We start from the raw sequence: 56,475 nt of genomic DNA on the forward strand, positions 1-56,475 counted from the left end.
TCAGGCTCCGGCTCCGGCTCCTCGGTAGGCTCAGGCTCCGGCTCAGCCTCCTGGGTCGGCTCCGGCTTGGGCTCGGGAGTCCGCTCCACCTTCTCCGGCGCCTCCGCCGCAGACTCCTCCGGCTCAGACTCCGCCGGCGCAGCAGTCTCCACATCCTTCTGGACCTTCGGCGCCGCCTCACCGCTCGCGGGGAACGTCAGGTACGAACCGTTGACCCACCCGGTGTACTCGCCCGCCGACACCAGGTACCAGCCGTCCACTCCGACGACATGCACCTGGACCGACTGCCCGGGCCGCAGCACCTGGACAACCTCGTTCTCCACGCCCTGACCCGCACGGTGGTTCAGCCAGACGTCACCGCTCACACTGGCGGAACGGGCGTCGGCGTCGGAGGGCTGCAGGTAGGCCCCGTTCACCCAACGGGTGTCGCCGTCGTCGTCGAACGCGACCCAGGCACCGTCGGATGCGGACAGGGTGAAGTCCTCGCCGGGGGTCAGGACGAGGTCGGCGCCGTCGTCGACGCCGTGGTCGACGCCCGGCCCGCTGCGCGCATTGAGCCACTCGACGGCCTGGTGCGGCGCACGCTGCTCGGCGGAGGCGGCCGTCGTCTCAGAACCGGCGGCCGCTGCGGTGGCGGGCGCCCCGTCTGAGTCCTTCGCGGAGGCCAGGGAGGTGACGCTCACACCCGAGGACGCCACGGTCAGCTCGACTCCGTCGAGGACGTCGGTGGTCTGAGCGGTGCGCTCGACGTCGGGGGCGTCGGTGGTCGGCCGCTCGGTCTGAGGAGCGTCGGCTCCCCAGGCGGCGGGGGTCAGCGGCAGGGTCAGGCCGACGGCGATGGTGCCGGCAACCGCAGGGGGAAGCTTCTTAGACACTGCGTGTTCCTCACTGGACGACGAGATCGTCCCCTCAAGACCGGTGAGGAGCCTCCGACGCCGATCGGCAGTGCGGCGTCGCGTCGTGGGCGACGCGGTCCGAGGACCGACTGCGCGGGCGCCGACCGCTCTCTCCGGTCGGTCAGGTTGTCAGCCCGGCGCGGTGCAGTCTCCGCGTGCGGCGATGGGAAGCGCATGCGGTGGAATCGCCAGGCCGACACAACTGTAATCACGAGGTTGTAACGGTCGGCAAGGAAAATCTCCGAAAGCCTCAACCCCCGGTTGAAGGCTGTCGGCGGGGAATCGGAGGTTCGCGAGGAACTGTCGATGATGGGGAGGGCAGGCCATCGGGATGAGCAGTTGGACTGCTCGTGCGCAGAATCTGCGGTCAGCCGAGTGGCACCTACGTTCAGGCCCTGCGGACGTGCCGAAGGTGAATCTGAGGTGAACTCATGGGTCGACGCGCGACGCTGACCTGGGGATTCGACAGTTCACCTGCTCGCTCCCCAAATTTCAGCGAACTCTCAGGCTCTACCCATTGAACCTTGACGATCGGCTCCTAGAGTGGAAGGTGCCTCTTCAAGGTGCGAGTGATACAAGCAGACCCCGTGTCGACATGCAGACGTCCCCCTCACGTCGTCGTCACGGGGTCTGTTGCTGTCCGGGCCACTCCTACACTGGTGCGATGACCACCACGCAGGCTCAGACTCCGGACGGGCCGACCGCTCCCGTCCGCGTGGACGCCTGGCTGTGGTCCGTCCGGCAGTTCAAGACCCGCGCCACAGCCACCGAGGCGTGCCGTGCCGGACACATCACCATCGACGGCGACCCGGTGAAGGCCTCCGCGAAGATCCGCCCCGGCACCGTGGTGCGCATCCGACGACCGGGACACCAGATCGTGCTCGAGGTGGTGCTCACCTACTCCAAGCGGGTCGGTGCGCCGGTGGCGCGCACCGCCTACCGGGACCACTCCCCGCCGCGGGAGCGCCCCCGCGATCTGGGTCTGCCGGTGCGCCCGCGCGGTTCGGGCCGACCGACGAAGAAGGAGCGGCGACAGCTGGACGAGCTGCGCCGCGACCTCGGACGCGCGCCGTAGGAGGTGCGTCGGGACCCGCTCGGAGGCGCCCCGCGGCGGCGCGGAGAAACTCACAGGGAACCGTAAGCCTCTGCCGAGCATGCCCCAAACCTGGCTTCTTAGAGTGGGTGGTGCCTCATCAAGGTGCGAGTGATACGAGAGCCCCCGGGCTGGCCGATCTGATGCGTTCCCCTCACGCAGGCCAGGTTCCCGGGGGCTCTCTCCTTGCCCAGAACCCCGCGAGCACACCCGTGTCTCAGGCCGATCCCCGCCACTAGGATGAACTCATGAGCGCTGAGTCGATCGAATGCTGGCTGACCGATATGGACGGCGTGCTCGTCCGCGAGCAGGAGCCGCTGCCCGGCGCCGCCGAGCTGCTCGAACAGTGGCGCCGCCAGGACCTCCCCTACCTGGTGCTGACGAACAACTCGATCTACACCGCCCGGGACCTCGCCGCCCGGCTGCGGAACTCCGGACTCGTCGTCCCCGAGGAGCGGATCTGGACATCCGCACTCGCCACGGCGAAGTTCCTCGCCAATCAGGCGGACCCGGAGTCGAACTCCCGCGGCACGTGCTTCGTCGTGGGCGAGGCCGGACTGACCACCGCCCTGCACGAGGCCGGCTTCATCATGTCCGAGGTGGACCCGGACTACGTGGTCGTCGGGGAGACCAGGAACTACAGCTTCGAGGCGATCACCCGCGCGGTGCGCCTGATCCGCGACGGCGCCCGCTTCATCTCCACCAACCCCGACGCCACCGGCCCCTCCCCCGAGGGAGTGCTCCCGGCCACCGGGGCCATCACCTCCCTGATCACCAAGGCCACCGGGCGTGAGCCCTACGTGGTGGGCAAGCCGAACCCCATGATGTTCCGGTCGGCGCTGAACCGGCTGGGCGCCCACTCGATGCACACCGCCATGATCGGCGACCGGATGGACACCGACATCGTCGCCGGCATGGAGGCCGGGATGTACACGGTGCTGGTGATGTCGGGGGTGTCCTCCCGCGCCGACGTGGCCGACTTCCCGTTCCGCCCGAACCGGATCATCGACGGCGTCCACGAGCTGCTCGACGAACCGCTCGACGGCGACGACGAGGGGATCGACTCCCGCGGCGGCTCCTGAGCGCGCCGCGGCTCAGGCCGTGGAGCGTCGGATGAGCGCGTAGTTCACGGCCACGCCGAGCAGACCCACCAGGCCCAGCCATCCGGCCAGACCGGCGACGTGCTGCTCCACGACCCAGCGGAACACGGTCGGCCACCCGTCATAGGTGGTGACCAGCATCGCCGCCACCGCCAGCACGGCGACGATCACGATGATCAGCGTCCACAGCAGGATCAGAGTGACCCGTCGATACAGGCTCGCCCAGAAGAAGCCGAACTGCATCACCGCGAACGTGAGGGCGGCGGCGAAGAGGCCGAAGGCGATCGTGCCGTCGTCGACGAGGAACGGCACCGCGAACGTGTACGCCTCCGCACCGAACCCGTCGGTGAGCTCCTCGAGCTGAGCCGCCAGCCCGGCACCCACGCCGAAGGCGGCCGCCACCACCGCGAACGCCAGCGACACCCCGATCATGAAGACCCGTCGGCTGTAGCTCAGCGCCAGCGCGAAGGGGAACGTGTGCGAGGCGACGTAGGCGGCGAGGAACCCGAGCGTCCAGACGGTGGCCTGGCTCGCCCCGGTCATCGTGGCCGCCTCGCCGTTCTGCGCACCGGCGACCTGCTGGATCCACAGGCCGATCCCCGTGCCGATGGCCCAGGAGGCGAGGAACACGATCAGCGGGACCCAGATCAGCTGGCCCGGAACGGCGAACTGCAGGCGGAACGCCGCCGGGATCCGAGACCGGATCACGGTCGACTCGGGACGGGCCCTGATGTCAGGTGCTGATTCCATCGTGCTCATGACTTCTCCTCCAGTTCCTGTGCGTCTCCCCCGCCCGCCTCACGTGAGGTGAGACGGACCACCAGCTGCTGCAGCGAGACCGGGACGAGGTCGACGTCGAGCTCATCGACCCGGTGACGCTCGGCGTCGTCGAGGGCCCCGAGCACCGTGGTCCGGACCATCCGACCCAGCGCCTCGCGGTGCAGCACCTCCCGGGATCCCACGATCTCCTCCACCGCCTCGGCCCGACCGACGAGCGTGACGGCCCGGCCGCGGAGCGCCTCCGCCGGCTCGTCCACCAGGATCCGGCCACCGTCGATGACGACGACGTTCTCCACCAGGTGCGCGATCTCGTCGATCAGGTGCGAGGAGAGCACGATCGTGCGCGGGTGCTCGGCGTAGTCCTCCAGGAGTCGGTCGTAGAACAGCTGCCGCGCCACCGCATCCAGGCCCATGTACGGCTCGTCGAAGAAGGTCACCTCCGCCCGGGAGGCGATGCCGATGATGACCCCCACGGCCGAGCGCTGCCCCTTGGACATCTTCTTGATCCGCGTCCTCTCGGGGACCCGGAAGTCGGCCATGAGGCGATCCGCCACGGCCTGGTCCCAGCGCGGGAAGGCCCGTGCGGCGGCACGGAAGGCGTGGGCGGCGCGGGCGTCGTCGATGTATCGCTGGTCCTCACGCACGAAGCAGATCCTCGGTAAGACCTTCTCGTTCTCGTGCGGCCGCTGCCCCAGGACCTCGACGTCCCCGGTGCTCGGCCAGTCCTGGGCGGTCATCAGCGACATGAGCGTCGTCTTGCCCGCTCCGTTGCGGCCCAGCAGACCGTGGATGACGTCCCGCTCCAGACTCAGCGACACCCGATCCAGGGCGAGCGTGTCACCGTATCGGCGGGTCAGGTCCCGCACCTCGACGGCGGCTTCCATGGCATCCTTCCTCCCTCCGCGCCCGGCCGGCGACCTCTCGGTCAGCCTGCTCAGCGGCCCGACTGGGCGCGGATCATCTCGACGACTGTCTCGACCGTGAGCCCGACGGCGCGGGCTTCGGTGAGCAGCGGGGTGAGGTAGCGGTCGGCGAACTCTCGTCGTCGGCCCTCCAGGAGGACCTCACGGGCGCCGTCGGCGACGAACATGCCGAGCCCGCGACGCTTGACGAGGATTCCGCGGTCGACGAGGAGGTTGATCCCCTTCGCCGCAGTGGCCGGGTTGATGCGGTGGAAGGCGGCAAGCTCGTTGGTGGACGGGGCGCGCTCACCCTCGGCCACAGTGCCGTCCAGCACCGAGGCTTCGATCTGCTCGGCGATCTGCACGAACAGCGCTCGACCCTCTTCCACCGGCCCTCCTCGATCCGCTTCAGGACCCGATCAGCCTACTGCACTTCCTTACCCCGTTGGTTCATTACTATACTAATGAACCATGGAACATGACGGGTGTCAACGGCAGCCGGTCCCCTCCCACACATCGAGTCCCCGATCCCTGCGGCGTGTCGGGCCGGAGACGGCCTGAACTGCTGCAGGGATCGGGGACTCGATGGGCGGAGGGAGGAGGTCGGGTCAGATCCCCGCGCCCTCGGAGCGCTTGGTGATCTCCGCCTCCAGGGCGGCACCCTCGACGTCGACGTCGGGGATCAGCCGGTCCATCCACTGGGGCAGCCACCACGCGGCCGGACCCAGCAGATGCAGCACCGCCGGGACCAGCAGCAGCCGGACCACGAACGCATCCAGCAGCACCCCCAGTGCCAGGGCGAAGCCGATGGAGGTCACCATGACGTCGTCGGTGAAGATGAACCCGGCGAACACCGAGGCCATGATCAGCGCCGCCGCCGTCACCACCGCACGACCGGCCAGCAGCCCCCTGCGCACCGCCACCCGCGGCTTCGCCCCATGGGCGTAGGCCTCGCGCATCCCGGTCGCGGTGAACAGCTGATAGTCCATGCCCAGGCCGAAGAGGATCCCCATGGCGATGATCGGCAGGAACGTGAGGATCGGCCCCGTCCCGGTCACCCCGAACAGCTCGGAGAGCCACCCCCACTGGTAGACGGCCACCACCGCGCCCATCGCCGCGGCGAAGGAGCCGATGAAGCCCAGGGTCGCGACCAGCGGCAGCAGCAGCGAGCGGAACACCATCACCATCAGCAGCAGGGAGAGACCCACCACCAGGCCCAGGTACAGGGGCAGCGCGTCGGCGATCACGTCCGAGATGTCGATGTTCGCCGCCGCGGCGCCCGCCACCGAGAGGTCCACGTCGGAGACGTCCGTACCGGCGAGGACGTCGCCGTCGCGAAGCTCATGGACCAGGTCCTCGGTGGACTCGGAGGCCGGCCCGTCGGTCGGGATGACCGCGAAGGAGGCCACGGACCCGTCGTCGTTCGTCCCGGTGGGCACGGCGGCCTCGACGTCGTCGACGGTGCCCAGCTCCTGAGCCACCGCGATCTGCTCGTCGGTCGCCTCGTCGTCGTCCATCGGGCCCGGCATGTCCGCCAGGACCAGCAGCGGCGAGTTCATGCCCGCGCCGAAGGACTCGTCGATCTCCTGATACGCCTGGTACGGCGCGGAGTCCTCAGCCTCGGCCGAGGCGTCGGGCAGGCCCAGCCGCAGGGAGAACGCCGGGATCGCCAGAGCCACCAGGGCGGCGACGGCGGCCAGGGCGATCAGCACCTGACGCGGGGTCCGCATCCCCTCGGTGACGGCGTCGACGGAGACGTGGCCGACCCGCGCCCGCTCCTTCTTGGAGAGGATCCGCATCCCCACCAGCGACATCGTCGCCGGGGTCATGGTCACCGCCATCAGCGCGGCGATGAACACGCAGAACGCGGCCACCGACCCCATCAGCGCGAGGAACCCGACCCCGGTCACGTTGAGCGCAAGCAGCGCGATGATCACCGTCACCCCGGCGAAGACGACCGCATTACCGGCGGTGCCGTTGGCCAGGGCGATGGAGTCGACGACGTCCATCCCCTCCTTCAGCTGCCGTCGGTGCCGGTGGAGGATGAACAAGGCATAGTCGATCCCGACCGCGAGGCCGAGCATCAGCCCCAGGATCGGGGTCACCGACATCATCTCGACGAGCCCGGAGAGTGACAGCGCGCCGGCGACGCCGACACCGACCCCGATCAGCGCGTTGAGCAGCGGCAGACCAGCGCCGATGAGGGTGCCGAGCATGACGATCAGCACGATCGCCGCCACCAGCAGACCGATGGCCTCGGCCTTGGAGAACAGCTCCGGGGTCTCGAAGGCCAGGTCCTGGGAGGGGAGGATCTCGACGCCGTCGACGTCGTTCTCCACCAGCGTCTCGGAGATGGCGGAGAGGTCGTCCATGTCGACGCCCTGGACCGACTCGGGGAAGTTGACCGTCAGCACGGCGACGTCGCCGTCCTCGGAGACGGTGCCCATGCCGTCGGAGAGCTCGAGCATCTGCTCGCCGCGCTCCAGCTCGGCCTCACCGGACTCCAGCTCCTCGCGGTTCTCGTCGAGGTCGGACTGGGCCTGGTCGAGCTCCTCCCGGCCGGCGTCGATCTCATCCTGCTGCTGCTCGAACTCGTCCTGCGCGGCCTCGTACATCCCGGCGTCCTGGGCCTCGGAGATCGCGGCGTCGAGCTGCTCCTGGCCGGAGTCCAGCTCGTCCTGCCCGGAGTCGATCTCGTCCTGCCCGTCCTCGAGCTGGGCGCGCCCGTCTTCGAGCTCCTCCTGGCCGTCCTCGACCTCCGCACGGCCGGAGTCGGCCTCGTCGGCGGCTTCGAAGGGATCGGTCACCGAGCTGACGGAGTCGTTCTGCTCGACCTCGTCGAAGACGTCGGTCAGCTGCTCCTTCTGCTCATCGGTGAAGGGCTCGCCGTCGTCGGTGCGGATCACCGCCTGGGCGCTGCCGCCGGCGCCGTCCTCGATCTCCTCGGCCATCCGGTCGGCGACCTCGGTGGTCTCCAGGTCCGGCATGGAGATCTGGTTGGTCAGCTGGCCGCCGAAGCTCAGGAACGAGGTGATCGCGATCGCGAGGATCGCGAACCAGGCGCCGACGACGGTCTTGGCTCGGCGTGCGCTGAGCAGGCCGAGGCGATAGAGGAGTTTCGCCATGGAGGGTCTCCGATCGGAGAGGACGTCTGAGGGGGCGATGGGACGAGGGGCCGCAGCGCCTGCACCAGGTTATACGGAACGGTGCGTCTCGCAAATCCCTGACGGGTCTCCGCGGGGGAGATGTGGGCGATCTCACCGGGGCGGGGCGGTGCTGCGGCTCAGGCGCGGATGCCGGCGACGACGACGTCGACCAGCGCCTCGAGCCACCGCGGCTCCGGAACCTCGGCGCCGATGAGCTTCATCACCACCGGATCGAGGAGCGCGAACGTCGCGGCGTCGACGTCGGCGTCGGCACGCAGCCGACCCGCCTCACGCTCCGCCCGCAGCCGTTCGGCCAGCTGCGACCCCTGCTGGATGCTGCCGCCGGGCAGGTACTCCTCCACGCCGCCACCGGAGGCGATGAGTGCGACGACGAGGCTGCGGACCAGGGCGATGTTGCCCTCGGTGAAGACCCGCTCCCGGGCCTCGCGCATCCAGGCCTGCAGATCGGCGGTCAGATCTCCGGTGTGCGGGACCTCGCCGATGTCCAGGGACAGGCGCCCGGCCTGGATCGCTTCGAGCACGACGGCGGCCTTATGGGGCCACCACCGGTAGATCGTCTGCTTCCCCACGCCGGCCTGGGCGGCGATGCCCTCGATGGTCAGCTGCTCGAAGCCGAGGTGCTCGACGTCGAGCAGGTGCGCGACGGCGTCGAGCACCGCCTGATGGGAGGCGGTGCTGCGCGGGCGGCCGCGGGAGGAGGTGGGGCGGGTGCAGGTCACGCCGCCATCGTACGGCGTCCTGCCGGCGACCTCGGCGGAGCGACGACGGCGTCGTCGTCGTAGGCTGGAGGCATGGCCGAAGAGATCACCGTCCAGCCCCGTCGCGCCTCCTGGCTGACCCTTCTGGCGGGGGTGCTGATCGCGGCCACCGGCATCTACTTCCTGTGGTTCGACATCGGCTGGGCCTGGGTCTCGGTGGTGCAGCTCGGCGTCGGCGGCTGGATGGTCGCCGACGGCGCCGGCCACCTCCGCCGCCACTCGAAGCACCAACGCTGAGCGCCCCGCACGCCCCGAGGCCCGGCTCCCCGCGACCCTTCATCGAGGGAGCGAACCTCGCGACGACACGCCGACATCCGGCACGAGATTCTCTCCCTCGATGAGCCGCCTGCCGCCACCCCTCGTCGAGGGAGCGAACCTTGCGGCGACACTCCGACATCCGGCACGAGATTCTCTCCCTCGATGGGGACGGAGAGGTGCAGGGCGGGTCGGTGCAGGCCGGGTCGGTGCAGGGCGGGGAGGTGCAGGATGGAACGGGTCGGACCGGTGGGACTACTGCAGTCCGGCGGTGAGGCGGCAGACGTTGTCCAGGTAGCGGACTCCCAGGGGCCGACGCCGCCACTCCTCCAGGCTCAGCTCCTTCGCGTCCTCCCGGTAGCGGTCGAACACCCTCTCGGTCGCCGCGACCATGGCCTCGTCGACGATCATCAGCGTGACCTCCAGGTTCAGGCTGAACGACCGCATGTCCATGTTCGATGAACCGATGACCATGGCGTCGTCGTCGATGAGCATGAACTTCGCGTGCATCACGTCCGGGTACGGGTACCGCAGGATCCGCACCCCGGCGTCGAGCAGCCCCTCGTAGTAGGACTGCTGGGCGTGGTGGACCACCCCCTGGTCGGCGCGCTCGGAGACCAGCAGCGTGACATCCACCCCACGGTGGGCCGCCCCGGTGACCGCGTAGAGCAGCGAGTCGTCCGGCACCAGATACGGGGTGCAGATCACCACCCTCTCCACCGCGTTGTAGAGCAGATCGTTGAACAGACGCAGATTGTTCTCGTCCGGAAACCCCGGGCCCGACGGGACCACCTGCACCAGGGAGCCGCCCCGGGCCTCCTCGTCCTTCTGCATGTCGACGGAGAGCAACCCGGAGATGTCCTGCCCGGTCTCCGAGTACCAGTCCGAGGCGAAGACGATGTCCAGCCCGGTGACCACCGGGCCGGAGGCGACCACGTTGAGCTCCACCCATCGCCGCCCCAGCCTCCGAGCCGAGGGGCGGTGGTAGTGCGGCTCGATCAGGTTCGCGCTGCCGGTCAGGGCACGATCGCCGTCGACGACGACGATCTTGCGGTGGTTCCGCAGGTCCAGTCGGGAGAACCGCCGCTTCAGCGGCCTCACCGGCAGGACCGCATGGCACTCGACGTCGGAGTCCCGCAGCCGCCGCTTCAGGCGTCGGTACCCCTTCACCCGCATGGTGCCCATGTGGTCGTAGAGCAGACGGACCGTGACCCCGCGCGCGGCGGCCCGCTCCATGGCATCGAAGACCGGACCCGCGTACTGCGGATCGTCGCCCATGATGTAGAAGAGCACGTGGACGTAGTCCTCGGCCGAGTCGATGGCCTCGACCATCCAGTCGAAGGCCTGCCCGTACTCCGGCAGCAGCCGCAGATGGTTGCCCCCGTGGATGGGGAACGCCCCGAGACGCCGGTTGAGCACGACCGTCCCGCGCAGCTGCGGCCCGCAGGCGACCAGCTGATCGCTCAGATCCATGTGGCTGGTGGCCTGCAGCAGGGCCTGATTGATCACCCGCTGGCGCTCCTGCCGGCGTCGGGAGAGCTTGTTCGTGCCGATCAGCAGGAACAGGGGCAGCGCGATCGCCGGGATGAAGAAGATCGCCAGCAGCCAGGCCATCGCGGTGGCGGGACGTCGGTTGCCGGGGATGATGCCCAGGACCGCGACGCGCACCCCGATCTCCAGGACCAGCACGATCCAGATGACCCACTCGGGCAGGCCGTCGATGCTGAATCCGCTCAGCGGCCAGAGCACGCGCTCACCTCCCGATCTCGTGCCACGATTCTACGTCGGCCCCCTGACACGCGATCTGCGGCGGACACCGATGTGGCCGACACCACTGCGGTGCGGACTATGCTGGGGCCATGGCAGAGCACTTCCGTGAGGACAACGTGGCCGCAGTCGGCGTCCGGCTCGACGCCGAGCACCCCGACGGCATGATCTTCGACCCGCATCAGCCCCAACTGCGCGTGACGGACCTGGGCGTGGTCCGCGGCGACGGGATCTTCGAGACGATGCACGTGCTGGACGGTCACGTCCGCAAGTACGACGCCCACCTGGAGCGGCTGCGGCGCTCGGCCCGCATGCTCGAACTGGGGATCCCGCCGGAGTCGGCGTGGCGGGCCGCCGTCGAGCTCGGCCTCGAGGAGTACCGCGCCCGCGGCGGCGTGCCGGAGGAGCTGATGGTGCGGCTGACCGCCACCCGCGGCGTGGACGGCGAGCCGGCGTCGGACGACCCGGAGTACGCCGGCACCTACTGGGCGCTGCTCACCCCGGCACCGGACTGGGCGAAGGCCGATCAGGCCAAGCAGTTCAGCGTCACCCTGCTGGACCGCGGGTTCGACGCCGACGTCGCCGAGCGCGCCCCCTGGCTGCTGCTGGGCGCGAAGACACTGAGCTACGCGATCAACATGGCCTCCAAGAGGTGGGCCGAGGCCCACGGGCACGACGACGTCATCTTCCACACCACCGACGGGCAGCTGCTGGAGGGGCCGAACTCCACGGTGCTGCTGGTCAACCGCCGCGGCGAGGGCGAGACCCCGCAGGTGGTGACGCCGGTGCTGGAGGCCGGCGTGCTGCCGGGCACCACGCAGGGCGCGGTGTTCGCCGGGGCCGCGCGCGCCGGCTGGGACCTGGGCTACGGCCCGCTGACCCCGCAGCAGCTGTTCGACGCCGACCACGTGTTCCTCGCCGCCTCGGTGCGCGGAGTCGTGCCGGTGTGGCGGGTCGACGAGACCGAGATGGCCGTCGACGACGAGATCACCGAAGCCCTGCGCGGGTTCCTCGCGGAGGACCTGCCGGTCAGCCACCCCGGGGAGTGAGCCCCCCGGGGCTCCTCACCGTCCGGTCATCCAGCGTGTTCTGCCGAATCCCCGACAGATCTGGATCGGATCCTGCAGAACAGGCTGGACACCTGGAGGCGCATCCGGACTATGGGGCCAGCAGTGCTCCGGACCAGCGCGCCCGCAGCACGGACTCCGAAGGCTATTGCACTTAGTCTAGGAGCTTCGTACCATAGCTTCATGATCAGCGACGACCTGTTCACCCCCACGCTGTGGCTCCCCCGGCCCGACGGCGACATCGCCTACTCCCGCACCGGCTCCGGAGATCCCGTGCTCCTGTCCCCCGGCATGGGAGATCTGCGCCGGACCTTCCGCCACCTGATCCCCGGGCTCGTCGACGCCGGATACGAGACCATCACCGCAGACCTCCGCGGGCACGGAGACAGCGATGCGAGCTTCGCCGAATACAGGGACGAGGCCACCGCCGAGGACCTCATCGCGCTGCTCGAGGAGATCGGCGCCCCCGCCGTCGTCGTCGGCTCCTCCATGTCCGCGGCGGCGGCGGTGATCGTCGCCGCCCGCCGACCGGAGCTGGTCCGCGGACTGGTGCTGCTCGGCCCGTTCCTCCGCGACCCCAGCACCTCCCCGCTGATGAGCACCGCGATGCGGATCCTGATGCATCCACGCTGGATCGGCGCGGTCTGGCACCGATACCTGCCGACGCTCTACGCGGGACGCCGGCCCGAAGACTTCGAGGAGCATCGGACGGCAGTCCGGGAGTCCCTGCGCCGGCCGGACCACGCCGTCGCCTTCTCCCGGACCACCCGCACCAGCCACCGGGAGGCCGAAGCCCTAGTCCCCCGGGTGACCGCGCCCTCCACCGTGATCATGGGCGCACTGGACCCGGACTTCCCCGACCCGGAGGCCGAGGCCCAGTGGGCCGCAGACGCCCTGGGCGGGAGCTGCGTCATGGTCCCCGACGCCGGTCACTATCCGCACGCCCAGCAGCCGGAGGACACCCTCGTCGCCGTCGTCGGCTTCCTCGGAGGCCTCGCCGATGCCTAGGGCCGGCCTCACCCGCGACACCGTGATCTCCGCAGCCCGGCGGCTGATCGACGAGACCCCCGACCCGCTGACGCTCGCCGCGCTCAGCGCCGCACTCGGGGTGCGGACCCCCTCGCTGTACAAGCACGTGGCCGGGCTGGACGACCTGCACGCCGAGGTGGGCGTCGCGGTCAAGCACGAGCTGCTCGACGTCCTCGCCGACGCCGTCGCCGGGCGCTCCGGGGACGAGGCCGTCCGTCGGCTGGCCTCGGCATACCGGTCATGGGCGCTGCGGAACCCGCGGGCCTACCCGTACACGCTCAAGGCGGCGGACCACGCGTCGGCGTCCGACCTCGAGGTCTCCGCCCGCCTGCTGCACACGCTCACCACCGCGCTGCGCGGCCACACGCTCGGCGACGACGACGAGGTCCACGCCGTCCGCGGTCTGCGTGCACTCCTGCACGGGTTCGTCTCCCTGGAGCTCGAGGGCGGCTTCGCCCTGCCCCAGGCGGTCGACGAGAGCTTCGACCGCGCCGTCGAGTCCTTCCTCCGGTCGCTGCCGAGCTGACGGCACGAGTCACGGACCCCCTCGCCGAACCCCCGCGCCGAACCCCTAAGAGGCCCGCCGGGGATCCGCCAGGCCGAGGTGGTCCCGCAGCGTCGCCCCCTCGTACTCGGTGCGCAGCCGGCCGCGCCGCCGCAGCTCCGGGACCACATGCTCCACGAAGTCCTCGATGCCGGCGGGCAGCGACGGCGGCATGAGGTTGAAGCCGTCGGCTCCGCCCTCATCCAGCCATCGCTCGATCTCATCGGCGATCGATTCCGGGGTGCCCACCATGGTGCAGTGACCTCCCCCGGCGGCGAGCCGACCCAGCAGCTGCCGCACCGTGGGGCGCTCGGTCTCGATGATCCGCAGGATCGTGGAGTAGCGCCCCTGCGGGCCGGTGAACTCCCCCAGGGGAGGAAGCTCGGGCACCGGGGCGTCGAGCTCCCACCCCGAGGTGTCCTGCCCGACGAACACGCTGAGCTGGCGCAGCGAGGCCTCCGCCGGCAGCAGCTCGTCCAGCGCCGCCTGCTTGGACCGCGCCTCCTCCATCGTGGAGCCGACGTAGGTCACCAGCCCGGGCATGATCGCCACCGCATCCGGGTCCCGCCCCGCCTCCGCGACACGGGACCGCACGTCCGAGCGGTACTCCTGCGCCGCGGCGAGGTCGTAGGCCACCGCATAGATGCCCTCCGCGTACCGGGCGGCCAGATCGCGGCCCTGCTCCGAGGCGCCGGCCTGGAACAGCGCCGGCTCACCCTGCGGCGGGCTCGGCACGTTCAGCGGACCGGCCACCCGGAAGTGCTCGCCCTCGTGGTCGATCCCGCGGACCGTCTCGGGGTCCGCGTAGGAGCCGTCGCGGTCGGCCAGGATCGACGACGCCGGCCAGCTGCCCCACAGCGCCCGCACCGCATCGATGAACTCGGCCGCCCGCGCGTACCGCTCGGCGTGGGCCGGCAGCGCCTCCATCCCGTGGTTCTGCGCCTCGGCGTCGAACATCGAGGTCACCACGTTGAACCCGACCCGGCCGCCGGAGATGTGGTCCAGCGACCCGAGCATCCGGGCGGCGTGGTACGGAGTCCAGAAGCTGGCCGAGACGGTGGTGACCAGCCCGATCCGCTCCGTGGCCCGGGCCGCCGCACTCAATGTGGTGATCGGTTCCAGGAACCACAGCGGACCGTCCTGCATGGCCGAGGCGGTGACCGACTGCCCGTCGGCGAGGAACATCGCGTCCAGCGTGCCCCGCTCGGCGATCTGCGCCAGCTCCTCCCAGTAGGCGACGTCGCCGAGGTCCTCGACCCGGGAGTCCGCCGCACGCCAGGCCGCCTTATGGTGGCCGACGCCGAAGGCGAAGAGGTTCAGCCGGACCGGCTTCATCCCTTCACCAGGCCGCCGTCGACGATGAGGTTCTGACCGGTCACCCCGCGCGACCACGGGTGGGCGAAGAACAGCACCGCGTCGGCCAGCTGCTCGGGCGTGGTGACCGTGCGCAGCGGGGTGGCCCCGGCGATGCCGTCGAAGACCTCCTCCGGGGTCGCGGCGGAGGCGTCGGTGGTGCGCAGCAGACCGCCGGAGACCATGTTCACCGTGATGCCCTCGGGGCCGAGGTCGTCGGCGAAGGTGCGGGTCAGCGAGAGCAGGGCCGCCTTGGTGGCGGTGTAGTCGTGGTACGGGACGACGGGGTGCTGGAACAGATTCGTCCCGATGTTGATGACCCGGCCGAATCCGGCCTCCCGCATCCCGGGCAGCGCGGCCTGGATGACCTGCACCGGCGCCTCGACCGACCCGGCGAACTGGGCGGTGAGGTCCGCGGAGCTCAGCTCGTCGGCCTTCGGACGCGCGTCGCCGTTGAACACGAAGTCGACCAGCGCGTTGTTGACCACGGTGGTGGGGGCGGCGCCGAAGTGTTCGCGGGCGGCGTCGACCAGCCCACGGACCTGCTCGGCATCACGCACGTCGGCGGCGACGGCGAACGCCCGCTCCGGGAACTCCTCGACCAGCGCCTGCGCGGCCTCCTCCGAGGAGCGGTAGTTGATCACCACCCGCGCTCCGGCGTCCAGGAACGCCCGGGAGATCGCGGCTCCCAGGCCCCGTGCGCCTCCGGTGACCAGGACGATCTGGTCGGCGAGCGCGGTCTGCTCAGCTGATGCGGTGGGAGTGGTCATGGCCTGCCTCTCATCTCGAGGCGAAGGCGAACGACGGTGCGACTGTGCGCAGAGACCGGACATTCCCTTCGCCAGTGCTAACTGGATCAGGTTCGACGGGTGTCATCTCAGCCGCGGCCGGTCATCGGCCCGCAGCACCCCGTGTCACTGCCACCATCACACCACAGGAGGAGAGATGCGTCACGTCCGACGGACGCCCGCGGCGAGGAGCGCGGCGTCGAGGATCGGTGCGATGCGCGGCTGCATCCGCGATTCCCCGGCGCCCACGGAGTTCAGTCCTCCGGATCGGGAGCCGTCGGCGACGGTGGGCCGTCCCACCCACACCGTGTGGGCGAGCTCCAGCTGGGAGGCGTGCGGGTCGCGCGCCGCCGCCTCCTGCGCGTCCACGATCTCCCGGGCCTGCGCCTCGGTGAACTCCGGGCTCTTCGCGGCACCGAGGCCGCCGAGCATCCACTTCCCCCAGGGGCCGTGGAGCTCGTTGAGCCTGAGCACCTTCGAGACCTTGGTGCTCAGCTGGTGGGCCGGCATGTCCGCCAGCACACGGTCGGCGGTCACGAGCACCACGCGCCCCGGAGCGACGGTCACCACCACCGGAGTGCTGTGCTGGGTCATGACCTTCTCGAAGAGGTACATACCGATCTTCATCGGCGCGGGGGCGTTCACAGCTGTCGCGCGTTCTCCAGGACCGGGACGTTGCGCCGGGCGGTCTCCACCGCATCGAGGTCGAGGTCGACGACGAGCAGCTCGGGCTCCTCTCCGGCCTCGGCGAGCACCCTGCCCATGGGAGAGACGATCGCCGAGTGGCCGACCCCGGTGGGGGCTCCGTCCACGGCGGGCGCGTAGGCGGCGGCCGGGTTCCCCTGCCCGCAGGCGACGATGTACTGCGTCGAGTCCAGCGCGCGGGCGCGGGTCAGCAGCCGCCACTGGTCGACCTTCCCGGGACCCGCGCCCCAGGAGGCGGGCAGCACGGTCACATGGGTCCCGGCGCGGGCGTGGGCGGTGAACAGCGCGGGGAAGCGCACGTCGTAGCAGGTGGCCAGGCCGATGCGGACACCGTCGACGTCGACCCGCACCAGTCCCTCGCCCGGGGCGACGGTGTCGGACTCCAGGAACCCGAAGGCGTCGTAGAGGTGGATCTTGTCGTAGGAGGCGTCGATCCGGTTCCCCGCCGAGTCGGTGCCCACGGCCAGCAGCGTGTTGGTGACCCGCTCCCGGCCGTCGTCGTTCGGGGAGGCGGGGGTGAACATGCCCAGCACCACGACGACGCCGGCGTCGTAGGCGATCTGCCGCACCTGGTCGGCCCAGGGCCCGTCGACGGGTTCGGCGATCGAGGTCAGGTTGTGTCCGAACTGCCGCTGGGTGGCCTCGGGGAACACCACGACCTGCGCGCCGGCGTCGGCGGCGTGCCGAGTCCACTCGCGCACGAGCTCGAGGTTGGTCCGGGTGTCCTCACCGGTGACGATCTGTGCTGCCGCGATTCGCATGCCCCTCAGCCTACGCCGCACCGCCGCCGGTCAGTACCTCTGCGCCTCTGCCCCTCCCCTCACTGCGTGCGTCTACCCCGAATGCACATGTCCCCCGTGGATTCGCGGAGGACATGTGCATCTGGGGTAGACGCACGGGGCGGGTGGTGGGGTTCGAGGACGGGGTCACCAGGCGGAGGTGTAGGTGCCGGCGAGGACCGCGGCGGCCAGAGCGGCGGCCGCGACGACGACGCCGCCGAGCACCACGAGCACATCGGCGCCCGTCCACACCGACGGGCGGGCCCAGCTGCGCGGCCCCGCACCGAATCCGCGGGACTCCATGGTCACCGCCAGCCGGGTCGCGGTGCGGATCGCCGAGACCAGCAGCCCGAAGGACTGGGACCCGAACGCCCGCAGCCGCGCGGCGATCCCACGGTCGGCGGTGATCCCCCGGGCGCGCCGGGCGTGGCCGATGGTCGTCCAGCGCTGGGCGAGCAGGCCCAGCAGCCGCATCCCCGCGAGCGCACCGAGTACGAACCGGGCGGGCAGCCGCAGATCCTGGGCCAACGAATCGGCCAGATCGGTGGGGTCGGTCGTGGAGAACACCAGCACTGCCGGCAGCACGATCGCGAACGCACGCACCCCCAGCGCGACGCCCAGCTCCAGGGACCCCTCGCTGACCTGTGCGTACCCCAGGTCCAGCAGCACCGCCCCGGAGTCCTCGCCGGCCAGCGCGGTCGACCACACCATGAGCACCCCGCCCACGGCGAAGGGCCACACCCGCAGCAGGAACTGCCCGACCCGGATCCCGGCCACCGGCAGCAGCGCGAACGAGGCCGCGACGACGACGGCCGAACTCACCCAGTCCATCGTCGAGACCAGGGCCGCGGTGACCAGCAGCACCGCGGCCAGCTTCCCCACCGGGTTCCGCCGGCCCAGCCAGGCCGCCGACCGCACCCCGGAGAGCATGGGGGCGGAGCGGGGAGCGTCGTCGTTCCCGGGACGCGCCCCGTCGCGCGGGCCCACGTCGAACTCCTCGCCGTCGAGCGCACGGAGGAAGGCGTCCTCATGGGTCACCGCCACCACCGTGCCGCCCCGATCCAGGTGTTCGCGCAGCAGGATCGCCAGCTCGGCGAAGGTGTGTGCGTCCTGCCCGAAGGTGGGCTCGTCGAGCATCAGGATCTCCGGCGCGCAGATCAGCGCGGTCCCGACGGAGAGCCGCCGCTTCTCCCCGCCGGAGAGGGTGAACGGGTTCTGCTCGGCGAGATGGTCCAGACGCAGCCGACGCAGCATCTCCTCGACCCGCTGATCGGCGTCCGGCCCGTCGGTGCCTGATGCGTCGGCGTCGTGCGCATCGGCCTCTGACGCCTCGGCCCGGCGGAGTCCCAGCGCCAGCTCCTCCCGCACGGTGCCGCGGACGAACTGGTGCTCGGGCTCCTGGAACACGGTGCCGATCCGGGTGATCAGCTCCGTCGACCCCCACCGGTGCGGAGAGTCGGCCAGCTCCGCCCCGTGCTCCCGCTTCATCGCCTCCGAGGCGCGCAGGGTGCCGCCGTGCACGGGGATCAGGCCGACCAGGCTGAGCAGCAGGGTCGACTTCCCGGCCCCGTTGCGCCCGACGATCCCGAGGGCCTGCCCGCGGTGCAGTGCGACGTCGACGTCCTCGAGCACCGGGGTCGGCGGCGGGGTGCGGCGCCAGCTGCGCCGCGGCGGGGTCCGTGAGACCGCAAGCCCCTCACCGGTGAGCAGCGGACCGCCGGTCACCGTCCGCCGCCAGGTCGGCAGTGCGGCGGCCGGGTCGTGCCCGGGGACCCAGAGCCCCAGCTCGACGAGCTCGGCCCGCAGGTCGGCGTCCTCCCGCAGCGCGGAGGCGGGGACGCGGCGACGCACACCTCCCCCGGAGTCGAGGACGACCAGCGTGTCCACGTGGTCGATCCACGGCTCGAGCCGGTGCTCCACGACCACCAGTGTGGCGCCGGTGGAGGCGGCGACGTCGACGACGGCGTCACGGATCTGCGCCACCCCGTCCGGGTCGAGGTGGGCGGTGACCTCGTCGAGCAGCAGCATCCCGGGGCGCATCGCCAGGATCCCGGCGAGCGCGAGGCGCTGCTTCTGTCCCCCGGAGAGCTGCGCGGTCGGGTGGTCGAGCCCGGTGTCCAGCCCGACCAGCGCCATGGCCTCCCGCACCCGTGCCCAGATCTCCTCCCGCGGCACGGCGAGGTTCTCGGCGGCGAAGGCGACGTCGTCGCCGATCCGGGACAGCACCACCTGGGCCTCCGGGTCCTGCTGGACCAGCCCCACCCGCCCACGGGCGTCCTCGGGACTCATACCGTCGACGAGCAGCGACCCGGAGGACACCGCCTCGTCGGCGTGGAGCACCCCGGCGGCGGCATGCAGGAACGTGGACTTCCCGGCTCCGGAGGCCCCGGCGATCAGCACCCGCTCCCCGGCGGCGATGCGCAGATCGAGCCCGGCCACTGCGGGGGCGTCCCGTTCCGCGTGCCGGTAGGTCCACCCGGTCGCGCGGAGTTCGGCGCCCCGGGTCGTCGTGCCCACGGTGTCGTCCAGGCCCGCGCTCATCGTCGCCGCGCTCCGAGCAGGGTGGCCGGCTCGCGGTGGGCGTGCCGGGAGGCCAGGGGGCCCAGCACCGAGGTCCTGGCCAGCCCGCGGACCGCCCACCAGGTCAGCAGGCCGGCGATGATCGCTCCGGAGAGGGTGAAGCAGCCGATGTGCACGAAGGTCTCGAACGGCGCGAAGGCGTACATGGGGATGACCCAGTGGTAGACCGCCCCGCCGAAGAACCCGGACAGCGCACCGGCGAGCATGGCGACGTCGACGGTGTGGCGCCGGTAGAGGAACAGCAGGAAGATCAGCTCGGCGCCGAGGCCCTGGACGAACCCGGAGGACAGCACGGTGAGCCCGAACTGGGAGCCCAGCAGGGCGGAGACGACGGCGGCGACCATCTCGCAGTACAGGGCCGCGCCGGGGCGGCGGATGATCAGTGCGCCGAGCACGGCGGGGAAGAGCCACATGCCGTGCACCAGGGTGGTGGCCGGCGGGTAGGCGACGAAGAGGTTCGAGACCAGGTGGTAGCTGAGGTTCCAGCCCCAGAAGATGACCCCGCAGGCCACGGCGAGGGTGGAGGCGACGACGATGTCGGAGACCGACCACCGCAGCCGTCGGGGGGACGTCTGGGGAGACGTCTGGAGGGACGCGTGAGGCGATGTCGTCCGGTGTGCGTCGGTGCTCATGGTGCTCCTGTCGACGTGCGGCGAGCACGCAGGAGCACGAAGTCGACGAGTGCGCGCGAGCAGTGTGCCTGCGTCGCACCTCGTCGTCCGTGGAGACTGCTCGACTTCCTGCGCAGGTCCTAACCTGATCAGGTTCGAGGGTCAGGGCCGTCTGGGCCCACTCTCAGCGCGTCCGCGCTCCCCTGTCGTGTCTCGGGATGACGTGCACCACCGTAGCGCATGAGCGGGCCCTCGGCCCGCGGGTCAGAGGCCGAACGCCCCCGAGGCCGCGCTGAGGATGCGCTCCCACTGCTGGGCCGAGGGGTGATGGCCCATCCCCTCGATCTCGAGGTGCTCCGCCTGCGGGACCGCCTCTGCGAGCCGCCTCCCCTGGTCGGGCGGAGCCATCGAATCGTCCGTCCCCGTCACGACCAGCATCGGGTGCACCAGGCGCTCGGCATGGGTCAGCGGGGACGAGTCCCGCCACTGACGGGGCTGCAGCGTGGCGTCGAAGTACCGTCGCACACCTCCGAAGGCGGTGTCACGGTAGAACGAGGGGAGGTGGCTGGGGGCGCTGACCACCAGCAGCCCGGCGAGCTCGTCCCGCCGCTGGTCTGCGGCGGTCAGACTCGCCATGAGCCCGCCCATCGAGAAGCCCAGCAGCACGACGGAGGAGACCCGCGGTTCGCGTCTGATCCAGGCCAGGACCCGTCCGAGGTCCTTCGAGGCGCTGAGCCCGTAGTCGTCGACCCCCGTCGAGCCGCGCCACCCGCGCATCGAGACGGTCACCGCATGCCAGGAGCGCGCACGGATCTGAGCGGCGACCGGCGCCATGGTCGAGGCGTCCTCACCCCACCCGTGCAGCACCAGGAACGCCGGAGCGACGCCGTCGTCCCACCACGCGTATCCGCCGAGCTCGACGTCGTCGAACTCGAGCCGGACCGACTGTGCTCCCTCGATCTCGGGGAGCGCGCTCACCTCACCCATCGGGCCCTCCACGATCCGCATGTCATAGGAGCGATCCTCCCACCGCCGCGCCGCATCGTGAAGCCCGCTTCCTGGGACGAGCCCGCGGGGACCCCGCCTCATCCGTGCCCCCCAACCCAGGCGTCTACCCCGAATGCACACGTCCCCCGTAGAGGTACGGGGGACGTGTGCATTCGGGGTAGACGCGAGAGGTGGTGAGCCGGGGCGGGACGGGGCGGGGCCGGGTGGGAGGGGGCGGGGCCGGGTGGGAGGGTGAGTGGGGCGGGAGCGTGAGCGGTGGGCCGGGGCCGGGCCGGAAAGGGCCAGGTGAGGTGGGGGCTCCCGGCTCGCTGGGCTACGCTGGTGACGGACACGACAGTGGACGCACCGACTTCCGAAGGAGCCCCATGGACAAGCTGCTGGACAAGGCGCTGAGCACCGGAATCTCGATCGCCGGAGGGCTCGTCGCGACGAAGCTCTTCGAATTCACGTGGCGTCAGGTCACCGGTGAGGATGCTCCGAAGAACAGCGACGACGAGGAGTTCACCCTCAAGAAGGCCCTGGTCTTCGCAGTGACTTCGGCGGCGATCTCGGCCACCGTGCAGGTGCTCTCGCAGCGCGGCGCGAAGGTCGGGCGCGAGAAGATCAAGCAGGCCTACGGCAAGCAGTCCGAGGTCTGAGGCTCAGCCCTCAGGCGCGGGGGCCGTCGATGGCGCGACGATCGTCGGCGGCCTTCCGCGAACTGTCCGACCGGTTGATCCGGTCGACGGCGGCGGCCAGCTCATCCTCTGTCAGCCGCTCGGGCCGGAAGTGCTTCGTCCGGTATCCGGCACGGCCCACCATGTGCGCCGAGACCGGCGCGGTCAGCAGCTGAAGGGCCCAGGCGAAGAGGATCACGCCCACCCACGGCCAGCTGCCCCAGGTCACCGCGCAGGCCAGCACCAGGGCCAGCAGCCCCAGCACCTGAGGCTTCGTGGCCGCGTGCATGCGCGAATGCAGGTCCGGGAAGCGCACCAGGCCCACACCGGCGGCCAGAGACATCAGCCCGCCGACCAGCAGCAGCACCGAGACGACGATCTCACCGATCAGCTCCGCAGCATCCATCAGCGGTCCTCCTCCCGATCCTGGGACGCATCCTCATCAGCACCTCTGCCCTGCTGCGCGGCCCGTGACCGCGCCAGCGCCTGGAACCAGGAGGTGTTGCGCTGGGACTCCGGCGGATCGGCCGTCTCCTCCGGGTCCTGAAGCTCCGGGGCCGCATAGGAGTCGTCCTGCAGCAGTCGCCGCACCGCCGTCTCGTCCTCGCTGTTCGGGGCCTCCGGCTCGTGCGCCGTGGAGGCGCCGCCGAGCCCCGGGTCCGCCTGCGGGTCCGAGCCGATCCGCCAGCTCTCCGGGCGACGCACCGCCACGAAGCGGGCGATGGCGACGGCGCCCAGGAACCCGATCACCGCGGTGGCCACGACGAAGACGATGTACTCCTGGGAGTCGTTGATGACCATGTCGGTGAGGAACATCGAGGCGACCACGATGAGGATCACGTCCACGGAGATGACCCGGTCCAGCACCGACGGTCCGCGGAAGACCCGGTAGGTGGCGCACAGGACCGAGATCGCCAGCAGCGACTGGGTGATCCAGTAGGCGTACTCGAGCATCACGCCTCACCTCCCACGATCCGGCCGCCGTCGTCGTCCTCGGCCCGGCTGCGGGTCTCCACCGGGCGGCCCCGCTCGTCGCGGGAGAGTCCGCTGAGCCGGCCGAGGCGCCGCTCGGCCTTCACCACCGCCACGTCCGACCGGTTGCCCAGGGTGCGGATCAGCAGCGCCTCGGTGCGCATCGCGTCTCGGCGGATGCGCTCGGCGTCGTCGTCGTTCCGCACGTCGAGGCAGTGCAGGTACAGGGTCGCGGTGGTGCGGTCCACGTCCAGGACCAGCGACCCGGGCACCAGGGCCAGCGCGTGGCCGACCAGGGTGACGATGAAGTCGTCGTGGCTGCGCAGCTGCACCGAGGTGATCGATCCGCCCACCTTGGGTCCCTGGAAGAACACCAGGAACGCCACCTGGAAGGAGGCCATGGTCATCTTCCACAGGAACCGGCCGGTGAAGACCAGGCCCCAGAGCAGGTTGAGCCGGCCCGAGCCGCGCAGCGGCGGCAGGTAGAACACCCGCACGATGACCGCGGCGTAGACCAGTCCGAGGATGAAGGTGCCCAGGTCGAAGGACTGCCAGACCGCCATCCACAGCACGGAGAGGAAGAGGATCAGCGGCAGCTCGGCCTTCAGCGGGGTCTTCGGACGCCTCATCACTCACTCCCCTCGTCGTCGGTGCCGTAGGTGTCTTCCCCGTCCTCGGACTCGGTGGTCGTGGTCACGGGGGCGAAGTCGTCGACGCCGTCGTCCTCGGTGTCCAGGTCGGGGATCTCGGAGGCGATCTCCACCAGCTCCTCGCGCACACCGTCGACGCGCTCCTCGCCGAGGACCGCCTCCAGGTACGGGGTGCGCTCGTACATGTCCCGAGCCGCCTGCTGCGAGAACGACATCAGCGGGCCGGCGGCCACGGTGAACGCCACCGTGAGACTCACCAGGAACGTGGTCGGTCCGACCAGGTTCATCGGCATCAGACGACGGTTCGCCGCACGGCCGTGCTCCAGCGACTTCGGCAGCAGCAGCGGGTCCGGGTCCTCGGCGTCCTCAGCCTTGCGCCAGAAGGAGCGGCTCCAGATGCGGGCCACGGCCAGCAGGGTCAGCACCGAGGTGATCATGGTCCCGGCGACCAGCATCCAGGCCGCCCACGTGTTCTCCGCGATGCCTCCCTGGATCATGCCGATCTTGCCGACGAATCCGGAGAACGGCGGGATGCCGGCCAGATTCATCGCCGGGACGAAGAACAGGATCGCCAGCAGCGGGGACAGCTTCGCCAGACTGCCGAGCCGGTCCACGTTGGACGTCCCGGCGCGGCGTTCGATCAGACCGGTGACCAGGAACATCGTGGTCTGGATGGTGATGTGGTGGGCGACGTAGTAGATCGTCGCGGTCATCCCGACCACCGAGGAGAGCGCCAGGCCGAACACCAGATAGCCGATATGGCTGATCAGGGTGAACGAGAGCATACGTTTGATGTCGCTCTGCACCAGCGCACCCAGGATCCCGACGATCATCGTCAGCAGCGCCACCACCATCAGCGCGGTGTTGAGCTGCGTGCCCGGGAACAGCAGGGTCTCGGTGCGGATGATCGAGTAGATGCCGACCTTCGTCAGCAGACCCGCGAACACCGCGGTGACCGGGGCGGGCGCCGTCGGATAGGAGTCCGGCAGCCAGAACGCCAGCGGGAAGACGGCGGCCTTGATCCCGAAGGCGACCAGCAGCATCACGTGCAGCAGCAGCTGGATGTGGTCGTCGAGCTCACCCAGCTTGATCGCCAGGTCGGCCAGGTTCACCGTCCCGGTGGCCGCGTAGACGGCCCCGATGGTGATCAGGAACAGCATGGAGGAGATGATCGAGACCACCACGTAGGTGACCCCGGCGCGGATCCGCTGCTCCCCGCCTCCCATGGTCAGCAGCACGTAGGAGGCGGTCAGGAAGATCTCGAAGCCGACGTAGAGGTTGAACAGGTCGCCGGCGAGGAACGCGTTGGACACCCCGGCCACCAGGATCAGGTAGGTGGGGTAGAAGATCGAGACCGGCCCCGTGTCCTGCCCCTCCTCGGCGGCGCCCTGACCGATGGCGTAGAGCAGCACGGCCAGGGTGATCAGGGAGGAGACCACCAGCATGAGCGCCGAGAACTGGTCGACCACCATGGAGATGCCCCAGGGCGCCGGCCACCCGGCCACATGCACCGCCAGGGTCTCCCCGTGCCACACTGCGGCGATCAGGGCGATCTCGAGGACCAGGGTCACCAGCAGCGAGATCACGGTGACCATCCGCTGGACGGTCTGCTGGCGGTAGAACGCGAAGGCGAACGCCGAACCGAACAGGGGGATCAGCACCGCCAGGGGGATGAGCGTGGTCAGCTCGTCCTGCATGGTCAGTCCCTCCCCTCTCGACGTTCGCGGCGTGCACGCCGCGAGTCCGGTGCCGGTTCGGCGGCCTCCTCGGTGGGGGCGCCGCCTCCGCCGTCGAACTCGGTGGTCTCGGTCGGGATCTCGGAGTCCTCCTCCGGGTCGTAGACCGGCTGCGCGGCCACACGGCGGTCCTCGGGGTCGTCGACGACCTCGTCCTGCCGCCCGATCACCCAGGACCGGTACACCAGCGCCAGCATGAAGGCCACCAGGGCGAAGGCGATGACGATCGCGGTGAGCAGCAGGGCCTGCGGCAGCGGGTCGAAGTAGTCCTCGGAGCTCAGATAGTCGCGCACCAGCGGAGCCTCACCGGCACGCCCGCCGGACATGAGGATCATCAGATTCGCCCCGTTGGAGATGAGGATGACGCCCAGGACCACGCGGGTCAGGGAACGCTCGAGCACCATGTAGACGCCGGTGGCGAGCATCACGCCCATCACCAGGACCAGGGTCAGGTTGACGGTCATCGCGCCACCCCCGCACTCGTCTCCGCGTGGACCCCGTGGCCGTAGTCGGAGGTGTCGCGGTTCTCCTCCTCGGAGCGGAGGTCGATCTCCGAACCGAGGCTGCGCAGCACGTCGACGATCAGGCCGACCACCACCAGGTAGACGCCGACGTCGAACAGGACCGAGGACACCAGGGCGTGCTCACCGAACAGCGGCAGGTCCAGGTCCACGTAGTAGGACTGGAAGACCTCACCGCCGACGAACAGCGGGACGATGCCGACGACGCAGGCGACGACGATGCCCGCGCCCATCAGTCCGCCGGCGGAGAACCGCATCGCGGCCTCGAGCTCATAGCGGCCGCCGGCCAGGTAGCGCAGCACGAACGCCAGTCCGGCCATCAGCCCGCCGGCGAACCCTCCGCCGGGGGTGTTGTGCCCGGCCAGCAGCAGGTACACCGAGAGCAGCACGATGGCGTGGAACAGCAGACGGGTGACGACCTCGAAGATGATCGACCGGTGCTCCGGCGCCAGCGTGCGTCCGGCCACCAGCCATGCCTCGCGGGCCACGGTGGCGAAGCTGCGGGCGGCCCGGATCTCCCGAACCTGGCTGGGCGAGAAGTTCTCGTCGGTCAGGACACGCCCCACCGAGCCGGTGGGGATGTCCTTGACGGTCAGCCGCCGCACGTCGCGGCGCTTGACGAAGATCAGGGAGGCCACACCGGTGGCCGCGGCGGCGATGACGGTGACCTCGCCGAAGGTGTCCCACACTCGGATGTCGACCAGGGTGACGTTGACGATGTTCGCCCCGTGCCCGATGTCCAGCGACATCCACGGGTACTCCTCCGAGACCGGCCGCTCCGAGCGGGCCGAGACCGACAGGGCCGCCAGGCCCATCATGGCCAGCGCGAAGCCCACGGCCAGCACCGCGCGGGAGAGCTTGGAACTGGTGCGGCTGCGGGTCCAGATCCCCGCCGGCAGGGTGCGCAGGGCCAGCACGAAGACCACCAGGATGATGGACTCGACCAGCAGCAGCGTCAGCGCGAGGTCCGGGGCGCCCTGAAGCCCCAGCAGCCCGGCGATGCCGTAGCCGCAGAGGCCGACCATCAGCACGGCCATGAAGCGCTTGGGGGCGAGCACCGCGCCGATGCCGCCGGCGACGACGATGACGCCGAGCACCACCTGCAGGGGCTCCTCCGCGATGATCCACGCGTCCGGGGTCGGAATCCCGCCCTTGACGTAGATGACGGCGACCAGCGGAAGCACGGTGGCGACCGCGAGGATGATGAACAGGTAGTGGCCCAGCGAACCCGACTGGGTCCGCGAGGTCAGCGCCTGGGAGAAGGCGTCGATGCCGCGGATCGAGGCGCGGTAGGACCGCTCGGCGTCCACCAGGGCGGGCACCCGCTCCTGAGCGGCTGCGATCCCGCGGCGGCCCACGAACATCAGCGCACCGAGCACCCAGGTCAGCGCCGAGAGCCCGAGCACGATGGTGAAGCCGTGCCACAGGGCCAGGTAGGTTATCGAGGCACCGGGCTCGATCGGCCCGAACAGGTCGGTGTAGGGGCTGATCATCGCCTCGATCGGGGCGGGCCAGAAGGCGAAGACCACGGTGGCCAGGGTGAGCACCGCCGGCGCGGCGAGGAAGACCAGGTCCACCGGCCCGTGGAACCGGGTGTCCTCCAGCACGGCGCCCTCGTCGTCGCGCTTGGTGGCGAAGGTCCCCCACAGGAACCGGGCGCTGTAGGCGAAGGTCAGCACCGAGGCGACGACGACGCCGACCATGACCACCCAGAACCAGCCGCCGTCGGTCTCGGCCGCCTCGAAGAAGGACTCGAAGACGACCTCCTTGGCGACGAACCCGAACAGCGGCGGCAGACCGGCCATCGAGGCCGCCGAGATCACCGAGATCCACAGCAGAGGCCGTTGGGTGCGTCCGAGCCCGGAGAGGACCCGGAGGTCGCGGACGCCCGACTCGTGGTCGATGATCCCGACGACCATGAACAGCGCGGCCTTGAAGAGCCCGTGGGCCAGGAGCATGGCGATCCCGGCCAGGGCCGCATTCTCGGTCCCCAATCCGTTGATCATGACCAGGAAGCCGAGCTGGGAGACCGTGCCGTAGGCCAGGACGAGCTTGATGTCGGTCTGGCGCAGCGCCCGATAGGCCCCGACGAGCATCGTGGCCAGACCGAAGCCCAGGACGATGGGGAGCCAGAAGGAGGTCTCGTGGAAGCCGGGGGCGAAGCGTGCGACGAGGTAGACGCCGGCCTTCACCATGGCCGCGGCGTGCAGATAGGCCGAGACCGGCGTGGGGGCGGCCATGGCGGCCGGGAGCCAGAAGTGGAACGGGACCAGCGCGGACTTCGACAGCGCGCCGACCAGCACCAGGATGACGGCCAGGTCGACCTGGGTGCCGCTGAGCTCGGGGCCGGCGGCCATGATGTCCGAAAGGCGGTTGGAGCCGGCGAGCTCACCGACCCAGAGCAGTCCGACCAGCATGGTCAGCCCGCCGAGCTTGGTGACGATGAGGGCCTGGGTGGCCGACCGGCGGGCGAAGATGCGGTGCGCGGAGTAGCCGATCAGCAGGAACGACAGGACCGTGGTGATCTCCCAGAAGATGAACATCATGATGATGTCGTCGGAGATCACGATGCCGAACATGGCTGCGCCGAAGGCGAAGAGCTGTGCGGCGAAGGGCCCGGCGGCGCGCTCGGAGGCGGCGAAGTAGCGGGCGCAGTAGAGCATGACCAGAGCTCCGACGCCGAGGATGAGCATGCTCATCACCATCGACAGCGCATCGAGCCGGAACGCGAAGGAGACGCCGAACTCGGGGAGCCATTCGTAGACCGCGGACGGCGGGCCGCGGGGGTCCCCGACGCCGGCCCCCTGGTCGGCGGAGAGCACCGAGGGGAGGTAGGTGACCGCCACATAGATCATCGCGGCGAGGTTGACCCCGGCCAGGACGAAGAAGGTGGGACGACCCAGCCGGTGGTAGATCCACGGGACCACGATGCTCACTGCGAAGAGGGCAGCGAGCACGGTCAGCATGGGACGGTGTCCTTCCTTCGTCGGGCACGGTCGTACGGGGGCACTGGCGAGGTCGCGGAAGTCGCACGCTGCGCCTCCGGGCACCGGGATGCCCGCCGGCAGGACGACCTGAGCCATCTTAACATGCGACCCGACATGAGTCACATTGATTCTTCGCCGGAGAAACATTACTTAAATTGCATTCAGAACCGCAGAATAGTTGAATCAGCTTTCTGGACGGAATAGGGCGTGAGAACCGCCACCCCGGTCCTCGGACACAGACCATCCGGCCGATAGCATTCCCCCATGGCCTCTCCTCCGGATCAGCGCGGCCCCGCGGGCACGACGTCGCCGGACGCCCCCCTGGACAAGAAGCTGATCACCTACTGGTCGCTGTGGAGCTGGGGCAACGCCACCGTCTCCGCAGTCATGGTGACCTTCGTCTTCGGCACCTACATCGCCTCGGACGCCTTCGGGCCCGATGAGCGCGGCACGCAGTACCTGACCACCGCCAACGCGATCGCCGGGCTGCTCGTCGCCGTCACCGCCCCCGTCATCGGACAGCGCGCCGACCGGGCCGGCAAGCGCCGCCTGTGGCTGATCATCAACACCGGGATCGTCGTGGCGCTGGTCGCGGCCTGCTTCTTCGTCCGCCCCGAGGAGGGCTTCCTCCTGCTGGGCGTGACCCTGATGGCGTCGATGACGCTGTTCGACGAGTTCGCGAACCTGAACTACAACGCGATGCTCGTCGACATCACCGACCACTCGCGGATGGGACGCGTCTCGGGCATCGGCTGGGGCGCGGGCTACCTGGGCGGGATCGTGCTGCTGATGATCGTCTACCTCGGGCTCATCGCCGGCGACCCCCCGCACGTCTTCGGGATCGGAGAGGACGACGCGATGAACATCCGGGTGGTCGCGCTGGTCTCCGCCGCCTGGTTCCTGGTGTGGGCGCTTCCCCTGCTGCTCACCAGGCAGCAGACCGCCGATCAGGACGCCGTGCCCGACGAACGCATCTCCGTGGTCGAGTCCTACCGCCGACTGCTGGGGACCATCATCGGACTGTGGAAGGAGGACCGGAACACCTTCTGGTTCCTGCTGGCCTCCGCGGTGTACCGGGACGGACTCTCCGCCGTGTTCACCTACGGGGCCATCCTGGGCACCACCCTCTACGGCATCGATCCGGCCGATGTGATCATCTTCGGCATCGCCGGCAACGTGGTCGCCGCCGTCGGCGCCTTCGCCGGCGGCTGGCTGGACGACCGAGTGGGCCCCCGGATGGTCATCGCCGGCTGTCTGATCGGCCTGCTCAGCTCCGCGGCGGCACTGCTGCTGCTCACCGAGGAGCGGACCATCGGCGCCGCCGAAGACCCGCTGCTGACGATCACCCCGACCACGGCGTTCTGGGTGCTGGGACTGTTCCTCTGCCTGTTCGTCGGCCCCGCCCAGGCCTCCTCACGCGGCTTCCTGGGACGGCTGGCCCCGCCGGAGAAAGCCGGAGAGCTCTTCGGGCTCTACGCCACGGCGGGCCGCAGCGTCTCGTTCCTCACCCCTGCGCTGATCAGCCTGATGCTGCTGTTCATCGGCGACAACATGGCCATCGTCGGCGCGATCATCGTGACCCTGCTGCTGGGCCTGGGGCTGCTGGTGCTGGTCCGCAACCCCACCGAGCCGGCGAAGATGCGGGACTGGTCCCGGAAGTCCTGAACTCCGGACGACGGACGCTCAGCCGATGATCGTCCGGTGGAAGTTCTCATGGCTGCGTGAGGCCGTCGGCCCGCGCTGACCCTGGTACCGCGACTGGTGGCTCCGCGAGCCGTAGCCGTGTTCGGCCGGCGAGGTGAGCCGGAAGAAGCACAGCTGACCGATCTTCGAGCCCGGCCACAGCTTGATCGGCAGGGTCGCCATGTTCGACAGCTCCAGGGTCACCTGACCGGAGAAGCCCGGGTCGATGAAGCCGGCCGTGGAGTGGGTCAGCAGACCCAGCCGCCCCAGCGAGGACTTGCCCTCCAGGCGGGCGGCGACGTCGTCGGGCAGCGTGACCTGCTCGTAGGTGGCGCCCAGGACGAACTCCCCGGGGTGCAGCACGAAGGGCTCCTCCGCGTCGACCTCGACCAGTCGGGTCAGGTCGGACTGCTCGACGGACGGGTCGATGTGCGCGTACTTGTGGTTGTCGAACAGGCGGAACATGCGCTCCAGGCGCACGTCGACGCTGGAGGGCTGGATCATCGAGGTCTCCAGCGGGTCCAGGCGGATGCGACCGGAGTCGAGCTCGGCGCGGATGTCGCGATCAGATAGCAGCACGGAGACAACGTATCACCGCGGCATGTCCATCCACTGGGCGCCGCTGGGCGGGGACGACGACGGCGTCGTAAGGTGGTGCGGGTCCACCGAGCCCGCGCGAGAGACAGGAGCGTCCATGGAGGCGGTGCTGTCCGGCTTCACGGTGATCTGGCTGATCATCGGCGTCGGCTACGTCCTGGGCCGGCTCGACGTCCTCGGCCGAGAGTCGCGTGTGGTGCTGAGCCGGGTGGCCTTCTTCGTGGCCTCGCCCTGTCTGCTGTTCATCGCCGTCTCCGACGCCTCGCTGACCCAGGTGCTGGGCCCCCAGTTCGCGATCGCCGCACTCGGGGCCTTCGCCACCGGGTTGGTGTTCCTCGCCCTGTGCCGCCCCGTGCTGCGCCGCCGCGACGGCGGTGAGAGGGTGATCGGCGGACTCTCCGCGTCCCTGGTCAACTCGGCGAACCTCGGCTTCCCGATCGCCGCCTACGTCCTGGGCGACGTCGCCTTCGCCGCCCCCATCCTGGTCTTCCAGCTGGCCCTCTACACCCCGGTGTACGTCGCGGCCATGGACTTCCTCGCCGTCGGAACCGGCGCCCGACGACGGGTGCGCCCGGCACCGCGGGTCATGATCGGACAGATCGCGCGCACCGCGCTGAACCCGATGATCGTCGCGGCGATGCTCGGACTGCTGTTCTCCTGGCGGGGATGGAGCCTGCCCCAGCCGATCCACGAGTCGGTGGAGATCGTCGCCGGTGCGTCCATCCCGCTCATGCTGATCTCCTTCGGCCTGTCCCTGGTCGGCTCCCGTCCCCTGTCCAAGACCTCGGGACGACGCCGCGACGTCCTGCTCGCCTCGTTCCTGAAGCTGGTCATACACCCGCTGATCGCCTATGCGCTCGCCGTGCTGCTGTTCGACATGGACGGACACCAGCTGCTGGCCGCCGTGGTGATGGCCGCCCTCCCGACGGCGCAGAACGTCCTGGTGGCCGCGATCCGCTACGAATCCGGCGAGATCATCGCCCGCGACACCGTCCTGATCACCACCGTTCTCGCAATTCCGGCGATGCTGGTGGTCTCCGCCCTGCTGATGTGATCTGCTGACGGGATGACCCCTCCTCACGACGACGACCACCCGACGGGAGCCCGCCCCTCCGGGTCCCGCCTGGGCGGAGTCGCCGCGGCCTGGGGAGCCGCCCTCATCCTCGCCGTGGTGCTCGCGGTCCTGGCCGTGTGGTGGGTCCGCACCGAGGTGTACAGCGCCGAGGCCGCCGCCGAGGGGTACGTGGATGCGCTGACCTCCGGCAGGGGCGGCGAGGCGCTGGGACTGCTCTCCGACTCCGCCCACGAGGACCTGGCCTCGCAGTTCGACGAGACCGACCCGCCCACCGACGCCGGCCTGCTGGGAGGCGATGCGCTGGAGAAGTCCACCGAACGCCTCGACCAGCTGAGCCTCGACGACGACGGCGAGCCGACGCTGACCTTCACCTATGACGACGAGCAGCACGCGGTCGAGGTCCCGGTCCACAGCGGGGAGACCATGTGGATGCTCTTCGACCGGTGGGAGATCACCGAGGAGGTCGTCGGCGAGTTCGAGGTGGACGTCCCCCAGTCCGGTGCGGCGGGGGTCGAGCGGATCACGGTCAACGGCGAGCCGGTGGACCTGGAGGACGGGTCGGTGCGGCTGGCCGCGTTCCTCCCCACCGCCGCGGTGATCGAGGCCGACGGGCCGTGGGTCGACGGGTCCGCGGACCACCTGGTGCTCGACGACTCCGAGGACACCGTGCAGCTCGACGTGGAGCCCTCCGAGGAGGCGCAGGAGAAGGTGCGCGAGCAGGTGGAGTCATACCTGCAGGAGTGCGCCGACCAGCAGGTGCTCATGCCCTCCGGCTGCCCGATGGGCGCGGCGACCCCGCACCAGGTCGACCCCGACACCATCGACTGGACGATGCCGGACATCTCCGACCTCACCGTCGCCCTCGGCGACGACGGCTGGGAGGTCGAGGGGACGCAGTCGCTCACCGCAGAGCTCGACTTCGAGGCGCTCGACCACTTCGACGGGTCGTTGCTGAACGAGCGCTTCGAATCGGACTTCTCCCTCGACGTGGAGGTGGAGCCGGTCGGCGACGAACTGCGCATCGCCGTGACGGGTGCGGACGGGGAGACCGCCGACGACTGAGGATCACCCGTCGGTTCAGCCCCGGGCCGGCGGAGCCTCGTCGAGGGGCTCCAGCTCCACCCGCCGCGACTGCCACCGGCATCCCAGCTCGACCAGCGCGCAGCCGATCAGCACCGCGATCACCGAGGCGGCCAGCAGCTCCGCGCCGGGCAGGACGAACAGGTGGTACTGCTGGGAGATCGGCACCAGCAGCACCAGTGCCAGCAGCAGGTACATGCCGGCGATCAGGCCCGCCCGCGGCCACGTCATCGGGCGCAGGGCCGCGCTGAGGACCCAGAGCCCGACGGCGGGCAGGGTCAGCGTCGTCGCGGTCTGGATCTCGGACGCGGGTGCGTCGAAGTGGCGTCCGGCCCAGCTCACAGCGATCACCGCCAGGCAGATCGCCGCGGCCGAGGGCGCTGCGAAGATCAGCGATCGGCGGAGGAACCCGGGGCGGTAGCGGCGTGCGTTGGGCATCAGGGCGAGGAAGAACGCGGGACACCCGAGCATCAGGAAGTCCACGGTGGAGAACTGCCGGGGCAGGAAAGGGAACTGCCAGAACATCAGACCGAAGAAGACGCCCAGGATGATCGCATAGGCGGTCTTGGTCAGGAACAGCCGGGCGACGCGCTCGACGTTCGCGATCACCTTCCGGCCTTCGGCGAGCACCGAGGGCAGACGGTCGAACCGCCCGTCCAGGAGCACCATGCGGGAGACGGCCTTCGTCGCCGGAGCCCCGTTCCCCATGGCGATCCCCAGGTCGGCGCGCTTCAGGGCCAGGGCGTCGTTGATGCCGTCGCCGGTCATCGCGACCACATGGTCCTGCTCCTGCAGCGCGACCACCATGTCCCGCTTCTGGTCCGGGGTGACCCGGCCGAACACCGAATGGGTCTCCACAGCCTCACGCAGCCCCTCCTCGGTGGTCAGCGTGGTGGCGTCGACGCCGTCGCCCTCGACCTGCATCCCGACCTCGCGGGCCACCGCCGCCACCGTGCGCGGGCTGTCCCCGGAGATGACCTTCAGGGACACCCGCTGGTCCCGGAAGTACTGCAGCGTCGCGGCGGCGTCGGGACGGACCCGCTCCTTGAAGGTCAGCACGGCCACCGGTGACAGCTGGGCCGGCAGGCGGTCCCCGCGCCCCAGCGGGCCGGTCAGCCCGCCCGAGGAGGCCGCGAGCGGGCCCTCCAGCGGGGCGTGGGTCAGGACCATGGTGCGCAGCCCGGCGGCGGCCCGCTGCTCGGTGCGTCGCCGGACCCCGTCGACGTCGACGGTGCGGGCGTCCATCGAGGGCAGCAGCATATCCGCGGCACCGAGCACCCAGTGCCCGGCCAGCTCGCCGGCGTCGTCGGCGAAGGTCACCGCGGACCAGCGGCGGGCCGAGGAGAACTGCACCTGGTGGGCGGCCCAGTGGCGCGGCAGCGCCGAGTAGCGCTGCGTCAGGGCGGCGGCGGTGGGGTTGGCGTGCTCGTCGGCGCCGAACCAGGCGAGCACCTGCTCCCACGGCGCCGTCCCTCCCACGGCCGTGGAGCTGGGATCACGGGGGCGCCGGGCCGAGCGTCCGAACCGATCCAACGGTTCGGCGTCGTCGAAGGCGACGGTGCCGTCGGTCAGGGTGCCGGTCTTGTCCAGGCACACCACGTCCACGCGGGCGAGGATCTCCACCGCCGGCTGCTCCTGGATGAGCACCTTGTGCCGGGCGAGCTTCAGCGCGGCGACGGCGAAGGCGATCGTGGTCATCAGCGCCAGCCCCTGGGGCACCATCGCCGTGATCGAGGAGACCGCCGTGACCAGGGCGTCGCGCCACAGACCGGACTCCCAGGCCGCAGCCCACCCGCCGTGGGCCTGCATCTGCCCGTTGGCGACCACCGCCGCGATGGGGATCAGCACCATCGAGACCCAGAACGCGACGCGCTCCAGCGCCCTGCGCAGCTCCGAGTTGATCTTGCGGAACCGCCGAGCCTCCTGGGCGATCTTCGCCGCACGGGCCTCCTCACCCACCGCCGTGACCAGGAACCGACCCGTGCCCGCCAATGCGGCGGTGCCCGAGAGCACGAAGTCGTCGCGGCGCTTGGGCACCGGGTGGGACTCGCCGGTGAGCATCGACTCGTCCATGTCCAGACCGCGGGAGGAGAGCATGATCCCGTCGGCCGGGACCTGGTCCCCGCGGCGGAGCTCGACGACGTCGTCGAGGACGATCTGCTCCCGGTGGATCTCGACCACGACGCCGTCGCGCAGCACACGGATGGTGTCCTGGTGGAGGAGGGCGATGGCGTCGAGCTTCCGCTTGGCGCCGTACTCCTGGACGAGACCGATGATGACGTTGGCCACCGCGGCGACGGCGAACAGGAGGTCGAGCCAGCGGCCCAGCAGGACGATGACCAGGGCACAGATCCCGATGATCAGGTTGAACAGGGTCATCAGGTGGGTGCGGAGGATCTCGCCGAGCGAGCGGGAGGTGGTCTGCCGCTGGACGTTGACCAGGTGCAGCCGCTGCCGCTCCGCCACCTGGACCGAGGTCAGTCCGCCGGCCTCCACGGCAGCCCTGTCGATGGGTGACCGCCGCCCCGCCGGGGGACGGATCTCGGTCGACTCGACGGTCACGGGGCGGCTTCCTCCGGTGGGCTCAGGGACGGCGGAGCCCGGATCCCGCGGACGGACCGGGCCCCGCTCCGTCATTCTATGGGGAGGAGCGGGGCCCGGCCTCAGTCTTCAGGAGGATGTTCGGGTGAGCTGAGCCTCAGCCTCCCGCAACCTCCTCGTCGGCCAGCCGCAGGACCTCGTCGAGGACGTCGAGGCCGAAGCGGAGGTCGTCGTCGGAGATGTTCAGCGGCGGGCACAGGTGGAACCGGTTCTCCGCGGTGAACATCAGCAGCCCGCGAGACTTGGCCTCGGCCATCATCCGTCCCATGACCGGAGCCGCCTGACCCATGGGAGCGAGGCGTTCGCGGGTCTCCTGGTCCTTGACCAGCTCCACCGCCCAGAACGCACCGGCGCCGCGGACCTCCCCGACGCTCGGGTGCTTCTCCGCGATCTCCCGCAGCCGCGGACCGAGGATCTCCTCGCCGATGCGGCGCGCGTTCTCCACCATGGACTCCTCCTCCATGGCGTTGATCGTGGCCACGGCCGCGGCACAGGCGAGCGGGTGGCCCGAGTAGGTGAGTCCGCCCGGGTACGGGGTCTCGGCGAAGCTCTCGTAGATCTCCCCGCTCATGGCCACCCCGCCCAGCGGGACGTATCCGGAGTTCACCCCCTTGGCGAAGGTCACGATGTCCGGGGAGATGCCGGCCAGCTGGTGTCCGAACCACTCCCCCACACGTCCGAATCCGACCATGACCTCGTCCATGATCAGCACGATCCCGTGCTCGCGGCACAGCTCCGCGACCCCGGCCATATAGCCGGGCGGGGGCATGAAGATGCCCGCCGTGCCGGGGACGGCCTCGAGGATCACCGCGGCCACCGTGGAGGGACCCTCGAGCTCGATGGTGTCGCGCAGGTGGGCGAGGGCGCGCTCCGACTCCTGCTCGTCGTTCTCGGACCCGAACGCCGACCGGTACGTGTAGGCGGGATGGAAGTGGACGACGCCGTCGATCGCCTGGTCCGAGCCCACCCGGCGCAGGGAACCGGTCAGGTTGGAGGTCAGCCGGGTGGCGCCGTGGTAGGAGAGGTAGCTGGAGAGGATCTTGTGACGACCGGTGTGCAGCCGGGCCATGCGCACGGCGTGGTCGTTGGACTCCGCCCCCGCATTGGTGAAGAACACGTGCTGAATCGACTCCGGCAGGCGCTCGGTGATCAGACGCGCGGCCTCGGAGCGGGCGTCGTTGACGTGCTGCGGGGCGATGGTCGGAAGCGTCGCGGCCTGCTCCTGGATGGCCTGGACCACGCGCGGGTGCTTGTGGCCGATGTTGGTGAAGACGAGCTGCCCGCTGAGGTCGAGGAGGGGACGGCCCTCACCGTCCCAGATCCAGGAGCCGTCGGCGTCGAGGACCGTCATCGGGTCGAACTTCCGCTGGGCGCTCCACGAGTGGAAGACGTGCGACCTGTCCAGCTCATAGGCGCGGCGTCCGCGTTCGACGGCGGCGTCGCTGATCCGCGGATCCCGGGTTCCGACGTACTGCTGGTGATGACTCATACGACCTCCTCGATGTGACCTCAGTCCCTACAATCCTAGACCGCCGCCCCGAGGGAGATGCCAGAGCCGAACCTGGTGACATCGCGTCGTCGGACGACTACATTCATGACAGGAACGCCCTGACCTGGGCGACCGAGCACAACGGGGGCGCGGAGAGACCGCGCACCACTCGACGGAGGAGCCGAATCACCATGAAGCTGCTCAGAATGCTCACCTTCACCGCAGGCGCCGCCGTGGGCTACGTGGTCGGTGCGAAGCAGGGCCAGAAGGGCCTCGACCGGATCAAGAGCACCGCCCGAGAGACCTGGAACGACCCGAAGGTCCAGGACGCCGTCCACAAGGTCGGCGACCAGGCCAACCGTGTGGCGCACGACGTGGCCGATCAGGCGAAGGGCGCCGTCTCCTCTGCTGCGGAGTCCGCGGAGAGGAAGGCCTCCGAGGCGGCCGACGACGCCAAGGAGCGGATCGCCGAGAAGGTCGGGCGCGGAGACGACTCCGATGAGGCCGCGGCGTCCGTGGGCGGCGCGGAGAAGGGTGACCCCGGCGAGCGGCTCGCCCCCGCGGTCAAGGCCGACTCGGTCTCCGACCCGGGACTGGGCGACGCCGACTCCAGCAGCGACTGGGCCGACGAGGGCGGACGGCCGGCGACGGGGAACTGAGGCCCCGGCGCGCGGCCGTCGTCACCCGGACCGTCGCGCTCCTCGCCTCACCGGCGGCGCAGCTGGAACTGCGCGCCGTAGTGGTCCTCGGGCAGGTGGTCGCCGCGACCGAAGAGCTTCTGCCGCAGGGTGCCGGGCGTGTACTCCGTCTTGTACCGCCCCAGCCGCTGCAGCTCGGGGACCACGTGCTCGACGATGTCCTCGAACGTGCCCGGAGTGATGTGGTACGCCAGGTTGAACCCGTCGACGTCGGTCTCGTCCTGCCATTCGACCAGCTGGCGTGCGGCTGAGGCGCCGTCGCCGACGATCACCGGACCGAATCCGCCCACGCCGACCCATTCGGCCAGCTGACGCACCGTCCACGCCTCATCCTCCCGACCCGAGGCCTTCTGGAAGGTCTCCACGGTGGAGCGGATGGCGTTGGACTCGACGTCGCCGATCGGCTGGTCGAGGTCGAACTCGGAGAGGTCGATCCCCATCCACCCGGACATCAGCACCAGACCGCCCTCGGGGTCCACGTACTGGGCGAGGTCGTCGTACTTGGCCTGCGCGGCCGCCTCGTCGGCCCCGGTGACCACGGTCTGCATCGCGAAGATGCGGACGTCGTAGGCGTCCCTGCCGGCGTCGACGGCGGCCTGACGGATCTTCTGCACCGAAGCCTTCGCCAGCACCTTGGTGGGCGGATTGATGAACACCGCTTCGGCGTGCCGCCCCGCGAAGGCGCGTCCACGGGTGGAGGCTCCCGCCTGGTAGACCACGGGCATGCGCTGCGGGCTGGGCTCCACCACGGAGATCCCCGGCGTCCGGAAGAACTCGCCCTCGTGCTCGATGCGGTGGACCTTCGACGGGTCGGTGAACACCCCGCGCTCCCGGTCGGCGACGACGGCGTCGTCCTCCCAGGAGGACTCGAGCAGCTTGTAGACCACATCCATGTACTCGTCGGCGTGGTCGTAGCGGCGGTCGTGCTCCATCTGTTCGTCCTGGCCCATGTTCTGCGCGGCCGCGGGCAGGTACCCGGTGACCACGTTCCAGCCGACGCGGCCGCCGGTGAGGTGGTCCAGGGTGCCCAGCCGACGGGCGAAGGGGTACGGGTGCTCGTAGGCGGTGCCGGCGGTCAGGCCGAATCCGAGGTGCTCGGTCACCGCGGCCATCGCTGAGACGAGCAGGAACGGGTCGTTCACCGGGATCTGGGCCCCGGACCGCAGCGCCGCGTCGGGCGAGGCGTCGAACACGTCGTAGGGTCCGAGCACGTCGGCGATGAACAGTCCGTCGAAGAGACCGCGCTCGAGGGTCCGGGCCAGAGAGGTCCAGTATCCGAGCGTGTTGTAGTCGCGGGCGCGGTCCTCGGGATGGCGCCACAGTCCCGGGGACTGGTGGACCACGCAGTTCATGTCGAAGGCGTTGAACAGGATCTCTCGACCCGACTCGGTGCGGGCGGGCTGGGACTGCGGCTGGGGCTGCGTCTCGGTCATATCTCCTCCTGCAGATGCTCAGCCGATAAAGGGCACCGCAGGAACGGGCGCGTCGCACGACGCCGTTCCGGGAGGACCTCCATCGGTCCTGGCGGTAGCACCCACCTGCGGGAGATCTCCCGTGGGTTGCTGCGGCGTCGTCGAGCCAGGTCTCTCAGCCGCTCTGGATGGTTGCGGGGTCAGCCTACACCTGTTGCGCAGGCTGCGGGATATCGTGGTGGGCATGCCCACCTCTGAGCACCCTCCTGAGTCGGCCGCCGCTGTCCCGCAGTCCGCAGGTCCGCTCGTCCGCGCACTCTCGGCGGTGCTCGCCGAGACGCCGGAGCCGGCCGGTGACCGGTCGCCCGACGACGCCGAGGCCGGCGCAGAGGATCTCCTGCGGGAGGCGCTGCGCCGGCGTCATGTGGAGACCGAAGAGGTGATGCCCGGGCACCTGCTGTTCCGCTTCGCCGGCTTCGTCATCGGAGGCATGCAGGGCTCCCTGACCACACTGGTCTCTCAACAGTCCCGCCGGATCGCCGGGGACCCGAAGCTGCTGCCTCGCTTCCTCCGGCACGCGGACGTCGCCGTGCCGGACCCGGAGGACCCCCCGCAGAAGGCACAGGATCGGGACTCGGAGGACGATGACGAGGAGGACACCGAGGACGGCTCCGACGACGGAGACGCCGAGAGCTCCGTGGCCGGAGGCTCCGCGCTCGAGCTGGAGATCCTCGTCGTCGGGGACGACGTCGTCGCCGGCCTGCTGCGCACCCCGCCGTTCGAGCACAGCGACCAGGGTCTGATCTTCACCGCCGACGGGGAGGAGCGGCTCACAGTGGACGTCACCGATCAGCTCACGACCGCCGTGCGGGAGCTCGCCGCCGACGCCGTCGGCGCCCTCCCCGGCCTGGGTGCCGCCTCGGTCCATGTCCTGACCCCTGACCTGGGATCCGCGGACGACGCGGTGGTGACCGGCCTGGACGTGACCCCGGACATCCGCACCTTCCACCGTCCGGACATCGGTCGGGGACGTGACGCCGCCGGCGCGCTGGCGGAGAAGCTCCTCAGGCGCGCGAGCCGCTGACCGACGCCGCCGTCGGGGCATCGCCGATGGCGTTGAGGCCTTCGGGCGTCGTGCCGTCGATCTCGTACTCCCCCAACGACCGGGCACGGAACACGATCGGATTGTGCGTGGCCACGGTCTGGATGTTGCGCCAGTGACGATCCAGAGCCTTGGACCTGGACACTGCTGACGCCCCGACCGTCTGGAACAGCTCACCGACGACGTCGAGGCACAGCTGCGGCACCACCACGTGCGCGCGCTCGACCGCGATCTCGCTGTCATAGACGGCCGTCGGCACCTCACCGGCGAACCCGGGAGTGTGGGTCCCCGCGGCATGACCGGCGGCGAGTGAGCGGTCATGGACTCGGGCGACCTCCGACACGGTGGACTCTGCGGCGAACAGTCGGGCGGACATCCGACCCACGATCTGCTGGATCAGGGGATCCTCACGGAACAGCCGACCCGAACCCGAGGTGTTGAAGGTCCGCCTCCGGGTGCGGATGAGCTCGACGGCGTCTCGGAGCGCGGCCCGTGCCGCGCCGACCTGCACGGCCAGCAGGTAGAGCTGGAAGAAGGCAGCCTCATGGATCGCCTCGTGGGAACCGGGCACACGGTCCAGGACGCCGAACGGTTCGACCCCGACGTCGGCGAATCTGGTGGTCCCGGTGCCGGTCAGACGCTGACCGAATCCGTCCCAGTCGTCCTCGACGGTGACGCCCGGCGCGTCGACGGCGACCAGGGCGAACCGGCGTCCGGGACCGTCGTCACGGGCGGCCGATACCCGAGTGCAGTCGGAGAAGATCGTGCCGGTGGAGTAGAACTTCTCACCGTCGAGGCGCCAGGATCCGTCAGGCTTCTGTGACAGTACGGTGCTGAGATCTCCCAGGGCGTTGCCTCCCTTCTCCGTCGAGGCGTTGCCCACCGTCGTCCCGGTGAGCACACGCCGGTACCACTCGTCGCGGACCTCCCGGGGTTGGAAACGGAGCGACTCCACGAATCCGAAGTGGCCCCGGTACAGGTGGGCGACGTTGGAGTCTGCCTCTGCCAGTCGGATCACCTCGGTGATCAGCTCCTCCAGCGTCACTCCCGGCCCGCCGTGATCAGCCGGGACGCGGAGTGCCCCGAAGCGGTGATCGTCGAGCGCTCTGACCTCGTCGAAGGGCAGCTCCCGCTCGAGTTCGCGCCGTACCGCTCCCGCGGCGACGTCCTTGAGCAGCTCCTCGGGAAGCTCCGCCTGCACGGTCTCCTGCGTCTGTGTCATCAGCTCTCACTCTCTCTTCGGGTCTGTTCGACGTCGACGTCGAAAGCGGTGTCAAGCACTCCGCCCTGATACTGGTCGAACCATTCCTGCACCTCATCCGACTGGTATGCGTCCTGCAGCGCCTCAGCCTTCTCCGTGTCCGCGAAATTCGGATTCGCTGCGACCACGCACGTGAACGGCAGGGCCACATCGCCCCCCTCCAGGGCCAATGCCTGCTCGGCGTCGAGGCCTATCTCTGCGGCGAGGCGCACGAAGGCGAAGGCCGCGTCGACATCGGAGATGCTCTGGGCGACTGACTGCTGGTCGACCTCGACGAACTCCAAGTTCCGGGGGTTGTCAGTGATGTCCGCCTGTGAGAGCTCCGAAACCTCGACAGAGTCGTCGATCTCCAGCAGGCCGGCGTCGGCGAGCAGCTTGAGGCCGCGCCCGTTGTTCGCGGTATCCACAGGTATGGCGATCTGAGCGCCGTCGGGGAGCTCGTCAAGGGTGTCGAAGTTCTCTGAGTAGATGCCTCCCGGTGCCTCATACACCGCGAAGGTGGGTTCGATGTCGAGTCCGTGGTCGTCGTTGAACTGATCCAGATAGCTGATGTTCTGGAAGAAGTTCGCGTCGTACTCCCCCTGGGCGACGGCCTGGTTGGGCTGGATGATGTCGGTGACGTACGTGGTCTCCAAGGTCCACCCGTCCTCCTCAAGCTGCTCCTTCACCAGCTCGGTCGGCTCCTGGAACGGTGCAGACTCGGTGACGATCATGCTGATCGTCCGATCGTCATCGCCGGCGCCGGTGAGGCCGCAGCCGGTGAGCCCGGCGGTGACGAGCAGGATCGGTCCGGCGACGGAGAAGGTGCGGTGCGGGACCCGCGCGGGGAGGGGCACAGAAACAGACATAGGACAGCTCTCTCTCAGGAGGGGTGCGGCGAAAGGTGTGACGCGGCGGGTTCAGATGCGCTTATCGGTGAGCCGGGAGACCCTGGTCCCGCCCCACTGCACGAGGGTGACGAGCAGGAGCATCAGGACGATGGCCACCAACATCACCGGGGTCTCGTATCGGTAGTACCCGTAGCGGATGGCGAAGTCCCCGATGCCGCCTCCGCCGACCAGCCCCACCATCGCCGAGTAGGAGATGAAGCTGACGGTGGTGATCGTGATCGACCCGATGATGGCCGGCTTCGCATCGACGAGCAGCACGTTGCGGATGATCTGCCCGCGGGTCGCACCCATGGCTCGGGAGGCCTCGACCGCCCCGGTCCCCAGCTGGGTGAGGTTCTGTTCGACCAGCCGGGCGAAGTACGGGATCGCGTTCACCGTCAGCGGCACGATCGCCGCCGCAGTACCGACGGTGGTGCCGACCAGCAGCCGCGTGAACGGGATGATCGCGATGAGCAGGATCAGGAAGGGGAAGGACCTCACCGTATTCACCAGCGCGCTGACCACTGCGTGACGCTTCGGCAGCGGGGCGATGCCGCCGGGTGCGTGGTTGAACAGCCAGATCCCGATCGGAGTTCCGATGAGCACAGCCAGGGGGATGGCCACACCGACCATCGCCAGGGTCTGCAGCATGGCGACCAGCAGCTCGCCGCGCAGTTCGAGGATGCGTTCCATCAGCCCCTCACCTCCGCAAGCGTCCCGTCGGCGGAGGGCTCGTCGGTCCGCCGCAGCAGCGTCTCGACGTCGACGTCGGACGCGGCCCCCCGCTCGACGCGGATCCCGTCGCCGACCAGATACCGGCCGATGCTGGTGGTCGGCTCGAAGCTCCCCGAGGTCAGGTCTGACGCGGCGAACCGCTCCACCACCCGACCGTCCTCCATGACCGCGACGTCGTCGGAGAGCGCCTTGATGACCTCCATCTCATGGGTCACCAGCACCACGGTGATGCCGAACTCCCGGTTCGCGTCGGCCAGGTACTGCAGCACCGACGCCGTGGTGAAGGGGTCCAGCGCCGACGTAGGTTCGTCGCAGAGCAGCACTTGAGGGTCGGGGGCCAGTGCACGAGCTATGGCCACCCGCTGCTTCTGGCCGCCGGAGAGCCGCGCAGGGTACTCGGTGGACTTCGCGGCAAGGTCCACGACCTCCAGGACTTCCGAGGCCCGGCGTCGTCGGACCCGACGGTCCCGCACCCCGGCGAACTTCAGCGCGAGCTCCACGTTCTGCGCCACCGTCAGATTGTTCACAAGATGGAATCCCTGGAAGATCATGCCGATCTGGTGTCGGGCGCGACGCAGCTCCTCCGCCTCGAGGTCGGTGAGTCGGACATCTCCGACCTCGACCGTTCCGGCGCTGGGTCGCTCCAGGAGATTGATGTTCCGCAGCAGGGTCGACTTCCCAGCACCGGAGAATCCGATGATGCCCTGGATCCGGCCCCGAGCGACGTCGAGACTGACGTCGTCGACCGCTGTGACGGGTGGTCTTCCCCGCGATCCGGGGAACGTGGTACTGACACGGCGCAGTGAGATCATGGCGTCCTCCATCGGTCCCGGCGGTAGCACCTGTGCCGTGTCGGAGGCGGACGATGATGGTCCGCCGGATCACGCTCGGCAGGTTGCTGCGACGTCGTCGAGCCGGGTCTCTCAGTCGCTCTGGATGGTTGCGAAGCTCTGTCAGCTTATGCACGGGGACGATCGGTTCGTCAAGGTGATCATCGATATGTCGTCACCTGGAGAAACAGATGTTCGACCGCAGAGTCGCACGGTGACGAGGATCGCCCGTCGCTGCGGTCCGAGCCGAGAGTCCCCGGACGAACCATCCGGAGTCGCCGGGCGTGAGGTTCCGGGGCCTCGGCGACGACCGCACCGGGTCACACGGCGACACCTGCATTGTGTCCGGCCGGAGCGCAGACGTACGATGAGCGGACGAACCATCCAGAGCGGCTGAGAGACCTGGCTCGACGACGCCGCAGCAACCCACGGGAGATCTCCCGCAGGTGGGTGCTACCGCCGGGACCGATGGGAGTGATCTGAACCTGTGTCGCTGACCGCAGCCCCCGCAGCCACGCACCCTCTGATGGCCGACGTGCACGCCTGGCCGGACCCGCGCACCGAAGAGGAGCGCCTCGACCACTGGGCCCGAGCCGCCGCGCTGCTCGACTGGGACACCCCCTGGGACGCCGTCCACCGGTGGACCCCGCCGGACCCCGCGGCCGAGACCGGCCCGGAGAACGAGTGGTTCGTCGGCGGCCGGCTCAACGCCGCGGTCAGCTGCGTGGACCGGCATGTGGCCGCCGGTCGGGGAGACGCCGTGGCGCTGCACTTCGAGGGTGAGCCCGGAGACCGGCGGGACGTCACCTACGCCGCCCTCCGGGACGAGGTCTGCCGCGCCGCCAACGCACTGACCGACCTCGGCGTCGGACCCGGTGACCGGGTGGTGATCTACCTCCCCGTCCTGGTCGAGACCGTGGTCATCACGCTGGCATGCGCCCGGATCGGCGCTGTCCACTCCCTGGTCTTCGGCGGGTTCTCCGCCGAGGCGCTGAGGTTCCGCGTCGAGGACACCGACGCCAAGCTGCTGGTCACCACCGACGGACAGTTCCGCCGGGGCCGCGCGGTCCCGGTGAAGGCCAACGCCGACGCCGCCGTCGCCGCAGCCGGACCGGAGCACGGCGGGAACCTCGAGCACGTCCTCGTCATCCGCCGCACCGGTTCCGAGGTCGACTGGACCGAGGGGCGCGACCTCTGGTGGCACGAGACCGTGGAGCCCGCCTCCCCCCTCCACACCCCCGAGGCCTTCGACTCCGAGCACGGACTGTTCATCATGTACACCTCCGGGACCACAGGCAGACCGAAGGGACTGCTCCACACCACCGGCGGATACCTCACCGGCGCGCTGTTCACCCACCTGCGGCTCTTCGCACACCCGGATCCGCTCCGCCGCGAGGGTGAGGTCCACTGGTGCACCGCCGATCTGGCCTGGGTCACCGCACACACCTATGAGATCTACGGGCCGCTGGCCGCCGGTGCCACCCAGGTCATCTATGAGGGCACACCGGACACCCCGCATCCGGGACGCCACTTCGAGATCATCGCCCGCCACGGCGTCAGCACCTACTACACCGCTCCGACTGTGGTGCGCTCCCTGATGGGATGGTTCCCCGAGGGCATCCCCGCCGACTACGACCTCTCTTCGCTCCGCCTGGCCGGCACCGTCGGCGAGGCGGTCAACCCCGAAGCCTGGCGCTGGCTGCGTGCCCAGCTCGGCCGCGACACCGTCGACGCCGACGGCGCACCCGCCCTGCCCATGGTCGACACCTGGTGGCAGTCCGAGACCGGATCCGCGGTGCTCTCCCCCCGCCCGGAGGACTCCGACCCCTCAGGCGGGCGCAGGCTGAAGCCCGGATGGGCCGGGCGGGCGATGCCGGGGGCCGCCGTCGCCGTGGTCGACGACGCCGGAGACCGCGTCCCGCCGCATGTGCAGGGCAGCATCGTGGTCACCTCACCGCTCCCTTCGGCCGCCCGCACGGTCTGGGGCGACCCGCACCGCTTCTACACCTCGTACTGGCAGAAGTACGCCGACCGCGGGTGGTTCCTCGCCGGAGACGGCGCCCAGGTGGACGAGGACGGCGACGTGCAGATCCTGGGACGCATCGACGACGTCATCAACGTCTCCGGTCATCGCCTCTCCACCATCGAGATCGAATCCGCCCTGGTCTCCCACCCCGACGTCGTCGAGGCCGGCGTATGCCCCGTCGAGGACCGGGTCAGCGGCCACGCCGCCGTCGCCTTCGTGGTGCTCTCGTCCGCCGCCGCGGAGCGCATCGACGCCGACGCCGCCTCCGCACACGAGCTGACCGAGGGGCTGCGCGCCCACGTCCGAGAGATCATCGGTCCCATCGCCCGGCCGCGGACCGTGATCCCGGTCCCCGAGGTGCCCAAGACCCGCTCCGGGAAGATCATGCGCCGGCTGCTGACCCAGCTGCACGACGGCGAAGCCCTCGGCGACACCACCAGCCTGCAGAACGAACCCTGCGTCCCGGTGATCGCGGACATCTGCCGCGCACGCGGCACCGCGCCGACCTCCGGGACCACCTCTGAGACCACCTCCGAGACGACCTCTGAGACGACCCCCACCGCACAGGAGAGACGATGAACGACCGACAGTTCGGGTTCCGCACCCGCGCGCTGCACGCCGGCGCCGTGCCGGACGCCGTCTACGGCACCCGCGCGGTGCCGATCCACCAGTCCACCTCGTTCGTGTTCAAGGACACCGACGACGCCGCGAACCTCTTCGCACTGCAGAAGTACGGCAACATCTACTCCCGCATCGGGAACCCGACCGTCGCGGCGTTCGAGGAGCGCGTGGCCTCCCTGGAGGGCGGCATCGGGGCGGTGGCCACCGCCTCGGGCATGTCCGCGGAGTTCCTGGTCTTCGCCGCGCTGTGCGGCTCCGGAGACCACATCGTCGCCTCCTCCAAGCTCTACGGCGGCACCATCACCCAGCTCGACGTCTCGCTGCGCCGGTTCGGCATCGAGACCACCTTCGTCGACTCCACCGACCCGGCCGACTTCGCCGCGGCGATCACCGAGCGCACCAAGGTCGTCTACACCGAGACGGTCGCGAACCCCAGCAACGACGTCGCGGACCTGCCCGGCCTGGCCGAAGCGGCCCACGCCCGCGGGATCCCGCTGGTCGTCGACTCGACCCTGACCACCCCGTACCTGAACCGACCGATCGAGCACGGCGCCGACGTCGTCGTCCACTCGGCCACGAAGTTCCTCGGCGGCCACGGCACCACCCTGGGCGGGGTCATCGTCGAATCCGGCGAGTTCCCCTGGGACAACGGGAACTTCCCGCAGATGACCGAACCGGTGGACTCCTACGGCGGGCTCAGCTGGTGGGGAAACTTCGGCGAGTTCGGGTTCCTGACGAAGATCCGCGCCGAGCAGCTGCGCGACTTCGGCCCCTCGCTCTCCCCCCAGGCGGCCTTCCAGCTCATCCAGGGCGTGGAGACCCTGCCGCAGCGGATCGACGAGCACGTCACCAACGCTCGACGCATCGCCGAAGCCCTGGAGGCCGACGACCGGGTGCTCTCCGTCGAGTACGCGGGCCTGCCCTCACACCGCGACCACGAGCTGGCCCAGCGCCTGCTGCCGCTCGGGGTGGGCTCGGTGTTCAGCTTCCGGCTGGCCGGCGGCCGCGAGACCGGCGCACGGTTCATCGAAGCGCTGCAGCTGGCCTCCCATCTGGCCAACGTCGGAGACGTCCGTACCCTGGTGCTGCACCCCGGGTCGACCACCCACCAGCAGCTCAGCACGGCCCAGCTCGAGGCCGCGGGCATCCCCGAGGACCTCATCCGCATCTCCGTGGGCCTCGAGGACGTCGAGGACATCCTGTGGGACATCGACCAGGCCCTGGACGTCGCCCTGAGCGAAGTCCCCGCCGGCGCACCGAGTGACGAAGGAGACCACCGATGAGCACGCCAGCTGAGACCGCGAGTGCCGACCACCCGCACGGGCTGTGGGAGCCGCCGTCGGCGGTGCGCCGCCTGCAGCTGATCTCGAACGCCGAGTCCGTGGCGATCGTGGGCGCCTCGAACAAGCCCTCGCGTTCCAGCCACTTCGTGGCGACCTACCTGCTGAGCTCCTCGACGTTCCGGGTCCACTTCATCAACCCGACGGTCGACGAGATCCTCGGCCGCCCCGTCTACGCCTCGCTGCACGATCTGCCCGAGTCCCCCGACATCGTCGACGTGTTCAGGAAGCCCCAGGACGTGCCGGGGATCGTCGACGACGCCGTCGCCGTCGGAGCCCGGACCGTGTGGATGCAGCTGGGCATCGAGAACACCGAGGCCGCCCAGCAGGCCAAGGACGCCGGACTCGAGGCGGTGCAGAACCGCTGCCTGAAGATCGAGCACGCGCGCTTCCACGGCGGGCTGCACCTGGCCGGCTTCAACACCGGAGTGATCAGCTCTGCCCGGCAGAAGCTCGACATCTGAGGAGGACCCATGACCACCACACACACCACTCGGACGTTCGATCCGCTGGCCCTGCGTGAGGCGTTCTCGCACTTCCCGCAGGGCGTGGTCGCCGTCGGCGCGGAGATCGACGGGGCACCCCAGGCCCTGGTCGCCTCGACCTTCACCGTCGGGGTGTCCCTGGAGCCGCCGCTGGTGAGCTTCGCCGTCCAGCACACCTCCCAGACGTGGCCGCGGCTGCGTCCGGCCCGGGCCCTGGGTGTCAGCGTGCTGGGGAGGGACCAGTTCGGGCTGTGCCGCCAGTTGGCGTCGAAGGACCGGGAGTCCCGGTTCGCCGGGGTCGACTACGCGGTCGACGACGAGGGCGCCCTGACCCTGCCCTCCAGCCCCATGTGGCTGGCCACCCGCATCTACGACGAGGTCCGCGCCGGGGACCACGACATCGTCATCCTGGAGATCACCGACGTGGGCTCCGTCCCCGGCGCGGCGGGCATGGTCTTCCATCAGAGCTCCTTCAAGGAGCTCGCCGCCCTGGACCTGTCCGCCTGAGACCAGAGTGCCGATGAGAGAGGGCCAATGACTGCACGCACCGAGAAGCCCCTGATCCTGTCCGCGTTCCTGATGAACACCACCAGCCACATCATCGGCGGGGCGTGGCGCCGGGAGTCCGCCGAGCAGCATCGGTTCAACGAGCTGCGGCACTGGACCGACCTGGTCCGTCGGCTCGAGGAGGCGGGCTTCGACCTGGCCTTCTTCGCCGACGTCGTGGGCGTCTACGGAGACCATGAGGGCGGATGGGCCTCCCACCTCCGCCGGGGCCTGCAGGTTCCGGCCAACGACCCGCTGGTGCTGATCTCTGCACTGGCGGCGGTCACCGACCGGATCGGTCTGGCGATGACGTCGTCGGTGATCCAGGCCCACCCGTTCACCTTCGCCCGTCAGCTCTCCACCCTGGACCACCTCTCCGGCGGACGGGTGGGGTGGAACGTGGTCACCTCCGCCACCGAGAACGCCCACCGCAACTTCGGAGGTGCGGGCCTGGCCGCCCACGGAGATCGCTACGACTGGGCGGAGGAGTACCTCGACGTCGCGTATCAGCTCTGGGAGGGCTCCTGGGAGGACGGCGCCCTGCTGGCCGACAAGACGCTGGAGCATGAGCGCGGGCTGGGGCTGCACGCCGACCCGACCAAGGTCGCGAAGATCCACCACCGGTCCTCCCGCTACGAGATCGAGGGGCCGCACCTGTCGTCGCCGTCGCCGCAGCGGACCCCCTACCTGTTCCAGGCCGGGTCCTCGGACCGGGGGCGGGAGGTGGCCGCCCGCCACGCCGAGGCGACCTTCTCCATGGCTCCGCGCCGCGACCTGGCCGCCGACCACGCCGCCGACGTGCGACGTCGGGCAGTCGCCTGCGGGCGCCGGGCCGAGGACGTGGCGTTCATCCAAGGACTGTCCTTCGTCATCGGCTCCACCGAGGCGGAGGCCCGGGAGAGGGCCGCCGACCTCGACGAGTCCCTGGACGTCCATGCGCTCATCGCGCATACTGCCGGGAGCCTGGGGGTGGATGTCGGCGGGCTGCCCATCGACACGCCGCTGGACGACCTCGAGACCGAGGGCGCTCAGGGGCACCTCGGCGACATCCGGAGGATGGCGCCGAACGGGCAGGTCACCCTGCGTGACCTGGCCACGTTCCGCGCCGAGTCGACCCGCGTGGTGGGCACGCCCGAGCAGATCGCCGATGAGCTGGCCGCCTGGCGCGAGGCGGGCATCGACGGGATCAACATCATCAACTCGGAGATCCCGGGCAGCTACGCGGAGTTCATCGACCACGTGATGCCGGTGCTGCGTGAGCGCGGGCTGGCCCGCCCCAGTCCGGGGTCCGATGCGGCTCCGCAGACGCTGCGCGGTGCGCTCACCGGCTCAGACCGGCTGCCGGACTCCCACCCGGCCGCCCGGTACCGGGGCGCGTTCACCGAGCACTCCGCGGCGGCGACGGAGTCGGCTCAGATCACGCCCTGAGCGATGACCGCATCGGCCACGCGCAGGAATCCGGTGATGTTCGCCCCGGCCACGTAGTCACCTTCGCGGCCGTACTCGGCGGCGGTCTCCGCACAGGCCGAGTGGATGTTCTCCATGATCTCGCCCAGGCGGGTGTCGGTGTAGTCGAAGGACCAGGTGTCCCGCGAGGCGTTCTGCTGCATCTCCAGGGCGGAGGTCGCCACTCCCCCGGCGTTGGCGGCCTTGCCCGGACCGAAGAGCACCTCGGCCTCACGCAGGGCCCGGTAGCCCTCCGGGGTCGTCGGCATGTTGGCCCCTTCGGCGACGGCGACGAGACCTGCCTTGATCAGCTTCTTCGCGTCCTCGGCGTCCAGCTCGTTCTGGGTCGCGCACGGCAGGGCGATGTCGACGTCGCTCTCCTCGGCGACCGCCCAGACGTTGCGGTCCTCGAGGAACCGGGATCCGTCGCGGCGCTCGGCGTACTCCCCGATGCGACCGCGTTCGGCCTCCTTGATCCGACGCAGCAGGTCCAGATCGATGCCGTCCGGGTCGTAGATCGAACCCGAGGAGTCCGAGGCGCCGAGCACCACACCGCCGAGCTCCTGGATCTTCTGGATCGCGTAGATGGCCACGTTTCCGGAGCCGGAGACCAGCACCTTGGCGCCGTCGAAGCTGCGGCCGGTCGCCCGCAGCATGTGGTCGGTGAAGTACACGGTTCCGTAGCCGGTGGCCTCCTTGCGCACCAGGGATCCGCCCCACGTGATGCCCTTGCCGGTGATGACTCCGGACTCCCACCGGCCGACGATCCGCTTGTACTGGCCGAACAGGTAGCCGACCTCGCGCGGTCCGACCCCGATGTCCCCGGCCGGCACGTCGAGGTCGTAGCCGATGTGCCGGTAGGCCTCAGTCATGAACGACTGGCAGAATCGCATGATCTCGCCGTCGCTGCGGCCCTTGGGGTCGAAGTCGGCTCCACCCTTGCCGCCGCCGATGGGCAGACCGGTCAGCGCGTTCTTGAAGGTCTGCTCGAAGCCGAGGAACTTCACGGTGCCGGCCAGCACCGAGGGGTGGAACCGCAGTCCGCCCTTGTACGGACCCAGCGCGGAGTTGAACTGCACGCGGAAGCCCCGGTTGATCTGGACTCCGCCCTCGTCGTCGACCCACGGGATCCGGAAGGTGATCTGCCGCTCGGGCTCGCAGATGCGCTCCAGGACCGAAGCCTCGACGTATTCCGGGTGGTCCGCCAGCACCGGTCCGAGGGAGTCGAAGACCTCCCGGACCGCCTGGTGGAACTCGTCCTCGCCCGGATTGCGCGCGATGACCTGGTCGTAGACCGCCTCCAGGTGCTCGGTGGTCATGCTCATGAGGGTCTCCCTTCCCCGCAGCTCGTCTCGCCCTCACACTAACAAGGCTGGTCAGCGGCGCACCGGCTCCGTCCCCGCAGACGTCGCCCGGCGCAGTCGGAGCATCCCGAAGAAGGCGACGAACAGCATGAACATGCCGAACTGGTTGTAGTTGAAGAACAGGAATTCTGTCGGTGAGGCGATCAGGAAGATCGCCAGCACCATCACCAGGGCGACCCCGGCGTCGACGTCGTGCGTGCGGGCGAAGCCGTAGGACCTCGCCGTGGCGGCGATCAGCACGGCGAGGAGCATCATGAGTCCGATGATCCCCAGATCCACCGCCGTCTGGATGTAGGAGTTGTGGAAGTGGGCGATCTCGTAGTCCACGAACTGCGGCACGTAGCGGCTCGGCTCTTCCCCGTAGGAGGTGTGGAAGTAGGCGTTGAACCCCCAGCCCACCAGGGGCCGCTCGGCGATGGCCGAGTAGCCGAACTCCCACATGGTGGTGCGGCCGGTCATCGTCGGATCCCGACCGAGCAGCTCCATCAGCGGCGTCCACAGCTGCCACAGCAGCGCACCGACGGCCACCATCAGCGGCACCAGCACGGTCAGCAGTGGGCCCAGCGGGATCCGCGGCACCACCGCACGGGCCAGCGGCACGAGCACCACCGCCGCCACCATCAGGAACAGGCCGGTGGCCGAACCGGCGAGCAGGACGAAGACGGCGAAGACCGCGAGCGCGGCCACCCGTCGGAGGCCCCGCAGCAGGGCGAGCGACAGCACCACTCCGATGGCGCAGTAGAACCCGGCCATGATGTTGTGGGTGAACAGCCCGCGGATCCGCCGGCCGCCGAGGAAGTTCTCGCGTTCGTGGGTGTCGTGGTCGAGCACCTGGTCGTAGCCGACCAGGTGGGCCAGCATCCCTCCGACGGCGAGGATCAGCAGCACCGCGAGCACCATGCGCAGGATCTGCGGCATCGTGAATTCGGTGGCCAGCACATAGGCGACGATGATGTTCCCCGCGGCCATGGCTCCGTAGACGAGGGAATCCGCCGGGGAGACCGACCACAGGGTGCTGGCCACCAGGTACCCGCCCACGACGAGCGCCAGGCTGAGGCCCACGGCGTCGAGCCGCCGGGCGGTCAGCAGCAGGGGCACCGAGAGCATGTGCATCACGATCCACACCAGGGAGAAGAGCGTGTTGTCGCCGACCTCGCCGTCCGGGCTCACAGGGATGAGCACGGCCGCGGTCAGACCGAAGGTGAAGGCCGTGTAGACCGCGAAGTACGCTCCGCGCAGGCTCTTCCACCGCGACGGGGGCGACTCACAGCCCGGCGCTCCGCCCACGGCGGCGGCGTCGCGGCGACGCAGAGCTCCGCCGCGACGCTCCTGGGCCCACGCGGGACGCACGGTCCTCATGATCGTGGCCCGCCGTCGGCGGAGGCGACGATGTCACCGAGCGAGTCCTGCAGCAGGTCGAGGCAGGCGACGATCTGCTCCGCCGAGGTCCGGTAGTCCCCCGCGGCACCCCCGAAGGGATCGACCACCTCCTCCGGCAGGGTCGCCGGCACGGTGGTCAGCCCGCGCCGCTGCGCCGCGGCACGGACCAGAGCACGCAGACGGTCGGGGGTCGACGCGTGCTCCCCGAGCGCGGGCGAGTCCGGAGGGCTGACCGCGAGGTCATGCACCAGGTGCGCGAACTCGGAGAGCAGGAAGGTCCGGCGGGAGGCCCGGGGCGCCGTCCTGACGAGCGCCTGCCGGTGTCGACGGGTCATGCACAGCACGAGGTCTGCGGCGAGGATCTCCTCGGGATCCACCGGTCGCGCCCGGTGCCCGGACGGCTCTCCGCCGTAACGCACGGAGAGTTCCGCCGCCTCGGAGGGCATGGGGGCGCCCGGCCGCGGATGCAGTCCCGCGCTGGTGACCTCCACGAGACCCGCCGCCGCGGGGGCGTGGTCCCGCAGCCGGGCCGAGAGGATCTGGGCGCACTGCGCGGAGCGGCATACATTGCCGGTGCAGACGGCCACCGTCCGGAACGGCTCAGCGGGTGTCCGCATCAGCGCTCAGCCCTTCGACCCGCCGGTCTCGACGCTCGAGTAGCCGTACCCGCCGTATCGGTCGTACCCCTGTGCGTCCGGGCCCTTGGTCGGCACCCGAGTCATCACGATGCCCAGCAGGCGGGCCTCGACCAGGTCGAGGGCGTCGGAGGCCCCGCGGACCTCCGGCGCGCGGGCGGTGCCGACGCCGACCACGAGCACCGCCCCGGAGGTCATCCGGCTCAGCACCGCGGCGTCGCTGACCGGCAGCAGCGGCGGCGTGTCGAACAGGACGACGTCGTACGCGGACTCCAGCCGAGAGATCAGCTGCTGCATGGCCGCACTGCCCAGCAGTTCGCTCGGGTTCGGCGGGACGGTTCCCGCGGGCAGGACCGCCAGCTCGTCGGGGCCCCAGGACTGGACGACGTCCTCGAGCTGCGCCAACTCGGTCAGGGCATCGGTGAGCCCGACCGCGCCCTCCAGGCCGAGGTGGTCCGCCACCGCCGGGCGTCGCAGGTCAGCGTCGACCAGCAGCACACGGTGCCCGGCCCGCCGAAGACTGATCGCCAGGTTCACCGCCGTCGTCGTCTTGCCCTCGCTCTGGACCGAGGAGGTGACGACGAAGCTGTGGGAGCTCCGTCCGATGTCGAGGAAGTGCAGGTTGGTGCGCAGGGTGCGGAAGGACTCGGCGAATCCGCCGGCCGGGTCCGTCTGGGCCACCAGCTCCCCGGAGGTCACCCTCCGGTCCTCACGGACGGTGCCCAGGATCGGGGCCTCGGTGATCGTCCGGACGTCGTCCTCGGTGCGGATCCGGGTGCGCAGGACCTCGCGCAGCGCCAGCACGGCCATGCCCAGTGCCGCGCCGACGACGAGCCCCAGAGCCACGTAGACCAGCGGGCGCGGAACGGCCGGGTCCTCCGGCGGCTCCGCCGGCTGGATGGTGGTCAGGGTGATCGCATTGCCGCCCTCGGGGGTGACCTCCTGGACGCTGGCGTCCAGATTCTCGGCGATCGAATCCGCGATGGCCGCGGCCTGGTCAGGGTCCTCGTCCGAGGCGACGATCTCCAGGATGACGGTCTCGTTCTGGCTGGCGACCGAGACGTCCTCCGCCAGGTCCTCCACCGTGGTGTCCAGTGCCAGGTCCTCGATCACCGGTCCGAGCACCGCAGAGCTCGTGGTCAGCTCCACGAAGCTGCGCACCATCTCCTGGCTGTAGATGTTGCCCTGGCCGAGCTCGTTGACGTCGGCCGCCCCCTCCACCGAGACGTACACCAGCGACTCGGCCTCGTACCGGGGAGTCTGCAGCAGTGCCGCCGCGCCTCCCAGGGCCGCGCCCAGGAGGGTGACCACCAGGACGGTGAGCCACCCCCGGCGCAGGATCATCAGATATTCGCGCAGCTCCACAGCTGACCGCCCCCTCTCCCCCGCAGCCGGTATCAGCCGTCTATGAGGTCGTGTACCGAGATCACCTGGTCCCGCCCCGGACCCACCCCCACACCGGAGATGCGGGTGCCTGCGAGCTTCTCCAGGGCGAGCACATAGTCTCGCGCGTTGGTGGGCAGGTCGTCCAGCGTGCGGGCGGAGGAGATGTCCTCGGTCCAGCCGTCGAAGTGCTCGAAGACCGGCACCGCGTGGTGGAACTGGGTCTGGGTCATCGGCATCTCGTCGAACCGGACCCCATCGATCTCATAGGCCACGCACACCGGTATCCGCTCGATCCCGGTGAGGACGTCGAGCTTGGTCAGGAAGTAGTCGGTGAAGCCGTTGATGCGGGAGGCGTAGCGCGCCATCACCGCGTCGAACCAGCCGCAGCGGCGGGGCCGGCCGGTGTTGACGCCGAACTCGCCGCCGGTGCGCTGCAGGAACTCGCCCCACTCGTCGAACAGCTCGGTGGGGAACGGGCCGGCCCCCACCCGGGTGGTGTAGGCCTTGACCACACCGATGGACCGGGAGATGCGGGTGGGGCCGATCCCCGACCCGACGGAGGCGCCGCCCGCGGTCGGGTTGGAGCTGGTGACGAACGGATAGGTGCCGTGGTCGACGTCGAGGTAGGTGGCCTGCCCGCCCTCCATGAGCACCACCCGACCGTCGTCGAGGGCGTCGTTGAGCAGGATCGTGGAGTCCACGACCATCGGCCGCAGCCGATCGGCGTAGGAGAGGAAGTACTCGGCGATCTCGTCGACGGTGATGGAGCGCCGGTTGTAGAGCTTCACCAGCAGCTCGTTCTTCTGCCGCAGCGCACCTTCGATCTTCTGGCGCAGGATCGACTCGTCGAAGATGTCCTGCACACGGATCCCCAGCCGGGCGACCTTGTCCATATAGGTGGGTCCGATGCCGCGCCCGGTGGTGCCGATGGCCCGCTTGCCGAGGAACCGTTCGGTGACCTTGTCCATGGTCTGGTGGTACGGAGCCACCAGGTGCGCGTTGGCGGAGATGCGCAGGTGGGAGCAGTCGTGGCCGCGGACCTCGAGGCCGTCGATCTCCTCGAACAGGGCCTCCAGGTTGACCACGACGCCGTTGCCGATGACCGGGGTC

At 70.0% G+C, this 56,475-nt stretch carries 50 protein-coding genes and 5 riboswitches (1 of these 55 only partly in view); of the genes, 17 read left to right on the forward strand and 33 right to left on the reverse strand.

The window, feature by feature from the left end; translation table 11 throughout:
* A partial coding sequence (locus tag N7E59_RS08700; protein ID WP_261624542.1) for an SH3 domain-containing protein occupies positions 1-875 on the reverse strand: 875 nt, incomplete at its 3' end.
* Between the two features lie 685 nt (positions 876-1,560).
* On the opposite strand from N7E59_RS08700, the gene N7E59_RS08705 reads away from it, so the two are divergent.
* Both N7E59_RS08705 and N7E59_RS08710 read left to right on the forward strand, forming a co-directional pair.
* Positions 1,561-1,971: an RNA-binding S4 domain-containing protein gene (locus N7E59_RS08705; RefSeq protein WP_261624543.1), complete on the forward strand. Its 411-nt coding sequence runs from the start codon at positions 1,561-1,563 to the stop codon at positions 1,969-1,971.
* 266 nt (positions 1,972-2,237) lie between these two features.
* Entirely contained in the window at positions 2,238-3,071 is an 834-nt protein-coding gene (locus N7E59_RS08710; protein ID WP_261624544.1) for an HAD-IIA family hydrolase, read from the forward strand.
* Positions 3,072-3,083: 12 nt separating this feature from the next.
* Here the strand turns inward: N7E59_RS08710 and N7E59_RS08715 are convergent, their stop codons facing one another.
* From N7E59_RS08715 to N7E59_RS08735, 5 genes are all read right to left on the reverse strand, one after another.
* Positions 3,084-3,848: a hypothetical protein gene (locus N7E59_RS08715; RefSeq protein ID WP_261624545.1), complete on the reverse strand. Its 765-nt coding sequence runs from the start codon at positions 3,846-3,848 to the stop codon at positions 3,084-3,086.
* A complete protein-coding gene (locus N7E59_RS08720; protein ID WP_261624546.1) occupies positions 3,845-4,753 on the reverse strand; it encodes an ATP-binding cassette domain-containing protein in 909 nt (302 codons plus the stop codon). The genes N7E59_RS08715 and N7E59_RS08720 overlap by 4 nt, the downstream gene beginning before the upstream one ends.
* 50 nt (positions 4,754-4,803) lie before the next feature.
* Entirely contained in the window at positions 4,804-5,160 is a 357-nt protein-coding gene (locus N7E59_RS08725; RefSeq protein ID WP_261624547.1) for a GntR family transcriptional regulator, read from the reverse strand.
* 219 nt (positions 5,161-5,379) lie between these two features.
* Complete coding sequence (locus N7E59_RS08730) at positions 5,380-7,896, reverse strand: MMPL family transporter (RefSeq protein WP_261624548.1); 2,517 nt, start codon at positions 7,894-7,896, stop codon at positions 5,380-5,382.
* 158 nt (positions 7,897-8,054) lie between these two features.
* A complete protein-coding gene (locus tag N7E59_RS08735; RefSeq protein WP_261624549.1) occupies positions 8,055-8,657 on the reverse strand; it encodes a TetR/AcrR family transcriptional regulator in 603 nt (200 codons plus the stop codon).
* 72 nt (positions 8,658-8,729) lie between these two features.
* On the opposite strand from N7E59_RS08735, the gene N7E59_RS08740 reads away from it, so the two are divergent.
* A complete protein-coding gene (locus tag N7E59_RS08740; RefSeq protein WP_261624550.1) occupies positions 8,730-8,933 on the forward strand; it encodes a hypothetical protein in 204 nt (67 codons plus the stop codon).
* A 273-nt stretch (positions 8,934-9,206) separates the two neighbouring features.
* Here N7E59_RS08740 and cls read toward each other — a convergent pair whose 3' ends face one another.
* Entirely contained in the window at positions 9,207-10,700 is a 1,494-nt protein-coding gene (gene cls / locus N7E59_RS08745) for a cardiolipin synthase (RefSeq protein ID WP_261624551.1), read from the reverse strand.
* A 110-nt stretch (positions 10,701-10,810) separates the two neighbouring features.
* On the opposite strand from cls, the gene N7E59_RS08750 reads away from it, so the two are divergent.
* The 3 genes from N7E59_RS08750 to N7E59_RS08760 all read left to right on the forward strand — a co-directional run bounded on the left by N7E59_RS08750 (position 10,811) and on the right by N7E59_RS08760 (position 13,340).
* Entirely contained in the window at positions 10,811-11,767 is a 957-nt protein-coding gene (locus N7E59_RS08750; protein ID WP_261624552.1) for an aminotransferase class IV, read from the forward strand.
* 201 nt (positions 11,768-11,968) lie between these two features.
* Positions 11,969-12,793 carry an alpha/beta fold hydrolase gene (locus N7E59_RS08755; protein ID WP_261624553.1) on the forward strand — a complete coding sequence of 275 codons (825 nt, stop codon included), beginning with the start codon at positions 11,969-11,971 and terminating at the stop codon, positions 12,791-12,793.
* On the forward strand, positions 12,786-13,340 hold the full coding sequence (locus tag N7E59_RS08760) for a TetR/AcrR family transcriptional regulator (RefSeq protein ID WP_261624554.1): 555 nt from the start codon (positions 12,786-12,788) through the stop codon (positions 13,338-13,340). The genes N7E59_RS08755 and N7E59_RS08760 overlap by 8 nt, the downstream gene beginning before the upstream one ends.
* 45 nt (positions 13,341-13,385) lie before the next feature.
* Here the strand turns inward: N7E59_RS08760 and N7E59_RS08765 are convergent, their stop codons facing one another.
* From N7E59_RS08765 to N7E59_RS08795, 7 genes are all read right to left on the reverse strand, one after another.
* Positions 13,386-14,693 carry an LLM class flavin-dependent oxidoreductase gene (locus tag N7E59_RS08765; RefSeq protein ID WP_261624555.1) on the reverse strand — a complete coding sequence of 436 codons (1,308 nt, stop codon included), beginning with the start codon at positions 14,691-14,693 and terminating at the stop codon, positions 13,386-13,388.
* Entirely contained in the window at positions 14,690-15,481 is a 792-nt protein-coding gene (locus N7E59_RS08770; protein WP_261624556.1) for a 3-oxoacyl-ACP reductase, read from the reverse strand. Before N7E59_RS08770 ends, N7E59_RS08765 begins: the two co-directional genes overlap by 4 nt.
* 45 nt (positions 15,482-15,526) lie before the next feature.
* A riboswitch (TPP riboswitch) is annotated at positions 15,527-15,633 on the reverse strand.
* Positions 15,634-15,661: 28 nt separating this feature from the next.
* Entirely contained in the window at positions 15,662-16,144 is a 483-nt protein-coding gene (locus N7E59_RS08775) for a hypothetical protein (protein WP_261624557.1), read from the reverse strand.
* Positions 16,141-16,965 carry a carbon-nitrogen hydrolase family protein gene (locus N7E59_RS08780; RefSeq protein ID WP_261624558.1) on the reverse strand — a complete coding sequence of 275 codons (825 nt, stop codon included), beginning with the start codon at positions 16,963-16,965 and terminating at the stop codon, positions 16,141-16,143. Before N7E59_RS08780 ends, N7E59_RS08775 begins: the two co-directional genes overlap by 4 nt.
* Positions 16,966-17,130: 165 nt before the next feature.
* Positions 17,131-19,524, reverse strand: coding sequence for an ATP-binding cassette domain-containing protein (locus tag N7E59_RS08785; RefSeq protein WP_261624559.1), 2,394 nt, complete (start codon positions 19,522-19,524; stop codon positions 17,131-17,133).
* The gene (locus N7E59_RS08790; RefSeq protein ID WP_261624560.1) at positions 19,521-20,195 is read right to left on the reverse strand and encodes an ECF transporter S component; all 675 of its coding nucleotides are present in this window, start codon (positions 20,193-20,195) and stop codon (positions 19,521-19,523) included. Before N7E59_RS08790 ends, N7E59_RS08785 begins: the two co-directional genes overlap by 4 nt.
* 88 nt (positions 20,196-20,283) lie before the next feature.
* A riboswitch (TPP riboswitch) is annotated at positions 20,284-20,389 on the reverse strand.
* 49 nt (positions 20,390-20,438) lie between these two features.
* Positions 20,439-21,161, reverse strand: coding sequence for an alpha/beta hydrolase family protein (locus N7E59_RS08795; protein ID WP_261624561.1), 723 nt, complete (start codon positions 21,159-21,161; stop codon positions 20,439-20,441).
* Positions 21,162-21,547: 386 nt separating this feature from the next.
* Here N7E59_RS08795 and N7E59_RS08800 point away from each other — a divergent pair, with 386 nt between their 5' ends.
* Positions 21,548-21,820, forward strand: coding sequence for a DUF4235 domain-containing protein (locus N7E59_RS08800; RefSeq protein ID WP_261624562.1), 273 nt, complete (start codon positions 21,548-21,550; stop codon positions 21,818-21,820).
* Between the two features lie 10 nt (positions 21,821-21,830).
* Here the strand turns inward: N7E59_RS08800 and mnhG are convergent, their stop codons facing one another.
* Genes mnhG through N7E59_RS08830 form a run of 6 tightly spaced genes read right to left on the reverse strand, consistent with a single transcriptional unit; the run spans position 21,831 to position 28,683 of the window.
* A complete protein-coding gene (gene mnhG, locus N7E59_RS08805; protein ID WP_261624563.1) occupies positions 21,831-22,244 on the reverse strand; it encodes a monovalent cation/H(+) antiporter subunit G in 414 nt (137 codons plus the stop codon).
* The gene (locus N7E59_RS08810) at positions 22,244-22,792 is read right to left on the reverse strand and encodes a monovalent cation/H+ antiporter complex subunit F (protein ID WP_261624564.1); all 549 of its coding nucleotides are present in this window, start codon (positions 22,790-22,792) and stop codon (positions 22,244-22,246) included. Before N7E59_RS08810 ends, mnhG begins: the two co-directional genes overlap by 1 nt.
* Positions 22,792-23,439, reverse strand: coding sequence for a Na+/H+ antiporter subunit E (locus tag N7E59_RS08815; RefSeq protein WP_261624565.1), 648 nt, complete (start codon positions 23,437-23,439; stop codon positions 22,792-22,794). Before N7E59_RS08815 ends, N7E59_RS08810 begins: the two co-directional genes overlap by 1 nt.
* Entirely contained in the window at positions 23,439-25,157 is a 1,719-nt protein-coding gene (locus tag N7E59_RS08820) for a Na+/H+ antiporter subunit D (protein WP_261624566.1), read from the reverse strand. Before N7E59_RS08820 ends, N7E59_RS08815 begins: the two co-directional genes overlap by 1 nt.
* A 2-nt stretch (positions 25,158-25,159) precedes the next feature.
* A complete protein-coding gene (locus N7E59_RS08825) occupies positions 25,160-25,660 on the reverse strand; it encodes a Na(+)/H(+) antiporter subunit C (protein WP_261624567.1) in 501 nt (166 codons plus the stop codon).
* The gene (locus tag N7E59_RS08830) at positions 25,657-28,683 is read right to left on the reverse strand and encodes a Na+/H+ antiporter subunit A (RefSeq protein ID WP_261624568.1); all 3,027 of its coding nucleotides are present in this window, start codon (positions 28,681-28,683) and stop codon (positions 25,657-25,659) included. The genes N7E59_RS08825 and N7E59_RS08830 overlap by 4 nt, the downstream gene beginning before the upstream one ends.
* A gap of 285 nt (positions 28,684-28,968) precedes the next feature.
* Between N7E59_RS08830 and N7E59_RS08835 the strand changes: the two genes are divergently transcribed.
* A complete protein-coding gene (locus N7E59_RS08835; RefSeq protein ID WP_261624569.1) occupies positions 28,969-30,369 on the forward strand; it encodes an MFS transporter in 1,401 nt (466 codons plus the stop codon).
* Between the two features lie 18 nt (positions 30,370-30,387).
* Here the strand turns inward: N7E59_RS08835 and dcd are convergent, their stop codons facing one another.
* On the reverse strand, positions 30,388-30,966 hold the full coding sequence (dcd, locus tag N7E59_RS08840) for a dCTP deaminase (RefSeq protein WP_261624570.1): 579 nt from the start codon (positions 30,964-30,966) through the stop codon (positions 30,388-30,390).
* A 115-nt stretch (positions 30,967-31,081) separates the two neighbouring features.
* Between dcd and N7E59_RS08845 the strand changes: the two genes are divergently transcribed.
* Positions 31,082-32,038, forward strand: coding sequence for an AEC family transporter (locus N7E59_RS08845; protein ID WP_261624571.1), 957 nt, complete (start codon positions 31,082-31,084; stop codon positions 32,036-32,038).
* A gap of 12 nt (positions 32,039-32,050) precedes the next feature.
* The gene (locus N7E59_RS08850) at positions 32,051-33,121 is read left to right on the forward strand and encodes a hypothetical protein (protein ID WP_261624572.1); all 1,071 of its coding nucleotides are present in this window, start codon (positions 32,051-32,053) and stop codon (positions 33,119-33,121) included.
* Positions 33,122-33,136: 15 nt separating this feature from the next.
* On the opposite strand, the gene N7E59_RS08855 is transcribed toward N7E59_RS08850, so the two are convergent.
* Positions 33,137-35,701, reverse strand: a complete 2,565-nt coding sequence (locus N7E59_RS08855; protein WP_261624573.1) for an HAD-IC family P-type ATPase — start codon at positions 35,699-35,701, stop codon at positions 33,137-33,139.
* A gap of 136 nt (positions 35,702-35,837) precedes the next feature.
* A complete protein-coding gene (locus tag N7E59_RS08860; RefSeq protein ID WP_261624574.1) occupies positions 35,838-37,229 on the reverse strand; it encodes an aspartate aminotransferase family protein in 1,392 nt (463 codons plus the stop codon).
* A gap of 191 nt (positions 37,230-37,420) precedes the next feature.
* On the opposite strand from N7E59_RS08860, the gene N7E59_RS08865 reads away from it, so the two are divergent.
* Entirely contained in the window at positions 37,421-37,888 is a 468-nt protein-coding gene (locus tag N7E59_RS08865) for a hypothetical protein (protein ID WP_261624575.1), read from the forward strand.
* Between the two features lie 47 nt (positions 37,889-37,935).
* On the opposite strand, the gene N7E59_RS08870 is transcribed toward N7E59_RS08865, so the two are convergent.
* On the reverse strand, positions 37,936-39,360 hold the full coding sequence (locus tag N7E59_RS08870) for an LLM class flavin-dependent oxidoreductase (RefSeq protein WP_261624576.1): 1,425 nt from the start codon (positions 39,358-39,360) through the stop codon (positions 37,936-37,938).
* Positions 39,361-39,436: 76 nt separating this feature from the next.
* Positions 39,437-39,534: riboswitch (SAM riboswitch) on the reverse strand.
* 49 nt (positions 39,535-39,583) lie between these two features.
* Here N7E59_RS08870 and N7E59_RS08875 point away from each other — a divergent pair.
* The gene (locus N7E59_RS08875) at positions 39,584-40,423 is read left to right on the forward strand and encodes a hypothetical protein (RefSeq protein WP_261624577.1); all 840 of its coding nucleotides are present in this window, start codon (positions 39,584-39,586) and stop codon (positions 40,421-40,423) included.
* Here the strand turns inward: N7E59_RS08875 and N7E59_RS08880 are convergent.
* The 4 genes from N7E59_RS08880 to N7E59_RS08895 form a co-directional block, all read right to left on the reverse strand.
* On the reverse strand, positions 40,404-41,663 hold the full coding sequence (locus tag N7E59_RS08880; RefSeq protein WP_261624578.1) for an acyl-CoA dehydrogenase family protein: 1,260 nt from the start codon (positions 41,661-41,663) through the stop codon (positions 40,404-40,406). The genes N7E59_RS08875 and N7E59_RS08880 overlap by 20 nt on opposite strands.
* Positions 41,663-42,415 (reverse strand): MetQ/NlpA family ABC transporter substrate-binding protein, encoded by a 753-nt coding sequence (locus tag N7E59_RS08885; RefSeq protein WP_261624579.1) that lies wholly within the window; start codon positions 42,413-42,415, stop codon positions 41,663-41,665. Before N7E59_RS08885 ends, N7E59_RS08880 begins: the two co-directional genes overlap by 1 nt.
* A 186-nt stretch (positions 42,416-42,601) precedes the next feature.
* Entirely contained in the window at positions 42,602-43,264 is a 663-nt protein-coding gene (locus N7E59_RS08890; RefSeq protein WP_261624580.1) for a methionine ABC transporter permease, read from the reverse strand.
* Positions 43,264-44,118, reverse strand: a complete 855-nt coding sequence (locus N7E59_RS08895; protein WP_261624581.1) for a methionine ABC transporter ATP-binding protein — start codon at positions 44,116-44,118, stop codon at positions 43,264-43,266. The genes N7E59_RS08890 and N7E59_RS08895 overlap by 1 nt, the downstream gene beginning before the upstream one ends.
* Positions 44,119-44,123: 5 nt before the next feature.
* Positions 44,124-44,249: riboswitch (SAM riboswitch) on the reverse strand.
* 264 nt (positions 44,250-44,513) lie between these two features.
* Positions 44,514-44,611, forward strand: a riboswitch (SAM riboswitch).
* Between the two features lie 51 nt (positions 44,612-44,662).
* On the opposite strand from N7E59_RS08895, the gene acs reads away from it, so the two are divergent.
* Genes acs through N7E59_RS08920 form a run of 5 tightly spaced genes read left to right on the forward strand, consistent with a single transcriptional unit; the run spans position 44,663 to position 50,582 of the window.
* Positions 44,663-46,741, forward strand: coding sequence for an acetate--CoA ligase (gene acs / locus N7E59_RS08900; RefSeq protein ID WP_261624582.1), 2,079 nt, complete (start codon positions 44,663-44,665; stop codon positions 46,739-46,741).
* Positions 46,738-48,066 (forward strand): O-acetylhomoserine aminocarboxypropyltransferase/cysteine synthase family protein, encoded by a 1,329-nt coding sequence (locus N7E59_RS08905; RefSeq protein ID WP_261624583.1) that lies wholly within the window; start codon positions 46,738-46,740, stop codon positions 48,064-48,066. The genes acs and N7E59_RS08905 overlap by 4 nt, the downstream gene beginning before the upstream one ends.
* The gene (locus N7E59_RS08910) at positions 48,063-48,587 is read left to right on the forward strand and encodes a CoA-binding protein (RefSeq protein WP_261624584.1); all 525 of its coding nucleotides are present in this window, start codon (positions 48,063-48,065) and stop codon (positions 48,585-48,587) included. Before N7E59_RS08905 ends, N7E59_RS08910 begins: the two co-directional genes overlap by 4 nt.
* Before the next feature lie 9 nt (positions 48,588-48,596).
* Positions 48,597-49,115: a flavin reductase family protein gene (locus N7E59_RS08915; protein ID WP_261624585.1), complete on the forward strand. Its 519-nt coding sequence runs from the start codon at positions 48,597-48,599 to the stop codon at positions 49,113-49,115.
* Positions 49,116-49,142: 27 nt separating this feature from the next.
* Positions 49,143-50,582 (forward strand): NtaA/DmoA family FMN-dependent monooxygenase, encoded by a 1,440-nt coding sequence (locus N7E59_RS08920; RefSeq protein ID WP_261624586.1) that lies wholly within the window; start codon positions 49,143-49,145, stop codon positions 50,580-50,582.
* Here N7E59_RS08920 and gdhA read toward each other — a convergent pair.
* The 5 genes in view from gdhA to N7E59_RS08945 are tightly spaced (at most 51 nt apart) and all read right to left on the reverse strand, a layout consistent with a single transcriptional unit that may run on beyond the window.
* Entirely contained in the window at positions 50,567-51,925 is a 1,359-nt protein-coding gene (gdhA, locus tag N7E59_RS08925; RefSeq protein ID WP_261624587.1) for an NADP-specific glutamate dehydrogenase, read from the reverse strand. The two genes, N7E59_RS08920 and gdhA, sit on opposite strands and share 16 nt — an antisense overlap.
* 51 nt (positions 51,926-51,976) lie before the next feature.
* A complete protein-coding gene (locus tag N7E59_RS08930; RefSeq protein ID WP_261624588.1) occupies positions 51,977-53,314 on the reverse strand; it encodes an O-antigen ligase family protein in 1,338 nt (445 codons plus the stop codon).
* A gap of 5 nt (positions 53,315-53,319) precedes the next feature.
* Positions 53,320-53,961 (reverse strand): arsenate reductase/protein-tyrosine-phosphatase family protein, encoded by a 642-nt coding sequence (locus tag N7E59_RS08935; RefSeq protein WP_261624589.1) that lies wholly within the window; start codon positions 53,959-53,961, stop codon positions 53,320-53,322.
* A gap of 6 nt (positions 53,962-53,967) precedes the next feature.
* Entirely contained in the window at positions 53,968-55,344 is a 1,377-nt protein-coding gene (locus N7E59_RS08940; RefSeq protein WP_261624590.1) for a polysaccharide biosynthesis tyrosine autokinase, read from the reverse strand.
* A 32-nt stretch (positions 55,345-55,376) separates the two neighbouring features.
* A protein-coding gene (locus N7E59_RS08945) for an adenylosuccinate synthase (protein ID WP_261624591.1) crosses the window boundary here: on the reverse strand, positions 55,377-56,475 show its 3' portion. Its footprint extends 191 nt past the window's final position; only the last 1,099 of its 1,290 coding nucleotides appear in the window; the start codon falls outside the window, past its right edge; the stop codon is at positions 55,377-55,379.

Source organism: Nesterenkonia marinintestina (assembly GCF_025420485.1).
GTDB classification, from domain to species: Bacteria; Actinomycetota; Actinomycetes; order Actinomycetales; family Micrococcaceae; genus Nesterenkonia; species Nesterenkonia marinintestina.

What these genes read in the sequence shown, in the direction of transcription:
- N7E59_RS08705 (WP_261624543.1), top strand. Translation starts at nt 1,561, where the DNA reads ATGACCACCACGCAGGCTCAGACTCCGGACGGGCCGACCGCTCCCGTC.
- N7E59_RS08710 (WP_261624544.1), top strand. Translation starts at nt 2,238, where the DNA reads ATGAGCGCTGAGTCGATCGAATGCTGGCTGACCGATATGGACGGCGTG.
- N7E59_RS08715 (WP_261624545.1), bottom strand. Translation starts at nt 3,848, where the DNA reads ATGAGCACGATGGAATCAGCACCTGACATCAGGGCCCGTCCCGAGTCG.
- N7E59_RS08720 (WP_261624546.1), bottom strand. Translation starts at nt 4,753, where the DNA reads ATGGAAGCCGCCGTCGAGGTGCGGGACCTGACCCGCCGATACGGTGAC.
- N7E59_RS08730 (WP_261624548.1), bottom strand. Translation starts at nt 7,896, where the DNA reads ATGGCGAAACTCCTCTATCGCCTCGGCCTGCTCAGCGCACGCCGAGCC.
- N7E59_RS08740 (WP_261624550.1), top strand. Translation starts at nt 8,730, where the DNA reads ATGGCCGAAGAGATCACCGTCCAGCCCCGTCGCGCCTCCTGGCTGACC.
- N7E59_RS08750 (WP_261624552.1), top strand. Translation starts at nt 10,811, where the DNA reads ATGGCAGAGCACTTCCGTGAGGACAACGTGGCCGCAGTCGGCGTCCGG.
- N7E59_RS08755 (WP_261624553.1), top strand. Translation starts at nt 11,969, where the DNA reads ATGATCAGCGACGACCTGTTCACCCCCACGCTGTGGCTCCCCCGGCCC.
- N7E59_RS08760 (WP_261624554.1), top strand. Translation starts at nt 12,786, where the DNA reads ATGCCTAGGGCCGGCCTCACCCGCGACACCGTGATCTCCGCAGCCCGG.
- N7E59_RS08765 (WP_261624555.1), bottom strand. Translation starts at nt 14,693, where the DNA reads ATGAAGCCGGTCCGGCTGAACCTCTTCGCCTTCGGCGTCGGCCACCAT.
- N7E59_RS08770 (WP_261624556.1), bottom strand. Translation starts at nt 15,481, where the DNA reads ATGACCACTCCCACCGCATCAGCTGAGCAGACCGCGCTCGCCGACCAG.
- N7E59_RS08780 (WP_261624558.1), bottom strand. Translation starts at nt 16,965, where the DNA reads ATGCGAATCGCGGCAGCACAGATCGTCACCGGTGAGGACACCCGGACC.
- N7E59_RS08785 (WP_261624559.1), bottom strand. Translation starts at nt 19,524, where the DNA reads ATGAGCGCGGGCCTGGACGACACCGTGGGCACGACGACCCGGGGCGCC.
- N7E59_RS08790 (WP_261624560.1), bottom strand. Translation starts at nt 20,195, where the DNA reads ATGAGCACCGACGCACACCGGACGACATCGCCTCACGCGTCCCTCCAG.
- N7E59_RS08795 (WP_261624561.1), bottom strand. Translation starts at nt 21,161, where the DNA reads ATGGGTGAGGTGAGCGCGCTCCCCGAGATCGAGGGAGCACAGTCGGTC.
- N7E59_RS08800 (WP_261624562.1), top strand. Translation starts at nt 21,548, where the DNA reads ATGGACAAGCTGCTGGACAAGGCGCTGAGCACCGGAATCTCGATCGCC.
- mnhG (WP_261624563.1), bottom strand. Translation starts at nt 22,244, where the DNA reads ATGGATGCTGCGGAGCTGATCGGTGAGATCGTCGTCTCGGTGCTGCTG.
- N7E59_RS08810 (WP_261624564.1), bottom strand. Translation starts at nt 22,792, where the DNA reads ATGCTCGAGTACGCCTACTGGATCACCCAGTCGCTGCTGGCGATCTCG.
- N7E59_RS08815 (WP_261624565.1), bottom strand. Translation starts at nt 23,439, where the DNA reads ATGAGGCGTCCGAAGACCCCGCTGAAGGCCGAGCTGCCGCTGATCCTC.
- N7E59_RS08820 (WP_261624566.1), bottom strand. Translation starts at nt 25,157, where the DNA reads ATGCAGGACGAGCTGACCACGCTCATCCCCCTGGCGGTGCTGATCCCC.
- N7E59_RS08825 (WP_261624567.1), bottom strand. Translation starts at nt 25,660, where the DNA reads ATGACCGTCAACCTGACCCTGGTCCTGGTGATGGGCGTGATGCTCGCC.
- N7E59_RS08830 (WP_261624568.1), bottom strand. Translation starts at nt 28,683, where the DNA reads ATGCTGACCGTGCTCGCTGCCCTCTTCGCAGTGAGCATCGTGGTCCCG.
- N7E59_RS08835 (WP_261624569.1), top strand. Translation starts at nt 28,969, where the DNA reads ATGGCCTCTCCTCCGGATCAGCGCGGCCCCGCGGGCACGACGTCGCCG.
- N7E59_RS08845 (WP_261624571.1), top strand. Translation starts at nt 31,082, where the DNA reads ATGGAGGCGGTGCTGTCCGGCTTCACGGTGATCTGGCTGATCATCGGC.
- N7E59_RS08850 (WP_261624572.1), top strand. Translation starts at nt 32,051, where the DNA reads ATGACCCCTCCTCACGACGACGACCACCCGACGGGAGCCCGCCCCTCC.
- N7E59_RS08860 (WP_261624574.1), bottom strand. Translation starts at nt 37,229, where the DNA reads ATGAGTCATCACCAGCAGTACGTCGGAACCCGGGATCCGCGGATCAGC.
- N7E59_RS08865 (WP_261624575.1), top strand. Translation starts at nt 37,421, where the DNA reads ATGAAGCTGCTCAGAATGCTCACCTTCACCGCAGGCGCCGCCGTGGGC.
- N7E59_RS08870 (WP_261624576.1), bottom strand. Translation starts at nt 39,360, where the DNA reads ATGACCGAGACGCAGCCCCAGCCGCAGTCCCAGCCCGCCCGCACCGAG.
- N7E59_RS08875 (WP_261624577.1), top strand. Translation starts at nt 39,584, where the DNA reads ATGCCCACCTCTGAGCACCCTCCTGAGTCGGCCGCCGCTGTCCCGCAG.
- N7E59_RS08880 (WP_261624578.1), bottom strand. Translation starts at nt 41,663, where the DNA reads ATGACACAGACGCAGGAGACCGTGCAGGCGGAGCTTCCCGAGGAGCTG.
- N7E59_RS08885 (WP_261624579.1), bottom strand. Translation starts at nt 42,415, where the DNA reads ATGATCGTCACCGAGTCTGCACCGTTCCAGGAGCCGACCGAGCTGGTG.
- N7E59_RS08890 (WP_261624580.1), bottom strand. Translation starts at nt 43,264, where the DNA reads ATGGAACGCATCCTCGAACTGCGCGGCGAGCTGCTGGTCGCCATGCTG.
- N7E59_RS08895 (WP_261624581.1), bottom strand. Translation starts at nt 44,118, where the DNA reads ATGATCTCACTGCGCCGTGTCAGTACCACGTTCCCCGGATCGCGGGGA.
- acs (WP_261624582.1), top strand. Translation starts at nt 44,663, where the DNA reads ATGGCCGACGTGCACGCCTGGCCGGACCCGCGCACCGAAGAGGAGCGC.
- N7E59_RS08905 (WP_261624583.1), top strand. Translation starts at nt 46,738, where the DNA reads ATGAACGACCGACAGTTCGGGTTCCGCACCCGCGCGCTGCACGCCGGC.
- N7E59_RS08910 (WP_261624584.1), top strand. Translation starts at nt 48,063, where the DNA reads ATGAGCACGCCAGCTGAGACCGCGAGTGCCGACCACCCGCACGGGCTG.
- N7E59_RS08915 (WP_261624585.1), top strand. Translation starts at nt 48,597, where the DNA reads ATGACCACCACACACACCACTCGGACGTTCGATCCGCTGGCCCTGCGT.
- N7E59_RS08920 (WP_261624586.1), top strand. Translation starts at nt 49,143, where the DNA reads ATGACTGCACGCACCGAGAAGCCCCTGATCCTGTCCGCGTTCCTGATG.
- gdhA (WP_261624587.1), bottom strand. Translation starts at nt 51,925, where the DNA reads ATGAGCATGACCACCGAGCACCTGGAGGCGGTCTACGACCAGGTCATC.
- N7E59_RS08935 (WP_261624589.1), bottom strand. Translation starts at nt 53,961, where the DNA reads ATGCGGACACCCGCTGAGCCGTTCCGGACGGTGGCCGTCTGCACCGGC.